The sequence below is a fragment of the Serratia sp. AKBS12 genome, from assembly GCF_024793895.1.
GTDB lineage: Bacteria > Pseudomonadota > Gammaproteobacteria > Enterobacterales > Enterobacteriaceae > Serratia_F.
This window is the reverse complement of sequence record NZ_JANUSB010000007.1, coordinates 115,343-173,013: the sequence shown is the minus strand read 5'-3', so window position 1 is coordinate 173,013 and position 57,671 is coordinate 115,343. Positions and strand designations below refer to the sequence as shown.

At 57.0% G+C, this 57,671-nt stretch carries 52 protein-coding genes, 1 tRNA gene and 2 pseudogenes (2 of these 55 running past the window's edge); 16 read left to right on the top strand and 39 right to left on the bottom strand.

The genetic code is table 11. The features are described from left to right. Both NYE85_RS05395 and NYE85_RS05390 read right to left on the bottom strand, forming a co-directional pair. Nucleotides 1-8, bottom strand: the 5' portion of a protein-coding gene (locus NYE85_RS05395; protein WP_259003567.1) for an organic hydroperoxide resistance protein. The gene continues 418 nt to the left of window position 1, outside the view; 8 of the gene's 426 nt are visible here — the first part of the coding sequence; its start codon is at nt 6-8; its stop codon lies beyond the left edge, outside the window. A 159-nt stretch (nt 9-167) separates the two neighbouring features. Beyond that, complete coding sequence (locus NYE85_RS05390) at nt 168-632, bottom strand: MarR family winged helix-turn-helix transcriptional regulator (protein WP_259003566.1); 465 nt, start codon at nt 630-632, stop codon at nt 168-170. Nucleotides 633-738: 106 nt separating this feature from the next. Between NYE85_RS05390 and NYE85_RS05385 the strand changes: the two genes are divergently transcribed. Together NYE85_RS05385 and NYE85_RS05380 are read left to right on the top strand one after the other, a co-directional pair. Next, entirely contained in the window at nt 739-1,347 is a 609-nt protein-coding gene (locus NYE85_RS05385; protein ID WP_259003565.1) for an HD domain-containing protein, read from the top strand. A 672-nt stretch (nt 1,348-2,019) separates the two neighbouring features. Next, complete coding sequence (locus tag NYE85_RS05380) at nt 2,020-2,769, top strand: NAD(P)-dependent oxidoreductase (RefSeq protein WP_259003564.1); 750 nt, start codon at nt 2,020-2,022, stop codon at nt 2,767-2,769. Here NYE85_RS05380 and NYE85_RS05375 read toward each other — a convergent pair. The 5 genes from NYE85_RS05375 to NYE85_RS05355 form a co-directional block, all read right to left on the bottom strand. Further along, nucleotides 2,766-4,214 (bottom strand): carboxylesterase, encoded by a 1,449-nt coding sequence (locus NYE85_RS05375; protein ID WP_259003563.1) that lies wholly within the window; start codon nt 4,212-4,214, stop codon nt 2,766-2,768. The genes NYE85_RS05380 and NYE85_RS05375 overlap by 4 nt on opposite strands. A gap of 100 nt (nt 4,215-4,314) precedes the next feature. Beyond that, nucleotides 4,315-4,938 carry a histidine phosphatase family protein gene (locus NYE85_RS05370; RefSeq protein ID WP_259003562.1) on the bottom strand — a complete coding sequence of 208 codons (624 nt, stop codon included), beginning with the start codon at nt 4,936-4,938 and terminating at the stop codon, nt 4,315-4,317. A 109-nt stretch (nt 4,939-5,047) separates the two neighbouring features. Continuing rightward, nucleotides 5,048-5,503, bottom strand: a complete 456-nt coding sequence (locus tag NYE85_RS05365; protein ID WP_259003561.1) for a cyclophilin-like fold protein — start codon at nt 5,501-5,503, stop codon at nt 5,048-5,050. A gap of 52 nt (nt 5,504-5,555) precedes the next feature. Further along, complete coding sequence (locus tag NYE85_RS05360; protein ID WP_259003560.1) at nt 5,556-6,584, bottom strand: alpha/beta hydrolase; 1,029 nt, start codon at nt 6,582-6,584, stop codon at nt 5,556-5,558. Nucleotides 6,585-6,594: 10 nt separating this feature from the next. Then, on the bottom strand, nt 6,595-7,791 hold the full coding sequence (locus tag NYE85_RS05355; RefSeq protein WP_259003559.1) for an MFS transporter: 1,197 nt from the start codon (nt 7,789-7,791) through the stop codon (nt 6,595-6,597). Between the two features lie 231 nt (nt 7,792-8,022). Between NYE85_RS05355 and NYE85_RS05350 the strand changes: the two genes are divergently transcribed. From NYE85_RS05350 to NYE85_RS05340, 3 genes are all read left to right on the top strand, one after another. After that, entirely contained in the window at nt 8,023-8,940 is a 918-nt protein-coding gene (locus NYE85_RS05350) for a LysR family transcriptional regulator (RefSeq protein WP_259003558.1), read from the top strand. A gap of 148 nt (nt 8,941-9,088) precedes the next feature. Beyond that, a complete protein-coding gene (locus NYE85_RS05345) occupies nt 9,089-9,865 on the top strand; it encodes an MBL fold metallo-hydrolase (RefSeq protein ID WP_259003557.1) in 777 nt (258 codons plus the stop codon). 128 nt (nt 9,866-9,993) lie between these two features. Further along, on the top strand, nt 9,994-10,956 hold the full coding sequence (locus NYE85_RS05340; protein ID WP_259003556.1) for a GlxA family transcriptional regulator: 963 nt from the start codon (nt 9,994-9,996) through the stop codon (nt 10,954-10,956). A 262-nt stretch (nt 10,957-11,218) separates the two neighbouring features. Here NYE85_RS05340 and NYE85_RS05335 read toward each other — a convergent pair whose 3' ends face one another. Both NYE85_RS05335 and rhuM read right to left on the bottom strand, forming a co-directional pair. Further along, nucleotides 11,219-11,587: a nitrogen fixation protein NifS gene (locus tag NYE85_RS05335; protein ID WP_259003555.1), complete on the bottom strand. Its 369-nt coding sequence runs from the start codon at nt 11,585-11,587 to the stop codon at nt 11,219-11,221. Nucleotides 11,588-11,850: 263 nt separating this feature from the next. After that, nucleotides 11,851-11,982, bottom strand: a pseudogene (gene rhuM / locus NYE85_RS05330) (RhuM family protein); the annotation flags it as partial. Nucleotides 11,983-12,059: 77 nt separating this feature from the next. On the opposite strand from rhuM, the gene NYE85_RS05325 reads away from it, so the two are divergent. The 4 genes from NYE85_RS05325 (at nt 12,060) to NYE85_RS05310 (ending at nt 15,729) form a co-directional block, all read left to right on the top strand. Then, the gene (locus tag NYE85_RS05325) at nt 12,060-12,494 is read left to right on the top strand and encodes a hypothetical protein (protein WP_259003554.1); all 435 of its coding nucleotides are present in this window, start codon (nt 12,060-12,062) and stop codon (nt 12,492-12,494) included. Next, nucleotides 12,491-12,745, top strand: coding sequence for an ogr/Delta-like zinc finger family protein (locus NYE85_RS05320; protein ID WP_259003553.1), 255 nt, complete (start codon nt 12,491-12,493; stop codon nt 12,743-12,745). The genes NYE85_RS05325 and NYE85_RS05320 overlap by 4 nt, the downstream gene beginning before the upstream one ends. Nucleotides 12,746-13,482: 737 nt before the next feature. After that, a complete protein-coding gene (locus tag NYE85_RS05315) occupies nt 13,483-14,892 on the top strand; it encodes a reverse transcriptase domain-containing protein (protein WP_259003552.1) in 1,410 nt (469 codons plus the stop codon). A 192-nt stretch (nt 14,893-15,084) separates the two neighbouring features. Then, a complete protein-coding gene (locus NYE85_RS05310; protein ID WP_259003551.1) occupies nt 15,085-15,729 on the top strand; it encodes an SLATT domain-containing protein in 645 nt (214 codons plus the stop codon). A gap of 13 nt (nt 15,730-15,742) precedes the next feature. Here NYE85_RS05310 and NYE85_RS05305 read toward each other — a convergent pair. The 12 genes and pseudogenes from NYE85_RS05305 to NYE85_RS05250 all read right to left on the bottom strand — a co-directional run bounded on the left by NYE85_RS05305 (nt 15,743) and on the right by NYE85_RS05250 (nt 27,165). Further along, a pseudogene (locus NYE85_RS05305) lies at nt 15,743-16,921 on the bottom strand (tyrosine-type recombinase/integrase). A gap of 162 nt (nt 16,922-17,083) precedes the next feature. Next, a tRNA-Sec gene (locus tag NYE85_RS05300) sits at nt 17,084-17,178 on the bottom strand. 181 nt (nt 17,179-17,359) lie between these two features. Next, complete coding sequence (locus tag NYE85_RS05295) at nt 17,360-17,965, bottom strand: LuxR family transcriptional regulator (protein WP_259003548.1); 606 nt, start codon at nt 17,963-17,965, stop codon at nt 17,360-17,362. Nucleotides 17,966-17,989: 24 nt separating this feature from the next. After that, a complete protein-coding gene (locus tag NYE85_RS05290; protein WP_259003547.1) occupies nt 17,990-19,201 on the bottom strand; it encodes an FKBP-type peptidyl-prolyl cis-trans isomerase N-terminal domain-containing protein in 1,212 nt (403 codons plus the stop codon). Beyond that, nucleotides 19,198-19,620, bottom strand: coding sequence for a hypothetical protein (locus NYE85_RS05285; RefSeq protein ID WP_259003545.1), 423 nt, complete (start codon nt 19,618-19,620; stop codon nt 19,198-19,200). The genes NYE85_RS05290 and NYE85_RS05285 overlap by 4 nt, the downstream gene beginning before the upstream one ends. Further along, on the bottom strand, nt 19,617-21,368 hold the full coding sequence (locus NYE85_RS05280) for a Wzy polymerase domain-containing protein (protein ID WP_309600851.1): 1,752 nt from the start codon (nt 21,366-21,368) through the stop codon (nt 19,617-19,619). Before NYE85_RS05280 ends, NYE85_RS05285 begins: the two co-directional genes overlap by 4 nt. Next, entirely contained in the window at nt 21,334-21,885 is a 552-nt protein-coding gene (locus NYE85_RS05275) for a fimbrial protein (RefSeq protein WP_259003543.1), read from the bottom strand. The genes NYE85_RS05280 and NYE85_RS05275 overlap by 35 nt, the downstream gene beginning before the upstream one ends. 56 nt (nt 21,886-21,941) lie before the next feature. Continuing rightward, nucleotides 21,942-22,586, bottom strand: coding sequence for a fimbrial protein (locus NYE85_RS05270; RefSeq protein WP_259003542.1), 645 nt, complete (start codon nt 22,584-22,586; stop codon nt 21,942-21,944). A 38-nt stretch (nt 22,587-22,624) separates the two neighbouring features. After that, nucleotides 22,625-23,383, bottom strand: a complete 759-nt coding sequence (locus tag NYE85_RS05265; protein ID WP_259003540.1) for a fimbria/pilus periplasmic chaperone — start codon at nt 23,381-23,383, stop codon at nt 22,625-22,627. 31 nt (nt 23,384-23,414) lie between these two features. Then, complete coding sequence (locus NYE85_RS05260) at nt 23,415-25,976, bottom strand: outer membrane usher protein (RefSeq protein ID WP_405050656.1); 2,562 nt, start codon at nt 25,974-25,976, stop codon at nt 23,415-23,417. 45 nt (nt 25,977-26,021) lie between these two features. Then, nucleotides 26,022-26,564, bottom strand: coding sequence for a fimbrial protein (locus tag NYE85_RS05255; RefSeq protein ID WP_259003538.1), 543 nt, complete (start codon nt 26,562-26,564; stop codon nt 26,022-26,024). A gap of 79 nt (nt 26,565-26,643) precedes the next feature. Next, nucleotides 26,644-27,165: a fimbrial protein gene (locus tag NYE85_RS05250; protein WP_259003537.1), complete on the bottom strand. Its 522-nt coding sequence runs from the start codon at nt 27,163-27,165 to the stop codon at nt 26,644-26,646. 660 nt (nt 27,166-27,825) lie between these two features. On the opposite strand from NYE85_RS05250, the gene NYE85_RS05245 reads away from it, so the two are divergent. The 3 genes from NYE85_RS05245 to NYE85_RS05235 all read left to right on the top strand — a co-directional run bounded on the left by NYE85_RS05245 (nt 27,826) and on the right by NYE85_RS05235 (nt 29,707). Further along, on the top strand, nt 27,826-28,152 hold the full coding sequence (locus tag NYE85_RS05245; protein WP_259003536.1) for a hypothetical protein: 327 nt from the start codon (nt 27,826-27,828) through the stop codon (nt 28,150-28,152). A 105-nt stretch (nt 28,153-28,257) separates the two neighbouring features. Next, a complete protein-coding gene (locus tag NYE85_RS05240; RefSeq protein WP_259003761.1) occupies nt 28,258-29,190 on the top strand; it encodes a fimbrial protein in 933 nt (310 codons plus the stop codon). A gap of 16 nt (nt 29,191-29,206) precedes the next feature. Beyond that, nucleotides 29,207-29,707, top strand: a complete 501-nt coding sequence (locus NYE85_RS05235) for a fimbrial protein (protein ID WP_259003535.1) — start codon at nt 29,207-29,209, stop codon at nt 29,705-29,707. Between the two features lie 277 nt (nt 29,708-29,984). On the opposite strand, the gene NYE85_RS05230 is transcribed toward NYE85_RS05235, so the two are convergent. Together NYE85_RS05230 and NYE85_RS05225 are read right to left on the bottom strand one after the other, a co-directional pair. Further along, a complete protein-coding gene (locus NYE85_RS05230; protein ID WP_259003534.1) occupies nt 29,985-31,328 on the bottom strand; it encodes an esterase-like activity of phytase family protein in 1,344 nt (447 codons plus the stop codon). A 75-nt stretch (nt 31,329-31,403) separates the two neighbouring features. Then, a complete protein-coding gene (locus NYE85_RS05225; RefSeq protein ID WP_259003533.1) occupies nt 31,404-32,582 on the bottom strand; it encodes a cyanate transporter in 1,179 nt (392 codons plus the stop codon). Nucleotides 32,583-32,752: 170 nt separating this feature from the next. On the opposite strand from NYE85_RS05225, the gene NYE85_RS05220 reads away from it, so the two are divergent. Further along, entirely contained in the window at nt 32,753-33,607 is an 855-nt protein-coding gene (locus NYE85_RS05220; protein WP_259003532.1) for a LysR substrate-binding domain-containing protein, read from the top strand. Between the two features lie 143 nt (nt 33,608-33,750). Here the strand turns inward: NYE85_RS05220 and xylR are convergent, their stop codons facing one another. From xylR to xylF, 4 genes are all read right to left on the bottom strand, one after another. After that, nucleotides 33,751-34,929, bottom strand: coding sequence for a D-xylose utilization transcriptional activator XylR (gene xylR / locus NYE85_RS05215; RefSeq protein WP_259003531.1), 1,179 nt, complete (start codon nt 34,927-34,929; stop codon nt 33,751-33,753). Nucleotides 34,930-35,018: 89 nt separating this feature from the next. Next, nucleotides 35,019-36,203, bottom strand: a complete 1,185-nt coding sequence (gene xylH, locus NYE85_RS05210; RefSeq protein WP_259003530.1) for a xylose ABC transporter permease XylH — start codon at nt 36,201-36,203, stop codon at nt 35,019-35,021. Continuing rightward, entirely contained in the window at nt 36,181-37,722 is a 1,542-nt protein-coding gene (locus NYE85_RS05205; RefSeq protein ID WP_259003528.1) for a xylose ABC transporter ATP-binding protein, read from the bottom strand. The genes xylH and NYE85_RS05205 overlap by 23 nt, the downstream gene beginning before the upstream one ends. Before the next feature lie 30 nt (nt 37,723-37,752). Beyond that, the gene (gene xylF / locus NYE85_RS05200; protein ID WP_259003526.1) at nt 37,753-38,751 is read right to left on the bottom strand and encodes a D-xylose ABC transporter substrate-binding protein; all 999 of its coding nucleotides are present in this window, start codon (nt 38,749-38,751) and stop codon (nt 37,753-37,755) included. A 366-nt stretch (nt 38,752-39,117) separates the two neighbouring features. Between xylF and xylA the strand changes: the two genes are divergently transcribed. From xylA to NYE85_RS05185, 3 genes are all read left to right on the top strand, one after another. Beyond that, nucleotides 39,118-40,437 (top strand): xylose isomerase, encoded by a 1,320-nt coding sequence (gene xylA / locus NYE85_RS05195; protein WP_259003525.1) that lies wholly within the window; start codon nt 39,118-39,120, stop codon nt 40,435-40,437. A gap of 50 nt (nt 40,438-40,487) precedes the next feature. Then, nucleotides 40,488-41,939, top strand: a complete 1,452-nt coding sequence (gene xylB, locus NYE85_RS05190) for a xylulokinase (protein WP_259003524.1) — start codon at nt 40,488-40,490, stop codon at nt 41,937-41,939. A 206-nt stretch (nt 41,940-42,145) separates the two neighbouring features. After that, complete coding sequence (locus tag NYE85_RS05185) at nt 42,146-43,537, top strand: amidohydrolase family protein (protein ID WP_259003523.1); 1,392 nt, start codon at nt 42,146-42,148, stop codon at nt 43,535-43,537. A gap of 59 nt (nt 43,538-43,596) precedes the next feature. On the opposite strand, the gene NYE85_RS05180 is transcribed toward NYE85_RS05185, so the two are convergent. The 12 genes from NYE85_RS05180 to NYE85_RS22725 form a co-directional block, all read right to left on the bottom strand. Beyond that, nucleotides 43,597-44,589, bottom strand: a complete 993-nt coding sequence (locus NYE85_RS05180) for an acyltransferase (RefSeq protein WP_259003522.1) — start codon at nt 44,587-44,589, stop codon at nt 43,597-43,599. Between the two features lie 98 nt (nt 44,590-44,687). Continuing rightward, nucleotides 44,688-45,017 (bottom strand): hypothetical protein, encoded by a 330-nt coding sequence (locus NYE85_RS05175; RefSeq protein ID WP_259003521.1) that lies wholly within the window; start codon nt 45,015-45,017, stop codon nt 44,688-44,690. 11 nt (nt 45,018-45,028) lie between these two features. Next, on the bottom strand, nt 45,029-47,338 hold the full coding sequence (locus tag NYE85_RS05170; RefSeq protein ID WP_259003520.1) for a type VI secretion system Vgr family protein: 2,310 nt from the start codon (nt 47,336-47,338) through the stop codon (nt 45,029-45,031). Between the two features lie 44 nt (nt 47,339-47,382). Continuing rightward, complete coding sequence (locus NYE85_RS05165) at nt 47,383-47,775, bottom strand: DUF4150 domain-containing protein (protein ID WP_004957110.1); 393 nt, start codon at nt 47,773-47,775, stop codon at nt 47,383-47,385. 10 nt (nt 47,776-47,785) lie between these two features. Beyond that, nucleotides 47,786-48,391 carry a DUF3540 domain-containing protein gene (locus NYE85_RS05160; protein ID WP_259003519.1) on the bottom strand — a complete coding sequence of 202 codons (606 nt, stop codon included), beginning with the start codon at nt 48,389-48,391 and terminating at the stop codon, nt 47,786-47,788. 11 nt (nt 48,392-48,402) lie between these two features. Continuing rightward, a complete protein-coding gene (locus tag NYE85_RS05155) occupies nt 48,403-49,473 on the bottom strand; it encodes a pentapeptide repeat-containing protein (RefSeq protein WP_259003518.1) in 1,071 nt (356 codons plus the stop codon). After that, entirely contained in the window at nt 49,470-52,010 is a 2,541-nt protein-coding gene (locus tag NYE85_RS05150) for a DUF2169 domain-containing protein (protein WP_259003517.1), read from the bottom strand. The genes NYE85_RS05155 and NYE85_RS05150 overlap by 4 nt, the downstream gene beginning before the upstream one ends. 335 nt (nt 52,011-52,345) lie before the next feature. Beyond that, complete coding sequence (gene selB, locus NYE85_RS05145) at nt 52,346-54,187, bottom strand: selenocysteine-specific translation elongation factor (RefSeq protein ID WP_259003516.1); 1,842 nt, start codon at nt 54,185-54,187, stop codon at nt 52,346-52,348. Beyond that, the gene (gene selA, locus NYE85_RS05140; protein ID WP_259003515.1) at nt 54,184-55,575 is read right to left on the bottom strand and encodes an L-seryl-tRNA(Sec) selenium transferase; all 1,392 of its coding nucleotides are present in this window, start codon (nt 55,573-55,575) and stop codon (nt 54,184-54,186) included. The genes selB and selA overlap by 4 nt, the downstream gene beginning before the upstream one ends. Nucleotides 55,576-55,642: 67 nt before the next feature. Next, a complete protein-coding gene (locus tag NYE85_RS05135; RefSeq protein WP_259003514.1) occupies nt 55,643-56,248 on the bottom strand; it encodes a glutathione S-transferase in 606 nt (201 codons plus the stop codon). A 35-nt stretch (nt 56,249-56,283) separates the two neighbouring features. Beyond that, a complete protein-coding gene (locus tag NYE85_RS05130; protein WP_259003513.1) occupies nt 56,284-56,934 on the bottom strand; it encodes a DcrB-related protein in 651 nt (216 codons plus the stop codon). Between the two features lie 147 nt (nt 56,935-57,081). After that, nucleotides 57,082-57,671, bottom strand: partial view of a CfaE/CblD family pilus tip adhesin gene (locus NYE85_RS22725; RefSeq protein WP_309600850.1) — the 3' portion only. 577 nt of this gene lie beyond the right edge of the window; only the last 590 of its 1,167 coding nucleotides appear in the window; its start codon lies beyond the right edge, outside the window; it ends in the stop codon at nt 57,082-57,084.

Sequence of the window (57,671 nt, the reverse complement as noted above, 5' to 3'; positions counted from 1 at the left end):
ATAGACATGCTTGATTCCTTCTTTCGAGTGGGTGGTTACGGTCGACGGGAAAAAACTCCACGCCGGCCATTAGATTTATCGCGATTAAATCGCGTGCTATATATATCCAGAACCTATTTTAGTGTAGACGACGATTAACCATCGTGCGTTCTACACCGGCGGTTAGCTCAAAGCTGGTTGATTAACCTGTTGCGCAGTTTTTCCAACTGTTGCTTGATGCTGCTCACTTCGTCCAGACTGCAGTCGGTGGCGCACATCACCGCTTCCGGTATCGAACGGGCCTTTTCGCGTAACGCGTGCCCGGCGTCAGTCAGCGCAATGATCACCTGCCGTTCGTCGTTAACCGCGCGATAGCGCAGCAACAGGCCGGCGGCCTCCAACCGCTTCAACAACGGCGTCAGCGTGGCGGAATCGAGAAACAGGCGTTCGCCAATATCCGACACCGTGATTTCATCCCGTTCCCACAGCACCAGCATCACCAGATATTGTGGATAGGTGAGATCGAGCTGGTTCAACAGCTTGCGATAAACCTTGTGCAGCGCCAAATTGGCGGAGTACAGGGCAAAACACATCTGCTGATCCAGCAGCAGCATGTTTTTCGCATTGATTGGGTCGTAGTGATTGTCTTTCATGGTTCGACTATAGATAGTGCGCTATGTAATCGCAAACTATTTTTTTGCCACTGTGCTATTTTTTAAGCATGGAACCGCAGCGCATGGCGCTAGAGGAGGAAAGGATATGTCGAGCACATTGGTAGAACGCGCACGCCGCTACGCCACCAAGGCGCATGCGGCCATCGATCAGCGCCGTAAATACACCAACACCCCATATATCGTCCACCCGCAGGCGGTGGTGGAAATCGTTCGCAGCGTGCCGCACACCGACGAAATGCTGGCGGCAGCCTGGCTGCACGACACGGTAGAAGACACCCCCACCACGCTGGCGGATATCGAAAGCCATTTTGGCCAACCGGTGGCGGAACTGGTTGGTATGCTGACCAACGTCAGCGAAGCCGGCAGTGGTAACCGCTTTGAGCGCAAGAATCGCGATCGCCGCCACAGCGCCAACGCTTCACCACCGGCAAAAACCATCAAACTGGCGGATTTGATCGACAATACCCGTTCGCTGCTGACCTATGACAGCCATTTCGCCCGCACCTACCTGATCGAGAAACAGCGACTGCTCGACGTACTCACCGAAGGCGATCCCACACTGTGGCGCCAGGCCAGCCATATCGTCGAACACGGGCTGGCGATGCTGCGACTGCCACCGCACAACGTGCCCGACAGTTGGTTTGAACACGTGCGCCAGCGTTACCTGGACAGTGAACACGCCGAACGGGGCTAAGCGTTTAGCCGCCGGATTGCAGACTGGTACCGCTGCTGCGAATGGCATCCCGATACCAGTAAAAACGCGTTTTGCGGCGACGCGCCAGGCAGCCTGCGCGGCCAGCACCCGTAGCATGCCGGTACCGATGCCAGCGATCGACACGCTGCCCCCGGCAAACGCATAATCATAAGGTAATCTAATTAAAAAATCATTTTAGTAACTGGCTAATGGCATTGAACCACACTCCTTTCTGCGTGAATATCCCGCCAAACCGCAACGGCGCGGTGCAGGAATTCACTGATGGTTGATTGGCAGGGTTTAAAACATTTTGTGGTTCTGGCCCGTACCGGTTGATTGAGCACCGCGGCACGAGAACCGGGTTGCGTTCATGCCACCGTCGGGCAAGCTGGGTGCTACCGTTTTACCGACGTTCGTTACCGATGACGACCCACTGTTAATAAAACGGCCCACCGCCCTACCCGCACCAACGCACGAATTGTAGCTGGTGCCCTACCCCGATCTGGCGCAAGCGCCAGCCATTCGTTCGGTGATGGCGCTGTGGTCCAACAGCGTGGCGCAGAGTTACCCAATTTCACGCTAAAACATCAGTTAAATTAATATTATCTGGACAAAAATAATTCAGCGGGCTAATACTGGGCCTCTGCGTAATTTGTTTAGGATGGAAACACCATGGCATTGCGTTCTGAGATGGGCAGGATTTTGATCACCGGCGCTGCTGGCCGCGTTGCGACAGCATACCGGACGGCAATGGCAGGCCGTTATCCACTGAGGCTGGCAGAACGGGACACCAACCTATTGCGCGATATCGGAGCCAACGACCAGGTGCTGGCCTTTGACATCACCGACCTGCAAGCCTGCCGCGCTGCCTGTGCCGGTATTGATACCGTGCTGCACCTGGCGGCAGATCCGTCACCGGACGCTGATTTCTGCGACTCGTTGAAAGACAACAATATTCTTGGCACCTTTAATATCTTCCGCGCCGCCAAGGATGCCGGCTGCCGGCGCGTGGTATTCGCCAGCAGCGCCCAGGCGGTAGAAGGCTATCCGCTGGATTATCAGGTACGGCCGGACGATGCACCACGACCGAAGAATCTGTATGGCGTCAGCAAAGCGTTTGGCGAAGGCATCGCCGCCTACTTTGCCCATCAGGAAGGCCTGTCCGCCCTGTCGGTACGCATCGCCAACTTCACCACGCTGTGCGCCGATCGGCAGCTCAGCGCCCGCGACATGAGCGCCTTTCTCAGCCACCGCGACGCCGCCGATCTGCTCGATCGCTGCATTCGCGTCACCGACGTCTCCTACGCAGTGGTACACGGCGTTTCCAACAACCGCTACCAGCGCCTGTCACTGGAAGAAACTCGCCAACTGCTCGATTATCAACCGCAGGATGATGCCTTTGCCCTGCTCGGCTTTGCCTAAAGCTTGCTGTCGATACGCTGCAACAGGTACGGGAAGAACGGGTTGGAGGCAAGGCGCATCAGCGAATCCATATCGACCACCAATACCGAACGCTCGCCACGCGCGGCAATGGTGCCGAGGCTGATGCCAAATTCGGCACGCTGCGCCGGATAACGGCCGTATAGCGAATCGTCGATCGGAAACGGCAACGCCACATGCGACAGCGAATAGATGTCCGCCGGGTAGGCAAGGCCGAGCGGCTGTTGGCGTTCCACCACCGCACCGGCCTCGGTAATACGCGCTACCGCGTCGCTGCTTTCCGGCGATCGATTGGCGATCACCGTGGAGCGGTAGCGACGCGGCGGTGGTGGCAACAGCTGGTTTACCGCATCGGCGGCATTGGGTCGCAGCAGCGGGCCAAAGTTCACCGTGCGGTTAACGTCAAACAGCACCAGCTCACTGCCGTTGGCCGGCAAGACGTTATACAGCGCGCGGATCACCGCCCGGGTACTGACGGTGGAGTCCATCACCGATTGAAAGGTCAACACCGGCGGCAATGCCGCCAGCTTGCCATCGCGGCCAAGCCGGGCGACCTGCTGTTGCAGCGCATTACTGAGCAAATAGGACTGACGCGCGCCGTTGACCGGGAATGAATTGTATTTAAACGGATTGAATTCCGGCAATATGCCGAGCCACGCCGCTTTGGCGAACGCCGGGAACACCGCTGGCCAACCGGCGATGCCAGCAAAGCGGGCGAAGTGGGTGACGCCTATCATCGGCGAAATTAAAATCAGCCGCTGTGGCGGTGCCAGCTCGGGATCTTCCAGCGCATCCAGCGCATATTTCATCGCCAATGCACCGCCGTTGGAAAAACCGACGATATGCAACGGCTTGTCGGCGCCGATACGCTTACGCGCTTCGCGCACCGCCAGCCGGGTTGCCGCCAGCCAGTCCTGCCAGTCAATGGCGGTCAACGCGCCCGGTACCGTGCCGTGCGCCGGCAGGCGAATGCCGACGGCAACAAAGCCGTGCTGCCGGTAATTGTCGGCAATATGCCGCAGGCTATACGGTGAATCGGTCAGCCCATGCAGCAACACCACCGCGCCGCGCGGTTCCCCCGCTGGTAACAGTTGATAAGAACGATTCCAGTCACGGGCAAAACTCCCGGGGTAAATCGGGCTACCGCTAAAATAGCGGTTCAAAGGAATGCGTTCGCCAGCCTCCAGCCGATCGCTGACGTTGGTTTTCACCTCGGCAAACACCCGCTGTTCGGCTGCCAGATAGGCCGGCCAGTCGGCGCCGTCCAGTTCGGCACCGCTCATTTCGTGTGGTACAAAAGTATGCCACGGCTCCAGCGCCGGACCGCGCTGGGTGTCGTAAACCCGTACGGCAAGCAGCGTGATCAGGATCGTCACCAAGACCAGCGTCAGTCGTTTGATCCATTTAGCGATCGCCTTGGAAGGCATCTGTGCTCCTGATACGGGGTTTACGGTTATTGGCGGTGATTATATACAAGATTACCGCCAGGGGGTGACGGGCGGCAATGGCGGGAATACGCGCCGACGGTCAGATCGGCGATTGGCGCAATGCGCGCAGATGGGTGGCGATGCCCCAATGTTGCAGCGCCAGTTCGCCGTCGGTGGCGTCAATAATCGAATACCCACAGTTGAGGTGGCCATATTTGCCGGTTTCTTCTCGCGGGTTGGCCCCCTGCAAATGCCAGATCAGCGACTGTAGCGCATGGCTGTGGGTTACCACGCCGACGGTGGCACTCTCGCCAAGCGCATACTCGCCAAAAAATGACAATAAACGCTGCACCACCTGCATCGCCGACTCGCCCTGTGGTGCAGCCACTGTCGGCACGCCGGTAAAAATACGCTTAACCCCATCGGGATCGCAGGAAAAAACCTGATGATAGGGCTGCCCCTGGTAACAGCCGAAATGCTGTTCGCACAAACGATCGTCGCTGCTGACGGTACAGTGGCAATGGGCAGCCAGCGCCTGCGCGGTAGTCATCGCACGACCGGCCGGTGAACTGACGATGTGAGAAAAGGCGCAATCTTTCAAGGTGGCCATTAACGCGGCGATCTGGCGATGGCCGTCGGCAGTGACCGGGCTATCCAGTTGTCCCTGGATGATCCCGTCCCTGTTTCCTTGCGATTCAGCATGCCTGACGACGATAAAGCGCATAGCCCCTCCTCCGTGATGAAGGTAACTATAGACCATGCGGCTAAAATGAGGGGCGCGGTGACAAACCGCGTTTGGCAACCGGCGCCGACGCAAGAGCGCAAGCGCTGCATCAGCGGAGACCTTGGCGTGCGGAAAACGCAACCGCCACGCTGTGCCTGCCAACGGCGGTTGCCAACGCGTGCGGATCGATCACCTTGCCAATCGGGGTGTAGCGGTACGGTGAGGAAAAAGAGTGATAGAACAGTACCAGCGTATTCGAGCCATACAGCATCAAATCGCCGGCATGAATGTTGCCGGGTCGCTGCGGGTTGTTGGGCAATGCCTGCGGCAGATCGACAAACTTTTCGTTGCCATTCAATTCGGTCATTTCTACCTGCAGTGGCAAGCCGTTGAGCAGCGCTTTCGCCGTCGGGTTGTCGAACAACTGCACCTCGAAACTCTGCTGATTAATCTGCATGTTGACCGTCATCACCGGCTCCGCACGGGGTTGAACTGAAATGCCATAGGCAGCGGCGTGGGCGCTGCTCCATGCCAGCACAAGCAATAACACACGACGGTATTTCATCACTCCTCCTGTGTGAGAGCGGCCACGCCACACCTGGCGCAGCCGGGGCAGATTACTGCAAATTGCGGTTAAAGAACGCGCTCAGCTTGGCAAACGGGATCAGATCGGTGCGGTCGTACAGGTCGACGTGACCGGCTCCCGGCACGATGTACAGCTCTTTCGGCTGGCCGGCGCGCCGGTAGGCGTCTTCGCTGAATTCCTTCGAATGTGCCCGATCGCCGGTAATAAACAGCATTGGTCGCGGTGAAATGGTCTCGATATCGTTAAACGGATAGAAGTTGATAAACTTCACGTTGCTGGTCAGCGTCGGGTGCGTCGTCAGCTGTGCCGAGCTGCCCTGCGGGGTAAACTCACCGCGCGCGGTACGATAGAAATCGTAGAACTCTTTCTCGATGGCAGAAGAATTGTCGTCGATTTTATGCACCGTGCCGCTGGTATATCGGGTTTCGCCACCGGTGAACTCCACGTAACGCTGCTGTGCCGCATCGGCGATGATTTTCTTGCGCTGTTCCAGCGTGAGCGAATGGTTCAGCGCATTGCGGTTGGCGGAGCCCATATCGTACATGCTGACGGTGGCAATCGCCTTCATACGCGGATCGATTTTCGCCGCGCTGATGACAAAGCTGCCGCTACCGCAGATACCCAGCACGCCGATACGGTCGCGATCGACATACGGGCGCGTACCGAGATAATCCACTGCGGCGCTGAAGTCTTCCGCATAGATGTCCGGTGAAACCGCGTTACGCGGCTGGCCTGCGCTCTCGCCCCAGAAGGACAGATCGATCGCCAGCGTGACAAAGCCCTGTTCCGCCAGCTTTTGCGCATACAGATTCGAACTTTGCTCCTTTACCGCCCCCATCGGATGCCCGACGATAATCGCCGGGTGGCGGGCTTGCTGATTCAGATCGTTTGGCATGAACAGGTTGCCGGTAACCGTCATCTGGTACTGGTTCTTAAAGGTCACCTTTTGCTGGCTGACCTTGGTACTTTTATAAAAATTGTCTGCGCCGTTCGACATATCGGCGCCTATTGCCGCAAACGAGCTGATGAACAGCCCTAACAGCAGGGAAAGTCTTTTCATCGGTAGATCCTCAGTGGGTTTGTTGGGTATCTTTACGTGACGTCAATAACGTCAACATCGCTGCCAGCAGCAATAACATGCCGCTGACTGCAAAAGTGCTTTGGTAACCAAAATGGTCAAATGCCAGTCCACCAACGGTGGAACCCACGGCAATCGACAGCTGCACCATGGCCACCATCAGACCGCCGCCCGCTTCGGCGTCGTTCGGCAAGGTTCTGGCGATCCAGCTCCACCACCCGGTAGGGGCGGCGGTGGCGATCAGCCCCCACAGGCCAAGCAGCGGCGCCACTATCCACAGGCTATGACCAAAGGCGATCAGCGTGGCGGCAATCACCGCCATCAACAGCGGGATGGCAATCAGCGTCGGGTAGAAACCGGCATGCAGAAAACGCCCGATCAGCAGCGTGCCAATAACGCCCATCACACCGATGACCAGCAGCATCAACGACAGCGTGGCGATATCTACCCGGGTGACCGTTTCCAGAAACGGCCGCAGGTAGGTGAATAACGCAAACTGGCCCATAAAAAACAGACCGCAGGCCGCCAGGCCCACCGTCACCAGCGGGTTGGCAAACAGACGAAAAACGCTGCCGTCGCGCTTGGCGTTATGGTCCGCGGTCATCGCCGGCAGGCTGAACCACTGCCAGATAAAGGCCAGCGCCGCCACCGGCACCAGACAGAAGAATGCGCCACGCCAGCCGATAACCGAGCCCAGATAACTGCCGAGCGGTGCCGCAATGACCGTTGCCAAGGCATTGCCGCCGTTGAAAATCGCCAGCGCACGCGGCACCTGATGCTTCGGCACCAGGCGAATCGCCGTGGCGGCCGACAGCGACCAAAAGCCACCGATGGCAATGCCTATCAATGCACGACCCATCATGTAGATCGCATAGTTGGCCGCCAGTGCAATCACCGCGCCGGACACTGCCATCAATGCGGTCATGCCCAACAGCAGCAGTTTGCGGTTAAGATTGCCGGCCAGCGTTGAAATCGACAGGCTGGTCAGCACGGCAAACGCGCCGGAAATGGCAATACCCTGTCCCGCCAAACCTTCGCTGACGGATAAATCTCCGGCGATCGGCGTCAGCAGACTGACGGGCATAAATTCCGATGCCACTAACGCAAATACGCACAGCGTCATGGCAAACACCCCACTCCAGTAGGCATGCAGGTTATGGCGCGGTGCGTCATTCGATAATGTGGACATAAAACGCTACCTCCGAATCAGCCTGCGGCCGTTTTCAGGCAAGCCGGGGCCGGACGCTATTCACGGGAATAACGTCAAACAATGAATGTAAAAAGAAGACGTGAGTCAGAGCGTTTATTTGCCGTCACGTCATGCTTATTGGAATTTTTACACGCGGGGAGTAGGCTGACTAGCTAATGAATGCTTAATGAGCTTATAAGCTATAGTTATTAATAATCCAGGAGATGGCCGATGAAACGCAACCTCAACGATCTGCTGTATTTTATTACTGTCGCCCGTGAAGGCAGTTTCACCCGCGCCGCCGCGCAATTGGGCGTGACCCAGCCCGCCCTCAGCCAGGCGATCTCGGGGCTTGAAGAACGCATGCAGATCCGCCTGTTGACGCGCACCACCCGCAGCGTGTCGCCCACCGCCGCCGGAGAACGGCTGTTACAGGCCATTGGCCATCGCATCGATGAAATTGAAAGCGAACTGGACATGTTGACCGAACTGCGCGACAAGCCGGCGGGAACGGTACGGATCACCTGCGGGCCGAATGTGCTGCGCACCACGCTATTGCCGAAATTGACGCCGTTGTTGCATGAGTACCCGGACATCCATGTCGAATTCGACGCCAACCACGGGTTTCGGGATATTGTCGCCGACCGTTTTGATGCCGGCGTGCGTCTTGGCAATACCATCGACAAGGATATGATAGCCATCCCGATCGGCCCCAAGCTGCGCATGGCCGCCGTGGCGTCGCCGGACTATTTTTCCCGCCATCCGCTGCCGCAGACCCCGCAGGAACTGACGCGGCATCAGTGCATCAACCAGCGCATGGTCCGATCCGGTGGGCTGTACGTCTGGGATTTTGATCAGGACGGCGGCGATCTCAACGTGCGCGTCAGCGGGCAGCTGACGTTCAATACCTCGGAGCATATCGTTGACGCCGCACTGGCCGGGCTCGGGATCGCCTTTCTGCCGGAGGAGGAGTTTGGCACCCATATCGCCGACGGGCGTCTGATCCGCGTGCTAGAACCCTGGTGCCGGCCGTTTCCGGGATATTACCTGTACTATCCCAGCCGCAAGCAACCTTCGCCGGCGTTTTCACTGGTGGTCGAGGCGCTGCGTGTCAGGCAAAAACGGCAACCTGCCGCCGGCGCCAGATAATGCCGGTAATTGACCCAAATCCATCGTTATTTGACCTCCGGGCCACTGACGCCGCTCGGCCACCGTTCTTATACTGACTCCATGGTAATGCGCCGCCTGCCGTCTGGCACCGCGGCGGCATAGTAAACCCCTTTACTGGAGCAATAAGATGAAACTGACCCAAATTCGTAACGCCACGCTGCTGCTGGAATATGGCGGCAAAAAATTCCTCATCGATCCGATGCTGGCTGACCAGGCAGCCTGGCCCGGCTTCCCGAATACCGCACGTTCGCACTTGCGTAACCCGCTGGTAGCACTGCCGGTGGCGCTTGATGCGCTGCTGGATGTCGATGCCGTGATTGTCACCCATACCCACCAGGATCACTGGGATGAAGCCGCACAGCAGGCCATCGCCAAAGATACGCTGATTTTTACCCAGCATGCCGACGACGCCGCGCTGATCCGCGCCCAGGGCTTTAAACAGGTTCGCGTGCTGGACGACAGCAGCGAATTTGCCGCTATCACCATCATAAAAACCGGCGGCCAGCACGGCAGTGACGACGCCTATGCCAACCCTCAACTTGCCGCCCTGCTGGGCGACGCCTGCGGCCTGGTGTTCCAACATCCGGATGAAAAAACGCTGTATATTGCCGGTGATACCATCTGGGTGCCGCCTTACGTCGACAGCCTGACGCGCTGGCAACCGGAGATCGTGGTGCTGAACGCCGGCTTTGCGCAGATTGACGGCTTCGGCGCGATTATCATGGGCAAGGAAGACGTTCTGCGAACTCACCAACTGCTGCCGCAGGCGACGATTGTGGCCTCACATATGGAAGCAGTGAATCACTGCATCCTGAGCCGTCAGGAACTGCGCGAATACGTTGATCAACACGGGATACAGAACAGCGTACTGATCCCGGCCAACGGCGAAAGCTGTATATTCTAAGACAGGCCTGCGGCGCGCATCGCCGGGTGCATATCTAGGAGCGTGGCGTAACCTGCGTTGCGCGTCCGGCGGCCAACGCGCCTTGCCGACAAATCAGGGTCTGCCGACTGCAAACAGGACATTAAAACATGCCTACTCTATCCGTTGCCGTTATCGCTACGCCGGGCTTCAGTCCGTTTCATTTCTCGGTACCCTGCATCATCTTCGGCCAGGCAATGCCAGCCCCCAACCTGGTTGAGTTGCAGATTTGCGCCGAGCACCCCGGCGTGGTGCATTCAGATATTGGTATGTCAATCACGGTGGAAAAAGGGCTGGAAGCGCTCGAGACGGCAGATGTGATTATCGTGCCATTCTGGAATCACCCGGAGGTCAGGCCCTCGCAGGCGCTGCTGGATGCGCTGAACGCCGCCTATCGGCGCGGCGCCGAAGTGGTGGGACTCTGTTTGGGCACCTATGTACTGGCCTATGCCGGCCTGCTCGATAACCGCCGTGCGGCAACGCATTGGGAGTTCGAGCGCGATTTTATCCTGCGTTTCCCTGCGGTGCAGCTGGATACCAATGCCCTGTATATTAACGACAACCGGCTGATCACCTCGGCCGGCACCGCCGCCGGCATCGATTGCTGTCTGTATATCTTGCGCAAACATTACGGCAGCGCGCTGGCCAATCGCGTCGCCAGACGGATGGTGATGCCGCCTTATCGCGAAGGCGGCCAGGCGCAGTATATTGAACGCCCGGTACCGGCAACCACCCGCGACGGCCGAATTAACCACCTGCTGGACTATCTGCGGCGCAATCTCGACAAAAACCACTCGCTGGACGCACTGGCCAGCTTCGTCAGCATGAGCCGCCGTACCTTCACCCGGCATTTCATCAAAGCAACCGGCGTCTCGGTGGGTGAATGGCTGAACGCAGAGCGGCTGCAACGCAGCCAGGAACTGCTGGAAACCACCGATCACAGCATAGAGGCGGTGGCGGAACTGGCCGGTTTTCACTCCCCGGTATCGTTTCGCCAGAGCTTCAAAGCCAGGTTTGATATCAGCCCCAGCGAATGGCGACGGGCGTTTCGCGGCACGCAGGGCGTGGATTGAAGGGGGTTGCCATCGTCAAAGCTGGTTAAACGCCGATATGCCCCACCCTGGCCTGGCAGTTGATTAGCCACCACAGTTATTCATCACTGACGGCATTACCAAAACAATATGGCTATTAGGCGGAGCCTTAAATAGCAGTGCTTTGCTGGGTATTTACGAGAGAAGCCATGCGCTGCTTTTCTGTGGAAATCATACGTACAGCCTTGACCATCTCCCCCCAACCGAGCAGTATTAATCAGCTCATATTGACGCTATTAAAACGTCATTGAACATGCTCATTACTAATTTCCTTTACTCGCTTAATCACCGAGGTTGCATTATTAGTTACATAATCGAACATGCTCAAATAAACTATGTTTTTCTTATCAAATCCATTGATATAAAACTGATACCGTAAACCAGGCGCACATATCAATAACGTGGCGTTTTTATGTATAAGTTTCTCTATATCTGCCGCTGTATCATCAAGTTCGACCCGCCAATCCACTCCGGTGCACTGCAACTTCCTTTGCAACACAGCAACATATTGATTTGGCTTATATAGCCCAAAAAGCCCGCTTCCCGCACTTGCAATCGGTGAACGACCAATAGTCGGAGATGGATTATAGATAAAGTATATTTTCCCAGTCATACTTATCAGCCTCATGCTTAACCAATTGTCCTTTAGCTAAAAATAACAGATCCAACTTTGGTGTAAAGTCATTATTACCAACATAGCAAAGCAACTTGTATTAGATCGGCGAAGTTTTATTTAAAAGTATAAGTATCATGAGCGTATCGATAAATAAATTATTCCACCGTAATTTTCTTGCCACCGCAGGGGACGTGTTTGATACTTACGTCTGTTTAATCAGTTTATTCTGGCCGCAGTGCAATCCCTAGTACGCTTGTAATCTGCGCTTTTTCATCTGCCGTTTTCTTACTGACAGTACCAGCCCCTTGCAAAACCTCACGGTCGTTAAATTGCAGAAACTGATCCAGCTTATCCTGCCAGTCACGCAGGAACACCTGTTGACGACGCCGCGCCGGAACTGCAAGCGCAGCACCACAGCCGGATTTCCAAGCGGGAGCTGTCGAAAGAATTCGACGGCCTAATTGAAGAAATGGAGCTGGATAAAATGTACCTCCATCTCAGTTGCGGCGGCATTGCCCCGAAGGTGGTGGCCGCACATGAAGCAGCCCTTACGACCTTTGCCGAACATGCGATGGGTAAGGCGGTAGACGCGCTCAGTGCCGCACTTATCAGCCCTGACGTCATCAAGGCTTGCGCGCTGGCGAAGCAGGCTTACAGCGTCTATGGGGATGACCCGATGAAAGTGATTGAACAACGTCTGTTAGGGGCGCTGAGCGGCCATATTCATGCGGCCACGGCACTACAGGGCATTGAGCACCCTGTATTGAACGACATCGGGCTGACGAAGCCGGAAGAAACCGGGGTATTGCCAGAACTGCAAAGCAGCCCAATGCGTCGAATGCAGGTTGCAACTGAGCTGAAAACAAAACGTCAGCGCTTGCAGCAGCAAGGGGCCACATCATGATGCGTTGCCCGCTTTGTACTCATTCTTCTTATACCCGTACCAGCCGTTATGTGACCGAACAAACGAAAGAAGCCTATTATCAGTGCCAAAACATTGTGTGCTCCTGCACCTTTAAAACGGTAGAGAGCGTCGATAAGATTTTATGCCAGCCCATTCAATCGCAAACGGTGACCGTTGATGATTTACCGCTGCCGGAAAAAATGACATTAAATCGCTACCGCCGTTATAGCAGAAATCAAACACTTCACTGATTGAACTGGCCCCGCTGCAATGCTGATTTTGCTGCGGGGCTTTTACCGTTCCCCAAGTCCAAAAACAGCCTTTTTTCTGGCTAGCCTGCCTTAAATCGTGCGTGCATGCATAGGGTGCATGATTTTGCATGAATCCCCCGCCCTCAAAACAGCCGAAACCCCGCGCAGCAAGGGCTTACAGGGCCTCTGTGTCATGCATGAAATGTGCATGATAAAGTCAGAGCGCGTAGGCGAGGGAGTATTGCGCACCTGCGGCAATATGCGCATTTATTTTCGCGACCTATGCACGTCGCTGCGCTGCGCGGATTCGCGGGGTATCGGAGGGTTGTTCGGGGTTGTTCGGGGTTGTTCGGGGTTGTTCGGGGACGTGACGAGCTTCTGAAGCGATTGGGTGAGATGTAAGAAAAAGCCAGTCAGACACGGTGCAAATCAGTCATTTTGGTTATCGAGAGGAAGCTTTTGAAACTGCGTACCTCCTGTGCTGCCCACGCGCTCACTTGGCGTATTTGCCCCTGTAGCGGCCTAGACCCGTTCATACACCTAAACGAAAATCGTCCCACGAATCGGGCAGGCATAGCGGGGAGAGCATTGCACGCTTCAGGCTAAGGGATATATCTCCGTACCAATTATGGACGTTAGTTTGAAGATCAATTGCTTGGCAATGTAACTAAATCTATCCTAATGTATAAAGTGTGAAAAAAGACGTTTATGCATAACCAAATTTTATGAGATAAAAAATGAGCGCCATTGAGCAAAATGAGTTATTTGATGAGCTTTTTTCATCAGAAAATTTACTTAAAACATTTAATGAAAAATTTAGCAATTCGGGTGCTAAGGGTATTGATCGCTTAAATGGGATGCAATACTCACTTAGGTCTCAGAATGATTTGATAAAGACGTCTGAGAAATGTTTAAATGGAAGTTTTCGCTTCAGCCCATATCTTGAAATGTTAAAAAGTAAAGGCAAAGGGAAAAATCCAAGAGTTATTTCAATTCCAACTGTCCGTGACCGTGTCGTTTTAAGACAGTTAAATATATTCCTCTGCAATATATTTCCTGAATATGTACCGAAAAGCGTAGCGTCAACTTATATTAGAGCGTTATCTGCTGATTTTCTATCTTCTAATCCAGATGAGATTTATATTTGCAGTTGCGACATTGAAGGGTTTTACGATAACATAATTAAAGATCGACTGGTTAAAAAACTTTCATCGCGGATAAAATCTAAAAAAGCACTAAACCTAATCGTTCGTTCTTTATTGACACCGACATCCCACATCTCAGCCAAGAGAAATCAGAGGAAAGAGTCTTTTAATAAAGAGAAAGGTGTTCCACAAGGACTTTCAATTTCAAATGTGCTTGCTTCAATTTACATGTCTGATATTGATATTTCAATGAGTTCATATAATGTAAGTTATTATCGATACGTTGATGACGTTCTTATATACGGTGATAAGGAATGCGTATCAAAAGCTTATTTATCAATAAGAAGAAAACTAAAACTAAGAGGGTTAAATACACACCCACCATCGTCTCCAAAGACTCACTTAGGATATCTTAATCAACCTTTCGGGTTTCTTGGATATGTCTTCAATGGGAATGATATAACTGTTAGAGACTCAACTTTAGAGGCATTCTTACAATCTATTGCTGCTAGGTTTAGTGATTTCACCCATAATAAAAACAAAAGACTTAAAAAGCATTCTCATTTGACCATTGATGATTTAAAAGAAATATTTGTAGAGGAGCTAAATGAAAAAATCACAGGTGCAATTAGTGGTAACAAACGATATGGTTGGGTTGCTTACTATTCTAATATAAATGACCTTTCTCTCCTCCACAAGATAGACTTTATTACAAAAGAAATGTTTTCGAGATTGAATGATTTTGATCGTCAATCGCCAAAAGAACTTAAGAAAATATCCAGAGCCTATTACGAAATAAAATTTAACCCACAAGGCGGGTATATTAGAAACTATGACAAAATAGAGACTCTCAAACAAAAAACAGATTTTTTAGTTAGCAGGGGCAGAATTGGTCTTGATGAACGGCTTACCAGAGATCAAATCGAAGAGCGATTTGAACGTTATAAAGCAACAATTTTATCAAGAATGCAAGCAGATGAAGGTGAAATATATCCTAAGTAATGCTATGTTGAACAAGACCGACGCCGACGGTACTTAGACTAGTGATAAGTGCCGTACCCCACACAGGTAAGCTAGTGTGGGCTGAAGTGCTCACGACATAGATTATGGTTGTAAACCTTCTTTGGGGGAAACTGCTAGAGAAGAGGATTGGACTGATATCTCCGGCGTTGTGTCTTTTTTATTCAGAGGGTAATGATGAAAGAATTTTTAGATAGCTTAAGTAAATCAGCTTGGGAAACATCCTGCGCAAGATACAATTCATCTCGAAGATTAAAAATAAGAGAGATATTTTCCACTATAAGTATTGCTTTGATAGGTCTATCAGGAATAGCTCTTTCTCTAATGCAATCCTCTTTCGGTGAAACCTTCGGGAAAAATCTAAATAATCTTGTAGCTGCCTTTTCAATTGTATTAAGCATGTTACTTATAATAATAAGTTTGATTGAGTGGGGTTTTGCTGCAGGTGCTAAATCCGAGGCATTGTTCCGCAATGCGGAGTTACTTAATGAACATGAAAGAAAAATAATCCTCTTTGGGAAAAAATTAACAGGAGACTTATCACAAGAGGATTATAATAAAATTGATGCTCTCCGTGAAGAGTATGAGAAAATAAAATCCACTTGTGGATTTAATCACAGCCCAATAGATTACGAGTTCCATAAAATAATAAAGAAAAGATTTTATATATCTAAAAACACCGAGCACTTCAGTTTTCTAAGAGATCTGAAGGGGAGATTGTCATATTACCTTTGTAGCATTTGGGGTTATTTATTAATATGGGGACTGGTAGTATGCTTTTTCTATGCAGTGATTAAAAAAGTCATTGCATTGCCTTAATTAAACTGGGGCGCTAACGCTCCAGTATATACATGATCTTATCTGAATACCATTGCAACATATCCCTACGTTTTTCCAAATATTGAGCATGATTATAAGTACCTCGAATACCATTCTTGTCAACATGCGCAAGTTGCATCTCAATCCATGCGGAATCAAACCCTTGTTCATGCAGGATAGTAGACATTGTATGCCTGAAACCGTGACCGGTGGCTCGCCCCTTATATCCCAGCAGCTCTATTACCTGATTCACACTTTCCTTACTTATAGGCTTTCTACGGTTGTTTCGTCCAATGAAAATGTAAGGATAGTGACCGGTGATCGGTTGTAGCTGTTTAAACAGTTCAACCACCTGAGTAGAAAGCGGCACAATGTGCGGGCGCCGCATTTTCATGCGTGCTGCGGGGATCTCCCAGATGGCACGCTCAAAATCGATTTCCTCCCACGTAGCAAAGCGCATTTCTTGCGTGCGCACGCCGGTCAGCATAACGATGCTTCGGTGCATTCTTAGTGATGATGCTACCGGTATATCCTTCCAAATCCTTAACAAAGTAAGGTAGCTCCTCGGCCGACAGGAACGGATGGTGCTTTTGTTTGGGAACGGCTAGCGCGCTGGCGAGATCTGGGGCTGGGTTATATTCCGCCCTGCCAGTAATAATGGCGTAGCGGAAGACCTCTCCGCAGCGCTGGCGTATCTTACGGGTTTTCTCCAATGCCCCACGCCTCTCAATGCGCCGCCGCACTTCCAGTAGCTCTAAGGGCTTAATTTCGGCAATGGGGCGTTGACCAATAAACGGAAACACATCCTGCTCAAAGGTGCGCATGATTTCTTCTCTGTAAGCCAGAGTCCACCGGTCAGCCTTGTTCGTGTGCCATTCACGGCTAAGAGCTTCAAAGGAGTTCTCAACGGAAAGCTTCTGCGCGAGCTCTTGCGCCTTTTTCTCGGCTACTGGGTAATGCCATCCGCAACCAGCTTACGGGCTTCCACGCGCTTTTCTCGCGCTTCGGCCAGCGATATCAAAGGATAGATGCCGAAAGACATCAGTTTGGCTTTCCCGGCATAACGATAACGGAAACGCCAGCCCTTACTACCGTCAGTGTTAATAAGGAGGGACAGCCCCTGGCCGTCGTCGAGGGTATAGGGGTTTTCCTGCGGTTTGGTGCGCCGACTGTGTATGCCCGTTGGGAGTATATGTATCAGCGGGTTCTGTGTATAAAAAATCTATACGTATCGCTAGACGCATTTTTCACGGATGCAGGCAGTAGCCCACGGACTTATATGGACAAGAAAGCCAATCAATGCTTTGATTTATTGTGTTTTTATGGATTTACCGGGAGCTACCAGGACAAGATTTGGCGGAAGATCACAGGAGTCGAACCTGCCCAGGACCGCTGGCGGCCCCAACCGGATTTGAAGTCCGGCCGCCCCACCGGGGACGAGGATCTTCCTTTGGCGCGAGGAAGCAAGGTGCTGATTATAGCGCGGATTAGGCTGCACGCTAAGCAAGAAATGGCTTGCCATTTGCCTGCCCGATCGCGGCGGCATGACCACCCGCCCAACGGCGCACCACGTCAACCCTGGGCGCGTAGCGCGGTACCGTTCACGCCATACCAGGCGCTCGGGGGTCGGCTATGCCATCGTGCCTTGTCGCAACCAGTAATAAAGTTCGCTATTACGTTGAAATCCCATTTTGCGCATCACGTTCATTTTATGGTTGCTGGCGGTTTTTACGCTGATGGCCAACCGGCGGGCGATGTCGCTGATCCGCATTTCCTGCCGGAGGCACACCATGATTTCCCGTTCGCGCTGGGTGAGCAAATACTGCGGGCAAACGCACTCCTCGTCGCTGCCGCAGAGCTGCGCCGGCTGACTGCGACGTTGCTCCAACGCCAGCGACACCTTGCGCAACACCGCGGCTACCGACATGTCATGATAGATAATGCCGCTTTCCAGCAGACAGCTGCTGTGCAGCTCACGCTTGCGGCGATTTTCCGGTCGGCGTAGCGCAAAGTACAACGGGTAACGCGCCTCGGCGAGCGCCGCGCAATGGCAAAAACAGCTACGGCTGCCAGAGGGAACATACTGAAAAACCAGATCGGCCTGATGCAGGTGCTGCTCGTCCACCCGACGCGTCTCGATGCCACGCGCATAAAAATGCGCGCTCAACGCCTTGGTCAGCCCTTTGGCAAAATAGATATTCTGGTCAAGCACGGCTAATGTCATCACTGAATTCATCTTGGCTCTCCCTCTGCTGCCGCATTACGGTTCCTGACTGTTATCGATACGCAACTGATAAACCATGGTGGCATTCGGCGGCACTTTTGGCGGGTAACCGGTTTCGCCATAGGCCAGCTCCGGCGGCACCACCATGGTCAGCGAACCGTGATTATTCAGTTGGCTTATTGCTTCTCTAAATAGTGGCGGATAAGCCGATAACGGCTGTGCAAGCACTTTGCCGCTCAGTTCCATATCCTGCACGACGCTGCCATCCGTCAGCTGCTCCTTCACCACCACCTCAATCACCGCATCCTTGGCCAACGGCCGATCGCCGGCGTAGTCCACTCGATACCAAAAACCCATCGGCGAACGTTTTACGCCTTTCTGCTGGCTGAATTGCGCCACATACTGCTGGTCCTGCTGCGTTCGTTTTTTAACCACCTGTTGCCGTGCGGCATTAGCCATGCTATCCGCCTTGGCCATCAGTGCCGACAATTCCCCCGGCGGCAACAGCGGCCGGCCTGATACGGTATCCAGTACTCCCGCCAGCAAACTGTTGCGATCGATCTGTACCCCCCAGCTCTGGCGTTCGCTCATCAGTTGCTGAATATCACGCCCCAGCGCGCTGCCGGCCGCGTAGGACAGCCGGTTGGTCTGGGCCTTCAACTGCTCCGGCGTCAGCGTCCATTGTTGCAGCGCGGTGATTTGCCGCTGCCAATCCTGACGATCGCGGGCGTAGTGCGCCTCTTGCTCGGCATGCCGCCGTTGCAGCCGAGCCAGTTGGTCAGTGGCCTGCTGCAACAGAGCCGCGCTGCGTTGCGCGTCCGGCGATCCTTGCCAGGCACGGCGCAACCCGCCCAACCACTGTTGCAACAGCGTCAGATCCGGCAATGCCGGCTGTTTTGGCGCAGGTGCTGGCGTTTGTGCACGCAGCGCTGCCAGTTCCTGCTGTAGGGCATTGAGCGCCGCTCGCTGCCGCGCCAACTGGTCATCGCGCTCCTGCAGCGTACGGCGCAGCACAAATGCCGTTGACGTTGCCGAAGGCGGTGATTTGCCAGCCGTAGGGCGGCTTTCGGCGGTTTTTTTCTCTGTGGCGGCACGGCCCTGTTGCGCCTTGGCCGCCGGAGCGCGCTGCTGCTGGTATTGCTCGGCAAATTGCAACAACGCCGGCACGCCGTCATCTGCCCGCAAATCACCGTCAACCGCCAGCAAGGCCACCAGCACCGCTAGCGCCAAACGCAACGGCCGTTTCATTTAACCTGCTCCGCGCGATCGGCCAACCCTGCCAATACCGCTTGATCCACTTGCGCGCACAGGCGGTTGACCTTGTAGCGATACAGCGCGTCGACCATTTCCTGGGTATCGCCGTTCACCTTGGTACGCACCCCGGCATACAGCGAGGCGCCGCTCATCAAATGATCGAAGCCCTGTTTCAATTGCTGATGCTGCTGCTGGTCAATGGCGCGCAGCGCCCCCAGCTCCTGTTGACACAGCTGTAACCGCTCCGCTTCGCGCTGTTTTCGCAACGCGTCTTCCGACGGTTGCTGCTGCCGATTTTCCGCGCTGGGTGGTACGGGTTTGCTGGTCTTGGCGTTTTGGCATGCCACACTTGCCAGCAGTACCAGACATACCACGCTCGCCCGAACGGACAACGGCATAGGCTTTTTGATCATCTTCGAGTTCCCTTTTCTTTAGAGTTTTTATGCTGGAAAAAACGCCGATCCGCAGGAAACAGCAATGCGGCGCTGTTGCGATAACGCTCCGCCTCGGCCCATTGCTGCCGGTGGCGCAATATGGCGATCAGGTTGGCGTAAACGTTGGCATCAATGCGTAACGTCAGGTAATCACGAGCCCACCCGGCATAGCCATCGAGCAGGGTTTCGTCGTGCGTTCGGTTGTAGACCAGCAACTGAAAGGTCTGTAAATCAAAGGCTCGGCGCTGCTCGAATCCCCAGGCGGCCAGCGGCGACATGGCCAGCAACGGGCGGATATCCCGCAGCCCGCCGCGTTCAACATGGGTTAACGTCAAGCCGCTGCGGAACATCACCAACATCATCGCCATACCGCACAGGCACAGCAGGCCGCCACCGACGCGCAGCGCCATCACCCCAGGGCCGACACGACCCACGACGCAGGCGTGGCGGCAGGAAAGGCGATCCAGCGTGGCCAGCATCAAGGCAAATACCAGCCAATGCAGCGCCGAAACATAAAACGGATATTCCAGCTGGCAATGCAGTACCATTGGCAGCATGGCCAGGCACAGTGCGCTCGCTTCACCGGCGCTGCGCCGACCGGCGGCAAAGGCCCGGCGATCGTGACGCCATGCCTGCCACAGCACCCGGCCTGCCCCGCAGGCGATAGCCAGCATGCCAAGCAGCGCGGTTACTCCGCCTTCCAGCCACCACAGCAACACTTCGTTATGGGGATGACGGGCGATTTCCAGCACCGGCGTCGGGGGCCGTTGGCCGATACGAAAATGCTGGAACGCAACTTCAAAACTGCCATAACCCCAGCCGGTCAGCGGATGAGCGGCGATCATCTTCAGCGTGTCTTGCAGCATGCTCAGCCGTGCCTGATTTGACAGCGCATGCGACAACGGTGCCCCGTCGCCGCTGGCGCCCAGCAATACGGCGATGCCAAGCCCACAGCCAAGTAACATCAGGCCGCTGGCCACCATCAATCGGCGTGCCAGGCGTCGCCCGAATAACGCCCAATAGCCGATCGGCAACAACCCGCCGGCCAGCCAGCCAGTGCGCGACTGCACCCAGACCAGCAGCGCAACGAGCAGCACCAGCAGCGCCGCCAACGCCGTTTGCCGCCCTCTCTCGCCGCGAACCGACGCCAGGGCGTAACCCGGCAGCAGCATCAGCATTAATACCAGCGCCAGGCCGGTGGCTAACAGGCTGCCGAGGACGTTGGGCTGCTGGAAGATGCCGTACACCCGAGAGCCGCGCAGCGGCACCCAGCTCCACGCCGGCCAGAACAGCTGCAGCAGCGCCAGCACCGCCTGACCGCCGATCAGTAACAGCAGCCACACCACCCACGCATGGCGCCAGCGAAAGTTCAACCGCAGTTGCAACCAGCAGCAATAGATCCCCCACCCGGCCAGCAGACCGGCAACGCGCCAGGCCGCGACATGGCTGTCAGTCTCGCTGGCGAACGCCAGCGGCAGCGCAAGCAGTGCCACACCCAGTGTGAAACACACCGCACCTGGCGTGACCAGCCAGCCGCGATGGCCAAACGGGCGCCAGAGAATCAGCAGCATCAGAGCGCCCAACAGGGTATACACCAGCGTGTTGAACGGTAGCCCCAGGCCGACGCCGCCCATATTGGGGAAATAAAGCAGCGACGCCATCGTCAGTGCGACGAAGCAGACAACCAGCGCGTTACTCGTATTCCAGGCTGAACGTGGCTGTCGCACTGAACTCTCCGCGGCCGATGGTTTTATTACGAATGGCTTCCGGTTCACCTTGCACATAGGCCTGTAGGGCAATCTGGTTACTGCCCGCCGCCAGGCGATATTTGTCGCTGGCGCTGTTCAATGGCAAGGCGGTGCCATCACGGTTTTCCAGACCGATGGCAATGCCCGATGCGCTGCTGCCGCCGTCCAGCGCCAGCAATCCGGGCAGGTTGGCGTTTTCGTTGCCGCTGAAGGTAACCGACACCGTATTGCCCAGACTCAGATCGCATTCCGCCAGATGCAGCGTAAAAATCTGACTATGGGTGCGGGTATTCAGGTACAGGTATTTGTCGACAATGGTGCCGAAATCGAGCTGGATCCGATCCTCTCCCGGCAGGATCACGCAGGGCTCCGCGACCAATACCCCGTGAAAACGCATATTTTCATCTGCCGCCGCCGGCTGAGCCATCAGCCCCGCCAGCACGATACCGACGCCCAACAGCGCGCTGCCGCGTCGGCTGGTTTGTTTTGCGCGCATGATGACACTCTCCTTTATTGACATTGCGCTCACCGCTGCTTGCCGCCGTGCGGCGATCAGTCGTAAAACAGCCGAAAATCAATCACCGCGCGGTAGGCACCAACGCCCAGCGTTGCCGGCGTACGCACCGGCGTCACCGTATAGCTCAAGGTATTTTGCCCCGGTGACAGCAGCCTTGGTTTATTGCGTACGCCAAGGCGTACCGGCTGCCCACTGCTGTCCGCCAGCTGCAATCCCAGTCCGCTGACGCCCGTTACCTTGACCAGCATCGGCGCGTCGTCATCGGCTGGCGCCATAAAAGCCACCGAAACCGCCGGCTGACTACCGCTCCATGCCAGCGCACCGCTCCAGGCGTCTCGGCTGCTGGCCGGTGCACGCAGGCAATCCTTCAACTTCAGTTCGAACGCCACTGGCGTACCACGATCGCCCGGCTGCTGAAAATGCGCGCTGCCGGTGTTGCCCAGCCAAATCTCTTGCCGCGCCGAGGCCATTTCCAGGCTACAGGCGCTTTCGGTCAGCTCGCCGTGGACATGCAACATGCCGGTGGCGCCTTCTACGTCCCAGTTGTCTACCGCTCGCGCCTGCGGCATCAGCATCAAAATCATGCCGGCCGTCAGTGGCACCATCAGCGCTGCCGCCGCCGTCAGGCCAATCCGCCGTCGCTGATAGCGATCAAGGGGGGTTCCGGGGCTGTTGTACATGGTTGTTCTCTCCGCTGTCTGTTGACTGCCGTTACCGGCTACTTCCTGTCCGGCACCACCTGGCAGCTACCGCCGTTGCAGCTGAACACCAGCTGTGGGCGGCCGCCGTAATCATTGATATAAGTCAGTACCGGGCTGGCACCCAATGCAGCCGCCGAAACGCTCAACGGCGCGCTGCCCTTCGGCGCAATCATCAGCGGCTCAAAACCGGCCACTCCCTTGCCCTCTTTGCGCGTACTGGCGTCTACCAGCGTCACGTAATACGGCGTCGGGTTGTTCACCTGATAGCTGTCGCCCCGCCGGGTCAGCGTCAGCGCCTCCTGGCTTGGCGCCGCATTTTTCTGCGGCGCAATCGCCGCCGGCCGATAGAACATTTTTATTCGCGTTTGCAGCGCAATTTGCAGCGTATTGGGCTTATCGCTGCGTGGCGGGATTTCGCGCAGGTTGAAGTAATAAAGCGTCTCGCGATCCTGCGGCAACTGCCTGGCCACCGGCAGCGCCTGGATCTTCACCTGGCTCGGTTTGCCCGGCTCGATACGCTGCACCGGTGGCAGGACGGTAAACGGACTTTGGATCTTGTTACCCTGGGCATCTTCAATCCATCCCTGTGCCAGATATGGCAACTGCTGGTTCTGGTTGCTGACGTTAAGACTCATGGTCTTTTGGTCACCGCTGAAGATCACACGCGTGCGATCCAGCGCGATGGCCGCCTGGGACGACGTGGCGACCATGCCCGCCGCCAGCGCCGCCATGGCGGCAAAAGTGCTCAACAGGGAAAATCTTGCTGTGTTCATCATCGGGTTTATCTTCTTCACGGTTAACAATCATTCATGAACGAGTGGCCGCCGCGCGCTGGGCGGCCGGTGCGGGCGTATTCGCCGTCACGGGGTGACATGGCAATAACAGGGTATTCATCAGCATGTCGGCCGGCAGCGGCGTCGGCAGACGAATTTCACACTGCGGCCCGCCGTTCCAGTGCACGCTCATCACCTCACCGGCATTGATGCCAGACAGATAGACGCTGCCGCCGTCGTTGACGATACCGGTCTGCTGCTTGCGTGAGTTGATTACCGTTGCGCCGAACGGCGGTTCGCTGCCATCGGCCAGTTTGACGATCGCCATCGCCTTCTCGCCGGCGATCACGTCGAACTTGCGATAGCCGATCGCCCCTTCGGTCAGGGTGGCCTGTACCACCGAACGCGTGGCTTCCACGTTGTCATCCAGGCGGTTGAGATCGATGCTGGCCTTGTTGCGGTAATAGCTGTTGACGTCGGTGACTACCGCCTTGCCAAAGCGGTTGGTCATTACCGTGCTGCCATAGCCACGCACCGGCACGTCCGCCACGCCATCGGTATCGAGCAGCAATCGCGTGCCGCCCGGGGTGTTGGTGCGGTGCAGCACCGCACCTTCTGCCGTCAGCGTCATGCCGCCCTGTGCCGCCAGGCCGACCGCGCTGTAACGGCCGGCCTGATAGCTGGCGTTGGCGTTGATCTGCGCCAGATCGCCCTCGTGGCTGTAATAGCCGCTCATGGTTGCCCCGCTACGGGCGACACCGGCGTTCAACTGATAGTTATTGTGTTCATCGATCCGATCGTAATAGCCCACGCGATGCGAGCTGTCGTCGCGGTCAACCGTCATGTTGTAGCTGAGCGTGGCGGCGTTGCCCCAGGGCACCGACAGCGACAGATACATACCGTCGTCGTTGCGCTCGTTGTAACGATTGCGGTAGGCCGACAGCGACACGCTGGCGTTTTTGACGTCGCCGATGTCGAAGTAACGCGACAGCATCAGGTTATAGCGATCGTTGGCAGCCCGATCCCAGTACGTTTGGTGGCTATAGTTGAGATAGGCGCTCAACCCCAGATCGCGGAACTGCTTGTTGAAGGTGATGGTGTACATCTCCTTGCTCTTGCCGCTGCGGTTGCCTTCGTAACGTTCGTCCAGGTATTCCCCCATGCTCATGAAATCCTCCTGGGAGAAGCGGTAACCGGCAAACGTCACCTGGCTGTCGTACTCATCGAAGTTCTTTGAATAGCTCAGGCGATAGGAACTGCCGCTCTTGACGCCGTCCTGCGGCAAGCTGGCGCGCGATTGCGTGGCGTCAAACGACAGCGCTCCCAGAGCCATCAAGTCGCGACCAATACCCAGCGACAGGGCGTTGTAATCGCCACCGGCGATCGCACCGCCGTACAGTGACCAGCCGTTGCTGACCCCCCAGGAAAATTCCCCGGTTCCGAACAACGGCCCGCGCAGATGATGGCCCCATTCCGACGGCTTGCCCGCCGCCAGCTTGTAGCGCACGCTGCCCGGACGCGTCAGGTACGGGATACTGGCGGTGTTCATCTTGAACTCCTGCACGCTGCCGTCCTGCTCCTCTACCCGCACCTCCAGCTCGCCGGACACGGCATCGTTAATGTCCTGAATACGGAATGGCCCGGCAGCGACCTGCGTTTCATACAGCACGCGTCCTTGCTGGCTGATAACCACCTTGGCGTTGGTCTTGGCCACCCCGCTCACTTCCGGCGCATAGCCACGCAGATTCGGCGGCAGCATATTGTCGTCCGAACGCAGGCTGGCGCCGGTGAAGCGCAGGCTGTCGAACAGGTCGGAATTCAAATAATCCTCGCCCATGGTCAGGCGGGAACGCAGCGCCGGGATCGCCCGATAGGCGTAATAACGGCTCCAGTCGAACTGGGTGTTGGTCTGCTGGCCCGAGCCGGTCTGGTGATTAAGGTTCGCCTGCCAGTCGGCGCGTAGCCGCCAGGCGCCGAGGTTACCGCCGGTGGTGCCGTTGCCGCTCAGGCTATAACCGCTGCCACCTCCCTTCAGGTTCTTCTGGCTTTGGCCGTTGACGTTGTAGTCAAACAGCAGGCCCGGAATACCGTTATCCCAGCGAGAAGGCGGATCCCAATTCTCGGAGCTGTACTCCAGATACGCCTGGGGAATATTGAGATACAGCGATGAGGTACTCAGATCGCCGTGTGCTTCCATGCCTTTCAGGCTGGTCAGATCCAGACACTGGCCGTCGTGCGACCAGCGCAGCGTAGTCGCCAGCTTTTCTTTGAGGCCCAATTGGCCGACCAGCGTTGGCGATAAACACACTTCGCTGCCTTTGGCATCGTTCTCCGGCGCGACAAAACCGATCGGCTGTTCCGGCAGGTCCATTTTATTAACGTGTACGACCAGGGTATAAGCGCCCGGCATAATATAGCCACTGCGCGTAAATTGGCTCAGATCGATATTCTTTCGATCGTTGATATCTAAAACATCGGTGTTGAACTGGACTTCGTCCGCGGCGTAAGCCCGCATAACCGAATGGCTTAACGACAAGGTAATGCACAGTCCCAGGACCTGAAGACGAAATAATTTCCCTGCCGGTGAAAGCATAATAAAAATCCCTTTTAAAAACCCATTAACTGCCAAAACGAGAGAAAATTAAAAATAATCCAGTTTAAAACGCAGCGTGGAAAAATAGGCCCCGGCCCTGAGCGGTTGGTGATTAGGCATCAGCGTCATGGAATAATTAAGCGTGCTGTTTCCCGGTATTATTTTTTCCAGCGACAATGGTTTGCCTGGTATCACCTGATTGCCGTCAGCGTCGTTTATTCTCAGCGCCACACCACGGGCTTCTCCCTGTACGCCAAAAAGACCGTCTTCGGCAGAGCCGTCAAACGTCACCTGAAAAAATCGCCAGTCCGGTTTATTGCCTGGTCGTTCTAATTGACAGTTCACCAATTCAATACTGAAGCTTTTGGTCAGTCCCCGACCGTCACGAATGATTTGCCCAAGTGGAATGGTATCCATGTCGATTGTCTGGTCGCGGCTGCCGGCGGCAATCGCACAGGCGGTATCAATAATCGCACCCTGCATATTGACTCGCCCCCACCCCTGAATGACAGGCGCGGCGTCACACGCCGCAGAAGCCAGCGCCAATATCCATACCCACGATTTCACGCCATGATTCCCTTGTAAAAACATCGCGGCATTCCTTTTGACAGGAGATTAACCAGACATGCAACTCGCAGCATGCCTGGTGTATTTATACCTGCGGGGTTACTTACTGATAGGCCAGCGTGAAGTCGGCTACGGCGGTGAAATCACCTGGAACCACGGCAGCCGAGGCACCTTCGCCTTGCAAATAAGCGGCAAAGTGCAGGGTGTTGTTGTTGTTGTTCAGGTTCTGAGACGGGGTAGCGGTACCCAGAGTGATAGGTTTGCCGTTATAGGAAATGGCGATGCCAGCGCCTTTGGCAGTACCTGCAATCCCCAACAGATCCTTGTTACCGGTAGATTCGGTGCCGCTGAAGGTTACGCTGACGCTTTTCAGCGTAGTGGTATCACACTGCTCCAGTTTGATGTCAAACGGACGTGGGTTGGAGGTGCCGCCATTTTTCAGCGCCACGTTGGACACCTGGCCCAGATCTACGATCTGATAGATCGATTCTGGTGCAATAGAGCAAGGTGCATCAATAATAGAACCGATGAATTTTACTTTACCGTGACCCTGATCGGCAGCGTGAGCGAAAGAGGTAGCGCCAAATGCAATCACTGCTGCCATCATGACTTTATTAAGTTTCATAAAACCTATATTCCTTATAAGAAAATAATGCGTATTCCCGTAAAGATCGGGCAGCCCAACGCGTAACCGCGCATAAATAAGCAGCTCTTAATCTTTAGCATTTTGAGAGTAGTAAACTTGCCAGAGCCAGAGAGATGTCTACGATAAAGCCTCCCTTTAATAGCGGGAAAAAGGATTTAATTCATTAATAAACTCAACGGCATAAATAATCGTTTAATTAGCGAATAAAATCTCATTTACCCAAGCTAGCCCTCATGGCCGGCGATGAATATTCTGGCAAAAGCCCTGCTTTAAACAAAGAGTTTTTTAACGCCCGTTAAATATTCGCAATTTATTTCCTTTATCCGGCTAATTTCCCACTATTTTTAGCCTCATAGATCGTAAAATATTCAAAACTAGAACAAAATCCTGTTTTTTGTTATTTGCCAAACAATGAGATCGCAAACTGGGGTTTTGTGAATATAATAAACCAAAAATAGGCCTAATCTTATGACTTCGGCCCTTGGTAAACGCCTATAAAGTAAGGCGAAAAAAAACTAAAAATTTCAGGCAGTCAACAGAGTTAGTCATTTGCTTTCTCTTGGTTTTATCCTATACGCAGCATATAGAGAAAATGAATTTCTTCCAGGGAAAGCAGCAACGGAATACAGAGGATGTATTATGGAAGCACTATCTCCTAAAAAGCAGGAAATACAACAACTTCAGCGAGACCTGCGGCAGGCGCTACTCACGCTTTCACCACCTTCAGAATGCGGTAAACCACCGTTAAATCAGCAGAAATGGCTATCAACGCGACAATTGGCGGAATATATCGATGTCGGCGTGTATCGCGCCCGGAATTTATTATTGGATATGGTGGAAAAAGGCGAGGTTATTGTTTCCGCCGGCTCGGTGAAAAACTCGCTACGCTGGTACCCGGTATTGCCTACCTCAGCGACCGATCATACCAATATTAAGCCCCCCACAACCTCTCCACCGGCAAAATAAGGATAGCTCGCGCCGAGTTGCCAACTGCGACAGGCGCTGCCGTTAGTCACTCATTATTGGGATATTACAGTGAGAAAATTAGTTTTCCTGGTCAACAGTGGCCTGATGTTAGCCGCCCTTTTACTGGCGGGGAATGCGTCTGCCTTTACCTGCAGAACCTCGGACGGTGGCCTGATCCGGCCTGGCGGCTCCACCACCCCGGTCGACGTGCGGGTACGCATCGGGCCACAACTCTCCTATGGCAAGAATGAAATCGTCAACGTCAGCCAGGTCACCTGTAAAAATGACGTTGCCAGCTGGACGGATTATTTGAAAACCGACAGTCCGGCGCTGGGCATGAATAATGGCATTTTTGGCGGCATCGGCAGCGGCATGACAATTAATGGCCGCGATTATCCTTCTCCGGTCTCCTCCGGCATTAATGTCGTAACGCTGACCAACCTGAATACGCAGTCGATCGCCATTCGGGTATACATCGTGCTGAACCGTTTCCCGACCCCTGATATTAAAATCAATAAAGGTGACGTTATTGGTCAAATCAATTTCTCCCAAACCAACGACCGACCGAATTGCCCACAGTGCGGCCCTTACCGCTGGCGGCTGATTGCCGATAATGATGCGTATTTTGTCACCACCACCTGCACCATCAATAACGGCCGGCAGATTGACGTCAACTTTAACCAGATCAGGCAGGATTATCTGACGACAACGGTCAATAATGCGCAGATAAAACAGGACAAGGCGTTGACATATCAATGTGACGATCTGAGCGCCACGCAGGATATCCTGATTCGTCTGGTCAGCGATTCCAGCGGGTTTTCAGCGGATTACATCAAGACCACCAATGCCAATGTCGGCGTGGCCATGATGTATAAAGACGCGGTGGTTAAACCCAACGACGCCTTTCGAACACGCATCGTCAACGGCGTCGGTAGCGATACCATCACCTTTGTGCCGGTAAAAAATAACGTACCTTATACCAGCATTGCCACCGGGCCATTATCCGGATCGGCAACGCTTATTTTCAGTGCTCCGTGAGGCAGGGTTAACGATTATGTTCAGCATAAGCAAAGGGCTGAGGGGTGGCATGCTGGTCGCCCTGTCGGCAGCCTGCGGTGGCGTTTTGGCCGCTGACCAGGGCACGCAGGTAAATATTTCCGCCACCATAGTGGCACCGCCGCCGTGCGTTATTAATAAAGGAAAAGTGATTGATGTCAATTTTGGTGACGTCGGGGTGAACAGAATTGACGGCAATCGTTATATGCAGCGGCTGGACTACACCGTCGAATGCGAATTTCTCGACGGTTCACGCCAGTTGAAAATGAAAATCGTCGGCAGCGGCGCCGCGTTTAACGCCAATGTGCTGCAGACCAGCGTCAATGGTTTGGGCATTAAGCTGTTGGCGGACGGCAAGGCGTTGAATATCAATAGCGCATTCAGTATTGATTACGCCAATCTGCCCAAGCTGGATGCCGTGCCGGTGAAAAATGCCGCCAGCACGCTAACCGAAGGCGAGTTCAGCAGCGGCGCAACCATGCTGGTGGACTATTTCTGAAACCATGGAGGTCGGTTTCGCGCCGGCCAGCCTGCCGCCCCTGCTCAGCGCGCGTTCATGCAACGACACTGCGCATCGTCTCCAGCCATTGTTGATAATAGTTCTGCCAGCTGTTTTTCCTGGCTACGGTAATCAGCAGGAACGCGTCTATTTTCCATTTCGCTATAGATTTGCAGTTGAGAGAGTAAAATTAACCAGCAGACAATGGGGAAACCGCCAACCCGTTGACAATCATCAATCAGTGGGTAACAGGCGCCGAGTGGGCGGCGCCGGGACATTACGGTTTTAATAACTGCGGCACGTTTAACAAAATAAATTCGTTATCATCCGCCACATTCGGCTGACGGCTGGAGGAAAACGGGAAATTATTGTCATTGCCCACCACGATATGGCTGTCATCTACCACATCAACGTTTTCAATGGTGAAGAACGGGAAGGTCAGCACGCCGTTATTTAACGGCTTGCGCGCCAGTTTGTGCGGATCCTGAATATTCAGCAGGTCAATATAAGCCTGTTTTTCTACCGGCTTGCCAACATTGTCAGCCGAAAACGCGATACGGTATACGCGTTTGAACTTCGCCAACTGACTAAAGCAGTTACCGGTCGGCGCCCCGCTGGCGCAGGCTTTATCCGCCGTGCCCTCGCCGTTGTCACGTTCAATCACCAGTCCATGGGTCGCATCAATCATATTAAAATCGCCAATGGCATGAGCGTTGTCTTCCAGCAGGTACTGCCAGCTGCGGCCGGTCCATTGCTGCCGTTTTACGTCAAACTCCAGCACCCGCAGATAACGCTTGCCGTCGATATTCTCAAATTTCTCGCCGTCCCACAGCGCACCTTCCAGCAGCGGGTACAACATCGTACCGTCTTTGGAGGCGGCCATGCCCTCAAAGCCCTTGGAACGCGCCACCTGGAAGTTTTGCTTGCCATCCGGCGCTCCCGGCAGGGTCAGGGTCGGGTTGTCCGGCGATTTCACCGTTTTACCCTCCACCTCGGTAGCAAATACCGCCAGGATCTTGCCATCCAGATCGGCCTTGATCAGGTAGGGGCCGAACTCTTCGCCGATCCACAGGGCATTGTCAGCGAACTGGAAGCTTTCCGGGTCGAAATCGCTACCGGTCAGATAGCGCTTCTCACTGCTCTCGTTAACGATATGAAACGGCACTTTCTTGTCCGGATCGTGCAAAAACACCGTTTTCAGGCGTTTAACGCCGCCGGTGTTAAAATCAATCTGGTAATGATTGAGATACAGCATGGCATCCGGTGAATTGGCCTTGCTGCCGAAGCCGTTGTCGGTCAGTACCCAGTAGCTGCCATCTGCCATGTGTTTGATGCCCGAATGCCCTTGCAGCGGCTGGCCGTTAATCGGCAGCCCGATGCCCGTCAGGCGATCGGCAGATTTACCCGCCACGCTGCCCAGCGTGTCGACCCGCTGGCCGCTGGTGTATTTGCCGCTCTGCTGTAGATCCGACGGCGCATCATCCGGCGTGGCAACGGTGGAGTTCACCGGCAACAACGCATGCCCGGCCAGCTCGGCGGTAACGGCCTGCTGTGCCAGCAACGGCGCGCTGAACGCCAGACAGCCGGCCAACAGCGCCAGACGGGATTTTTTAAAATACATGTTCTACGCTCCCTGATGATGGTTATGCCCAAAGGTAAAAAGGCAACGTCACTATAGGGAGCCGCAGTGACAAAATTATGACTCGGCGAAGGCGCGCCGGTAGCTGTGCGGATGGAAACGCCAGGTCATGGCTATCAGCGCCACCACCGCCAGCGCGTGGATCTGCCAGTCGAGCACGAAGCCACCGCTGTAGTCGCGCAGCAGGCCGGAAACATAGGGCGTCACCCCCGCCAACAGAAAACCGATGCCCTGCATAAAGGCCACCAGACGCCCCGCCAGCGCCGATTGCGCGATATGATCGAGCGCCAGTACCAGACACAGCGGAAACGCACCGCCCAGGCCGATACCGGCCAGCAGCGCCCACAACCACGGCAGCGTCAGCGGTTGATAAATCAGGCCGATAAACCCGACCAGCTGCATCGCCAACGCCAGCAACAACAGCGGGCGGCGATCTGACGATCGCGCCAACGCCGGCAGCAGCAAGGCCCCCGCCACCTGTCCGGCGGTCATCAACGCCAGCAGTGCACCGCTGGCCTGCGCTTGCCATCCCTGCTGCATATAATACGGTGGTAGCCAGGCTATCAGGCTGGTATAGCCGCCGTTAATCAAGCCGAAATACAGCCCCAGCAGCCAGGCGCGAGGATTGCGCCACATGCTGGCTGCCTGCGCCAGCCTTGGCTGCGGCAAACGGCCAAGCCCACGGCTGACCGCCAGCCAGACCATCGCTGCCAACAGCGCCGGCAGCGCCCACCAGGCCAGCGCACGGTGCCAATCCGCGCCGCTGGACAGCAGCCATGGGGTGATCGCCGCCCCCAGCCCGCCGCCGCCCATCAGTGCCGCCGACCATAGCCCGGCCACCAGCGCCATCTGCTTGAGGAAATGCTGCTTGATAATGCCCGGCATCATCGCCTGTATCACGCCAATGCCCAGCCCACCCAGCACCGCGCTCAATAACAGCTGCGTGCTGTCCGGCGCCAGCTCGCGCCACAGCGCCCCCAGACCAATCGCCAACAGGCTCAGCAGGATGCCGGCTTGCTCACTGCAACAACGGCTGATGGCGCCGCCGGCCAACGCCATCAGGCCCATCATCAGCACCGGCAAGGTGGTCAGCAGCGCCGCACCACCAAAGCTCAGCCCGGTGGCCTGGCGCAGCGTCGGCAACAGTGGGCCAATAGAGGTCAGCAGGGGGCGCATATTCAGGCCAATCAGCACTAATGCGCACAACAGAGGATTAAACCAGCGCCGCACGGTCATGGCATAGTCCCTTGGTTACCAAAATGATTTAACACGATACATCCTGAGATTTGCTAATAGGGCGAGCCGCGTCACAGCAACCATCCGCACGCAGCCGCAGAGGTTGCGCTACTGTAGAAAAGACAATTAGTATTGGGAAATTAAATAATAAAATGGTCAGTAGTGGAAAAATGAATCGCTATCCGATGTTCAACCCGCAGTTGCTGCTCAGCTTTGTGGCGGTGTGCGACAGCTGCAGCTTCACGCGTGCTGCGCAGCGGGTGTTTCTTTCGCAATCCACCGTTAGCCAGCAGGTACGTCGGCTGGAGGAGATGCTCGGTAAACCGCTGTTTGAGCGTTCATCCCATCAAGTATTGCTGACCGAAGAAGGCGAGAAGTTGCTCAGTTATGCCCGGCGCATCATTGCGCTGAACGAAGAAGCGCACGACGCACTGACCGGTATCTGGCGCGACGGCGTACTGCGGCTCGGCATGCCTGAGGATTTTGCCGTGCCGACCACCCAACTGCTGGCGCAGTTCAGCCGCCAGCATCCACACCTGCGGCTAGACGTCACCAGCGGTTTGAGCGCCGATCTGCACCATGCGTATGCGCGCGAGGAACTGGATCTGATTCTGGTCAAACAGCGCCGCAGCCAACCCCCCCGTGCCGCACGCCCGGAGCCGCTACTGTGGCTGGACAGCCAGGCGTTTCCCGCCATTGAGCAAACGCCGGTACCGCTGGCGGTGTTTCCGCTTAACGGCCTGTACCGTGAGCAACTGTGTCAGGCATTGGACAATCTCGGTAAACGCTGGCGGATAAGCTACAGCAGCGCCAGCCTGGCGGCGCTCACCGCCGCCAGCGCCGCAGGGCTTGGCGTCACGCTGCTGCCTGCCGGTTGCCGGTTGCCGAGCCACCGCATCCTTGGTGTCGCCGAAGGCCTGCCGCCGATCAATGACTTCGAACTGGCGCTGTATTACCGTGACGGCGCGCCACCCGCCACCGAAGCGCTGGCGCAGCAACTGACAGCGTTTTGCCAACTGGTTTGAGCGTCGGCTACTGGTAATATTTTGCTGGCGGTTCAGCCAGTTTGAAGACGGACTCCCCGCCCAGGGCGCTGGCATATGTCAACATCATCATGCGCCATCGGCGAGCCTCTTCGTTAACACCTGCATTCTCTCGTGGGCCGGTTTCAGTACCCCACCTCGCCATATTTCTCGCGGTATTCCCGCGGCGTCATGTCGTAGCCTTTCTTGAATACCGAGTAAAAATACTGCAACGACGGATAGCCGCACATTTGCGATATCTCATTGATCGACAACGACGTGGCGGTCAACAGATTGCGCGCGCGATCGAGTTTTTCCTCATGAATCACGTTATGGATGGTCTGGCCGGTTTCATCCTTGAAGCGTTTTTCCAGATTGGAGCGCGACATGCCGACCGCATCCAGCACCTGTTCAACCTTGATCCCCTTGCAGGCGTGGTGGCGGATGTAATGCATCGCCTGGATCACCGCCGGGTCGCGCAGTGAGCGGAAGTCGGTAGAGCGGCGCTCAATCACCTTGATCGGCGGCACCAGGATACGCTGCAACGGCATTTGGCGCTGATTAAGCAACTGGTGCAGCAGTTTGGCGGCGCGATAGCCCATCTGGCGCGTTCCCTGCGCCACCGACGACAGCGCCACGCGCGACAGGTAGCGCGTCAGCTCTTCGTTATCGATACCGATCACGCACAGCTTTTCCGGCACCGCGATATCCAGATGTTCGCAGACCTGCAGTAAATGCCGCGCCCGCGCGTCGGTCACGGCAATGATGCCGGTTTGCTGCGGCAGGGTCTGTACCCAATCCGCCAGCCGGTTCTGGGCGTATTGCCAGTTTTCCGGCGCGGTGGCCATCCCCTGGTAGATCACCCCCTGATACTGCTCTTGCGCCACCAATTGGCGGAAGGCGTGTTCGCGCTCCTGCGCCCAGCGTTTGCCGCCTTCTGCCGGCAAGCCATAAAACGCGAAACGGTTCAGACCCTTTTCCTTCAGGTGCATAAACGCCGCTTCCACCAGCGCATGGTTGTCGGTGGCGATGTAATGCACCGGTGGATAGTCTTCCTCGCGGTGATAGGACCCGCCTACCCCCACGATCGGCACCTCGACGTTATGCAATAGCTGTTCGATTTCCCGATCGTCGAAATCGGCGATCACCCCGTCGCCCAACCAGTCTTTGATGTTATCGATACGGCAGCGAAAATCCTCTTCGATGAAAATGTCCCAATCACACTGCGATGCCTGTAAATACTCCCCAACCCCCTCCACCACCTGCCGGTCGTAGACTTTGTTGGCGTTGAACAGCAACGTAATACGGTAACGCTTTTCGAACATGTGTTTTCCCCGAAAAACAAGCTGCTCCCTGAATAGCACAGCCGTTCAGAGAGCAGTAAAAATGCGGCAAGATTTGTGAGGTAGCGCGCTTATGCCCGGCGCTTGGTCGCTGAGTCCATCCACACCGCCAGCAGCAGGATGGTGCCCTTTACGATGTATTGCCAAAACGTTGGCACATCCAGCATGCTCATGCCGTTATCCAGCGACGCCATGATAAACGCCCCCATCACCGCCCCGGCCACGCTGCCGATACCGCCCGCCAGACTGGTGCCGCCGATCACGCAGGCGGCGATGGCATCCAGTTCGGCAATGTTGCCTGCCGAAGGTGAACCGGCGCCCAAGCGCGAACTGAGGATAAGGCCGGCTATCGCCACCATCAGACCGTTGATGGCAAACACCGCCAGTTTGGTGCGCTCCACGTTCACACCCGACAGTCGCGCCGCGTCGATATTGCCACCGATGGCGTAAATGCGCCGGCCAAACGCGGTGCGAGTGGCCATAAACATCCCCGCCAGCATCAACGCCGTCAGGATCAGTACCGGCGTCGGCACGCCGCGATAATCATTAAGCAAATACACCGCACCAAGCACAATCACTGCGGTAATACTTTGCCGAGCCACATCGCCCCCTGCCGCCGCGACCGGCAGGCCCAACTGCGCACGTTTACTGCGCCGCCGCCACTGCCAGGCGACAAACAGCATCAGACCCAGCGCGCCAAAGCCAAAACCCAGGCCATCCGGCAAATAACTCTGGCCGATTTGCGACATCGCGCCACTGGTCGGAGCCACGGTGGTGCCGTTGGTGATGCCGATAAGAATGCCGCGAAACGCCAGCATGCCGGCCAGCGTGACGATGAACGACGGCACCTTGCGATAGGCCACCCACCAGCCGTTCCACGCGCCAAGCAGCAGACCGGCGAGCAGGGTGACCACGATGGTCAACGGCAGCGGCCAGCCGAGCCAGACGTCAAAGATCGCCGCGGCCCCGCCCAGCAAGCCCATCATTGAGCCAACCGACAGATCGATTTCCGCCGACACGATAACGAACACCATGCCGACCGCCAGAATGCCGGTGATCGCCGTCTGGCGCAGCAGGTTGGAGATGTTGCGTGCGCTGAGATAGGCGCCCTCGGTGGTGAAGGTAAAGAACAGCATAATCACCAGGATCGCCGCCAGCATCACAAAGACTTGCAGGTTAAGCGACTTGAGTGGCAGTAACGATTTTTTCTCGACCATTGGTGGCAGGCTCGCTTCAGACTGGGTATTTTTCGACATGCTTTTCACTCCTCAACGCGGCTTCCATGACCTGTTCCTGGGTCAGATTACGGTTTTCCAGCGAGGCCTTGATCTTGCCCTCGTGCATCACCAGCACCCGATCGCTCAACCCCAGCACTTCCGGCAGTTCGGAAGACACCACGATCACCGCAATACCCTGCTGAACCAACTGATTGATCAATTTGTAGATTTCGTATTTCGCTCCAATATCGATGCCGCGCGTCGGCTCATCGAGGATCAGGATTTTCGGCTTTAACAGCAGGCATTTGGCGAGGATCGCCTTTTGCTGATTGCCGCCGCTCAGGCGGCCGATCGCCAGTTCCGCCGAGGCGGTTTTTACCTTCAGCCGCGCCAGCGACTGCTGGATGGTGGCCTGTTCCTGCGCGTCGTCCAGCATCGACAGCGGGCCGCTAAACTGCCCCAGCGCCGCCAGCGTGATATTGGCGCCGACGCCCATCACCGGCACGATGCCGTCCCGCTTGCGATCCTCCGGCACCATGGCGATACCCTGGCGCATCGCCTGACGGCAATTACCGATAGTCACCGCCTGGCCGTCAATGCGAATGCTGCCCTGCCAGCGGCCGGGATAGGCGCCGAACAGGCATTGCATGGTTTCGGTACGGCCAGAGCCGACCAGCCCGGCGACCCCGAGGATCTCGCCACGCCGCAGGGTGAAAGACACCTCATTCACCCGGCGGATATGCCGGTTTACCGGGTGCCAGGCGGTCAGTTGATCAACCTGCAATACCACCTCGCCAATGTCGTGCGGCACCTGTGGATACAGTTCGGTCAGCTCGCGCCCCACCATCATGGCGATAATGTCGTCCTCGCTCATGGTCGCCGCCGAACGGGTACCGATAGGTTTACCGTCGCGGATCACGCAGATCAGATCCGAAATCGCCTTGACCTCGTTCAACTTGTGCGAAATATAAATGCAGGCAATACCGTGATCCCGCAGATCCTGAATGATCGCCAGCAGCGTCGCGGTTTCGCTTTCGGTCAGTGAGGCGGTCGGTTCATCCAGCACCAGCAATCGCACCTGTTTGTTCAGCGCCTTGGCGATCTCCACCAGTTGCTGCTGGCCCAGCCCCAATTCACCGACGCGGGTATCGGGATCCACCGCCAGCTTGACCTGCGCCAGCATCCGTTGGCAGCGCAGGTACATGGCATCGTAGTCCATCAGGCCAAAACGCCCCCATTCACTGCCCAGAAACATGTTTTCCAGCACCGTCATCTGTTTGACCAGCGCCAGTTCCTGGTGAATGATGGCTATGCCCTTTTGTTCGGTATCGCGAATATTTTTCGCCGTAATCAGATCGCCGGAAAAATAAATTTCGCCCTGATAACTGCCGTGCGGATATATTCCGCACAGCACTTTCATCAAAGTCGATTTCCCCGAGCCATTCTCACCACATAATGATAATACCTGGCCAGCATCCAGTTGCAGGCTGACATTGTCGACCGCTTTCACTACGCCGAATTGCTTGGTGATATTTTTCATTTCCAATAGGCAGGGCATTATTACCTCCGCGCAATGACACGATACGGTTTATTTATCGAGATCGCTCTTTTTATGGAAACCATCGGCAACAATGGTGCTGTCGATATTGGTTTTATCGACGGAAATTGGCGTTAATAACCAGGCTGGAACCTCTTTGCTGCCATTATTTAATTTGGCGTTGGATTTGGGTTGTTCACCATTGCCCAATTGCACCGCGATGCCGGCCGCTTCGTCCGCCAGTTTGCTGATAGGTTTGTACACCGTCATGGTCTGGGTACCGGCGATAATGCGTTTCACCGCTGCCAGATCGGCATCCTGACCGGATATCGCCACCTTGCCCGCCAGCCCCTGCGCAGACAGCGCCTGAATCGCGCCACCGGCGGTAGCATCATTGGAGGCCACCACGGCATCAATATGGTTGTTGTTGGCGGTCAGGGCGTTTTCCATGATTTTCAATGCATTTTCCGGCAGCCAGGCGTCAACCCACTGATCGCCGACCACCTTGATCTTGCCGCTGTCGATCAGCGGTTTCAGCACATTCATCTGCCCCTGACGGAACAGTTTGGCGTTATTGTCCACCGGTGAACCACCCATCAGGAAATAGTTACCCTGCGGCACCCGCTGAACCAGGCTCCGAGCCTGCAACTCGCCCACTTTTTCGTTATCGAACGAGATATAAAAATCGATGTCGGCGTTGTTGATCATGCGATCGTAGGCCAGCACTTTAATCCCTTCGCGCCTGGCTTCGCTGATGACGTTGCTCAGCACCTGGCCGTTATAGGGAATGATCACCAGCACGTCGACGCCGCGGTTGATCATGTTTTCAATCTGCGCCATTTGGGTTTCTTCGTTGCCATTGGCGGACTGGACAAACACGTCTGCACCCAGCGATTCGGCCTTTTTCACAAAGATGTCGCGATCTTTCTGCCAGCGCTCCAGACGCAGGTCGTCGATAGCCATGCCGATTTTAATCTCTTTCGCGAATCCTGGTTGGCTGGCCAGCACCAGCATGGCGCAGGCAGAGAGGAATAAGTGCTTAAATTTCATCTTATATACCTTCTTTATTGAATTGTAGGGCAATAATTGAAAGGCGTTTTTATCGATTAACGTCCAGCGGATTGTTGACGCTTATCTGTACTTCGGCAATTACTGATTTTTACCTGCTAATTACGATTTTTGGTTTAATGTTGGTTTTATGATAGCGATCATGTTTTAACCCTGTAACATTCAACCACCGCAAATGGAAATGTCTGACGCATTCCAGCCAGGTCAAAATAATCTTCAATATGAGATCCGCCGCACATTTAATAATTCTCTGAATTTGAGTGTGAAATAACGTAATTGTGACCTACGCCATGAACTCCGAAGATTAACGCATCCCGTACGCCGGGCCCCGTTACCAAGGAGTCGAAAATGCAACCCTATTTTGATCAGCTTGAACAAGTTCGTTACGAAGGCACCGGCAGCAGCAATCCGCTGGCGTTTCGCCATTACAACCCCGATGAAATCATCCTCGGCAAACGTATGGCCGACCACTTGCGCTTCGCCGCCTGTTACTGGCACACCTTCTGCTGGAACGGCGCCGACATGTTTGGCGTCGGCGCATTCGATCGCCCATGGCAACAGCCGGGTGACGCACTGGCGCTGGCGAAGCGCAAGGCCGATGTTGCCTTCGAATTCTTTCACAAGCTGAACGTGCCGTTCTATTGCTTCCATGACGTGGACGTGTCGCCGGAAGGCGCGTCGCTGAAGGAGTACGTCAACAACTTTGCGCTAATGACCGATGTACTGGCGGAAAAACAGCACAGCAGCGGCGTGAAACTGTTGTGGGGCACCGCCAACTGCTTCACCCACCCGCGCTACGGCGCCGGCGCCGCCACCAATCCGGATCCGGAAGTGTTCAGTTGGGCCGCCACCCAGGTATTCACCGCAATGAACGCCACACAGCGTCTCGGCGGTGAAAACTACGTGCTGTGGGGCGGGCGCGAAGGCTACGAAACCCTGCTAAATACCGATCTGCGTCAGGAGCGTGAACAGATTGGCCGCTTCATGCAGATGGTAGTCGAGCACAAACACAAAACCGGTTTCCAGGGCACGCTGCTGATCGAACCCAAACCGCAGGAGCCGACCAAGCATCAGTATGACTACGACGTGGCAACGGTGTACGGCTTCCTCAAGCAGTTCGGGCTGGAAAAAGAAATCAAGGTCAATATCGAAGCCAACCACGCCACGCTGGCCGGCCACTCGTTCCATCATGAGATCGCCAGCGCCATCGCGCTCGGCATCTTCGGTTCGGTCGACGCCAACCGCGGCGATCCGCAGCTGGGCTGGGATACCGATCAGTTCCCGAACAGCGTGGAAGAAAACGCCCTGGTGATGTTCGAAATTCTCAAAGCTGGCGGCTTCACTACCGGCGGGCTGAACTTCGACGCCAAGGTTCGCCGTCAGAGCACCGATAAATATGATCTGTTCTACGGCCATATCGGCGCCATGGACACCATGGCACTGGCGTTGAAGGTGGCGGCAAAAATGGTCGAAGACGGCCAACTGCATCAACAGGTCGGCAAACGCTATGCCGGCTGGAACGGCGAACTGGGTCAGCAGATCCTGCAGGGCAAACTGTCGCTGGAAGCCTTGGCGAAGTACGCCGAACAGCATAATCTGGCACCGGAACACCGCAGCGGGCATCAGGAGCTGTATGAAAATCTGGTAAACCGTTACCTGTTCGGTTAATTGGCGACACGCGGCGGCCAGGCGGCCGCCGTTAATCAAAAGGATCTCCTATGTACATTGGCATCGATCTCGGCACCTCCGGCGTGAAGGCCATTCTGCTCGATGAGCAGGGACAACTGCTGGCCAGCCACAGCGAGGCGCTGACGGTTTCCCGCCCGCAGCCGCTGTGGTCAGAGCAGGATCCGCAGGACTGGTGGCACGCCACCGATCGCGCCATGCTGGCGCTCGGCAGCCAGCACACGCTGCAACAGGTGCGGGCCATCGGTCTGACCGGTCAGATGCACGGTGCCACCCTGCTGGACAGGCAGCAGCAGGTGCTGCGCCCGGCCATGTTATGGAATGACGGCCGCAGTGCCGAGCAGTGCCAGGCGCTGGAGCGTGCGGTGCCGCACTCGCGCGCCATCACCGGCAATCTGATGATGCCCGGATTTACCGCACCAAAATTGCTGTGGGTGCAGCAGCACGAGCCGCAGATCTTCGTGCAGATTGATAAGGTGCTATTGCCAAAGGATTATCTGCGCTGGCGCATGACCGGTGAGTTCGCCAGCGACATGTCCGATGCGGCAGGCACCCTGTGGCTGGACGTCGCCCGTCGCGACTGGAGCGACGAGTTGCTGGCCGCCTGTGGCCTGAGCCGCCAGCAGATGCCGACCTTGGTCGAGGGCAACCAGCAAACCGGGCAACTGCACGGCGAGCTGGCACAACGCTGGCAGTTACCGCCGGTGCCGGTAGTGGCCGGTGGCGGCGACAATGCGGCCGGTGCCATCGGCGTGGGGCTGTATCAACCCGGGCAGGCGATGCTGTCGCTCGGTACCTCTGGCGTCTATTTCGCCGTTAGTGACGGCTTTCTCAGCAACCCGACCAGCGCGGTGCACAGCTTCTGCCACGCGTTACCCGAGCGCTGGCATCTGATGTCGGTGATGCTCAGCGCCGCTTCGTGTCTCGACTGGGTATGCCAGTTGACCAGAGTTGACGATGTTGCCACGCTGCTGCGCAACGTCGAACAGGCGCCACCGCCGGCAACGCCAGTCTGGTTCCTGCCGTACCTGTCTGGCGAGCGTACCCCGCACAACAATCCGAACGCCAAGGGCGTTTTCTGGGGGCTGACTCACCAGCATGGGCCGAACGATTTGGCACGCGCGGTACTGGAGGGCGTCGGTTTCGCATTGGCTGACGGCATGGATGTACTGCATGCCAGCGGCCTGCGGCCCGACAGCGTTACGCTGATTGGTGGTGGCGCGCGCAGCCCGTTCTGGCGGCAAATGCTGGCAGACATCAGCGGCCAGCGTCTGGAATACCGTACCGGCGGCGACGTCGGCCCGGCGCTTGGCGCAGCACGGCTGGCGCAGATCGCGCTCAATCCGCAGCGTCCGCTGGCCGAGCTGTTACCCGTACTGCCGCTGGAGCAGATCCACACGCCGGATGCCGAACGCCATCAGCACTATACCGCACGGCGCGACACCTTTCGCCAACTGTACCGCTGCCTGTTGCCGTTGATGTAACCGCACGGGGCAGAGGTAGGGTCGTATCGCCGCCCTGCCTCTGCCAGCGCCCGCCTCGCGCGAGGCGGTTGCCGAGCGGCGGGCGTAACCTATCATTGCCAAATCGAATAATCACCAGTGGTAAATGTCACTGCCAACCGGCGCGTTCCTTTCTTAGATTAGTGGCTGTATTTGCAGCACTTCACCTCTGGATTAAGGAACTGAACGTGGAAAATACCCAACAAAGCCGTAGAGCTTTCCTTGCGCAAACCGGGAAGATCACCACCGCCTGTGCGGTGATTGGCCTGACCGGCGGCGTCGCTCACGCTGCCGAGCCAACCGCCGCCCACGGTGCAGCGCCGGCCACGCCGACGCCGCTGAGCGCGCGCCATTACCTGCTGAGCAATGTCCGGCTGGAAGACGGCTTCGAATACGACGGCGATACGGTGATCGGTACCCGTACCGCGCTGTACACGCTGGAAATCAACGACGGCAAGATTACCGCGATTCACCCGGCCAATGCGCAACTCGACGGCGCACTGCCACGCTATCAGGCCAACGGTCTGCTACTGCTGCCGGCCATGCGCGACATGCATATCCATCTTGACAAAACCTTCTACGGGGGTCCGTGGCAGGCACCGCGCCCGCGTCAGGGCAAAACCATCATGGATATGATTGCGTTGGAACAAAAACTGATCCCAACGTTATTGCCAACTTCGCAGCAACGGGCCGAAGGGCTGATCGCGCTGCTGCAATCAAAAGGCAGCAGCGTCGCACGCAGCCACTGCAACATCGACCCGGTCAGTGGGCTGAAAAGCCTGGAACACCTGCAACGCGCGCTGGAAAAGCACCGCGACGACTTCAGCTGTGAAATCGTCGCCTTCCCGCAGCACGGCCTGCTGCACTCCAAGGTTGACGGCCTGATGCGTGAAGCCATGCAGATGGGCGTGCAGTACGTTGGCGGTCTGGATCCGACCAACGTCGACGGCGCAATGGAAAAGTCGCTGGATGCCATGTTCCAGATCGCCCTCGACAGCGGCAAGGGCGTGGATATTCACCTGCACGAAACCAGCCCGGCCGGCGTGGCGGCGATCGATTACATGATCGCCAGCGTAGAAAAAAACCCGGCGCTGCGCGGCAAGGTTACCATCAGCCACGCCTTCGCACTGACCACTCTCAATCCGGGGCAATTGGCGGAAACCGCCGCTCGCCTGGCGGCCCAGCAGATTACCATCGCCTCCACGGTGCCAATCGGCAGCCTGATGATGCCGCTGCCCCAGCTGTCGGAGAAAGGGGTATTTGTGATGACCGGAACCGACAGCGTGATCGATCACTGGTCTCCGTTCGGCAGCGGCGATATGTTGGAAAAGGCCAATCTGTATGCCCAGCTGTATCGCGGCTCGGATGAGTATCACCTGTCACGCGCCATGGCGATCGCCACCGGCAATGTATTGCCGCTGAACGACGCAGGTCAACGCGTCTGGCCGCAGGTAGGAGATGAAGCCGGTTTCGTGCTGGTCAACGCCAGCTGCTCCGCCGAAGCGGTCGCGCGCTTGCCGCCACGCAGCGCCACCTTCCATCAAGGGCGTCTGGTGTACGGCAGTCTCGACAAGGCGTAATCCGGCTGCGCCGGCGTGCCTGGGCGGCTATCGGCGCAGCTGCCGCTGTCCACCCGCCCTCATGACACCAACCGGCGCTTGTCCAGCGTTTGCAGGCCGATGGACAGCAGCAGGCTCAGACCGAGCGCAACGCCAAACACCCACAGAATATCCAGTAGCGGGTAGTCACTGATGACCCAGCCCTGGTTACGCATAACGTTGACGATAATGGCATGAAAACCGTATATCGCCAGCGAATGCCGGGAAAAGACGCTTAACCAGCCAACCGGCTGCGACAGGCAGTTTTTGCACCACACCAGCATTGATAGCGCGGCGATAAATACCAGCGGGCCGCTGTAGATGTAATAGGTAGCGGCAAAGTTACCGTTAATCTGCGTCTGGTGCCCGGTGCCAAATACGATCAACGTCACGCTGGCGACGAACGCCGCCAGCGCCAGGGCGCTAATCCCACGGTATTGCGTGGTCATCATGCCAATCGCCCGGCCCGCCAGCGCGTACAGCAGGTAGTAAAAGGTGTCGCCGTGGATATAGAGATTCACCGGCAGCAGGCGTACATTATCGACGTTCAGCGTCGGGGTGTTCGGGTTGGCGACTACCGCCAGGATCACCATGGCGGTCGCCAGATAACCGCCAGAAACCGCTTTGACGCTAATCAGCGGCGAAAGCAGGTAAATCACCACGATGGCATAAAAAAACCACAGGTGATAAAACACCGGCTTCAGCAGTAGGCTGCGCAGCGATGGCCAAAAGCCGATTTTGGTAAAAAAGGCGATATAAATCAACGCAATGATGCTATAGAACAGGATGCAGCAACCGATGCGTACAAAATGCTTGCGGTTGGCGCTGCGCTCGCCAAAAAACAGAAAGCCGGAGATCATGAAGAACAGCGGTACGGCAACGCGCGAGAGGGAATTCAACAGGTTGGCACTGTCCCACACCGACGGCGCCACCGTCAGCGGGTTGGTCACGTAATAGGTGGTGGCATGGATCATCACCACCATCATGCATGCTATCGCACGCAGGTTATCGATCCAGCCTATTTTATTGCTCATCCCCGCCCTTGTATGGTGTTTAACGTCAACAAATTAACCACGCAGGGTATAGGGTGCCAAAGCGGGCGACAAGTCAAAAACGCAATATCGGATTCGGCTTAACGGCGTTTATCAAACACAAACGTAATATGCTCGTCATCCAGGTATTTAATCGTCACCTCACTGCCTTGCTGCACTTTTGAGGAGTAAAAAGCCGGTATGGTGTCCTTGCCTTCCACTTCCCGGCTAATCCCCTCCTCCTGCCATGACAGCCGATAGCGGATATTGACGGTGCCGTTATCGTTGGAACTGCGGTAATGCACCTCGTCTACCCGCGCCTGCAGAGTGCGCCCCTGCGTCTCTATCTTGTGATCGCGGTAAAAAAGATGGGCCAGATAGCCAAAAAAACCCGCAAAAATAATCACCGAAATCAAAATCGCAAACTTCATCAATGCGTTCCTCAACTGAACATGGTCAGACCGTTAAACGACGACATTATCTGCCCGACGTGTGCCATTGCGTTAACGAATTCCACCCGCCCTTCGCTGGTCGACAGGTCAAAGGCCGTCTTGTCGAACTTGATGTTGGTCAGCCCGAGCTTGCCACTGGCGGTTACGCTCATCGAATAGCCTTCGGTCACCACTTTTGCCGCCGTGAAATCAAACGAGAACATTGACGCGGTTTCCTTATGATCCTTGTATTCAAACGCCGCCGGCGTCTTGATGCTGACTTTTTCCGCACTGTCGATGGTGATTTTCTTTGGTGAGGTAATGGTCACGCCACCGTCGACGGTTTGCGTCCAGGTGCCGACAATGTGCGTGTCGGTATTTTTGCTGATGGTCTGCGTCAGGTTGCCCTTGAGTTCCTCGGTGACGTCCTGGGTGACGACGTTATGGCGCTTGCCGGTAATTTCGTCATAGCGATCGCCGGTCAGGTATGAATCCATGCCGGCGCCGTATTTGCGCGTCACTTTTTGCGAAACGTGATGTTCCTCTTCGCCCACCGTTTCGGCAAAACGCTTGCCGGTCACCTTGACGTTCTCCCCGCCGCTGGTCACTTCGGCGTTGCGCCCGTTGGTAATGGTGACCTTTTCGCCCTGTTTGAAGGTTTTGCTTTCCAGCCGATCGACGGTGGTGGTGCGCGTGCCGTGATAGTCGAAGATGGCGTTGCCAAACACCTCATCCTTCTGCTGTTTCTGGATGGTGGTGGTGCGATTGCCGTCCACGGTGACCGTTTGATCGTTTTCCACCGAAATGTTCATGTCTTTTTCGGCGTGCAACTGCACCAGCTCCGACCCTGCCTTGTCTTCGAAGAACAGGTGGCTGGAGTTGTCGATGTGACCGTCTTTCGAACGCGTCATAAAGCCCATCATGGTGGCGCCAGCGGGCAACGCCCACGGCGGCATGCTCGCTTCGTTATATACCCGACCGGTGACGATCGGCCGATCCGGATCGCCGTTGATAAAGTCGATCACCACCTCGTCGCCGACGCGCGGGATCTGCACGCCGCCGAAGCCCTGACCGGCCCAGGCGCTGGATACCCGTACCCAGCACGAACTGGTGTCATCCCCTTTTGCCAGACGGTCCCAGTGGAACTTTACCTTGATCCGGCCGTATCTGTCGGTCCAGATGGATTCGCCCTGCGGCCCCACTACCCTGGCCGTCTGCGGGCCGTGGGTGCGCGGCCATGGCGTGCGCTGCGCGCAACGGAACGGCGTGGCCGCCGGGATCACCGCCAAGTCAATTCGGTGCAGCGCATCCTCACCACCGCTGGCATAGCTGTTTTCCTCCAGCTCATAGCGTGCACTCAGCACCAGATACTCGCCGCCGTCGCTGACAAAGGGCGGGTTGGTCAGGGTAAAGGTGCAGCCCGGCACGATGCCGAGCGCGGTGGCAGTGGCGTCAATGCGCTGGTGCTCCGCCTGCCACTCCTCCTGGCGCACCCGGGCATAGAATTCGCCATGGCTGTGCTCAACGAAGTGACCCGGCCAGTCGTAGTAGTCAATCTGGCCCGGCGCCGGCGAGGCGGGGTTCTGCCGCGCCTGAAACAGCCATGCGTGGGGTTTGCGAAAATCGTAATCGTCGATGCTGTAGATCCCAGGCGTCACCCGCTCGGAGATAGCCCACTGGCCGATGCCTTCCTCGCCGGTACTGCCGCCGGACGGCGTGGCATGGTAGGGAATGGTTTCATAACCGCTAAACGGCCGGTGCTGCTGGGGGGCGTCATACAGCACCAGCGTGTGTTTATCCGCCTGATGGCGGAAGAAGAAATAAATGCCTTCCAACTCCATCAGTCGCGAAATGAAGTCATAGCTGCTTTCCTGATACTGCACGCAGTATTCCCAGTTACGGTAGCTGCCGGACAGCTGGCTTTCCAATTGCACGCCGTATTCGTCGAGCAGCGTTTTGACAATCTCCGGCACGCTCTGATTCTGAAATATGCGCTGGTTGCGGTCCCGCTTCAACGGCCACAGATCCGATTCCATCGTCAGCGTATAGACGGCGTAACGCTCGCCGTTGATATCCGCGCTGTGCACATTCACCGAGGTGATCTTGCCGTTGAGGTAACGCGGTGCTGCCAGCAGCCGCTGGGTAGGAATGGTCAGCGTCATCGGCTGACCGAGCATCGCCCGGCGATCGAGTCGGGCATCGCTGCTGAGCAGCGTCACGTTCAGTTCAAACGAGCGCGAAACGCCTTCCGTTCCGCTCAGCTTCCAGAATTTCAGTGCGCCGCCGCCTGCCGGCGTGGTCACGGTGATACGGTCAAACATGGGCTTCATCCCTATGACTGGATTGCAATGTTTTACTGTGGCACTCAGGGCGCCAGCATCAGCACCTTGAACTGGCTGGGGACGGTGCGCATCCCGACGGCATTGGTCGAATTTTGCAGGCTGACGCTGGTCAGACGCGTGGCCGGCGTGCCTTTTAGCAGCACGGTAAAGGAGCCGGTGAGATGGCGCGATGGCCCCATTACCGTGCCGGATGCCACGCCGGTGGCAACGCCTGGGTTATCACCGTTGGTCAGCGGCGTCACGGTGGCCATGTTATGCGCCGGCATGCCCATAAACAGAATGTTCAGCGCGTTGGGGATGGCGGTCGGCCCAAGCGCGATATCCGGGTAGGGGATCGGCGTAGGGGTGGGGGTCGGCGTCAGGCAGACATCGGGAAACGCCAAATCCATACCCATCAGTTGGCAGTTGGCAAACATCGTATACTCCTTATCCCATATGGATCTGTTCGGCATCCACTTTGGTGATGGCCGTCGACGTGATCACGGTATTTTGCGCGTGCAGGCGTGCATAGCCGTCGGCCTGCATATCCAGTTGACCGGCGCGCACCTGCTCGGTCTGCCGCGTGGTACGCAGCAGGTTATGGCTGACCTGGGTGATGGTCTGCCAGACCGATTCGGCATGTTTGCCCACCGTGCGCGACAGACTGACCCAGGCGGAAAGCTTGTCGCCACTGTACTGCATGTCGTTGATATGGCAGTCACCCTGGCTGGCGCTGACGCGCAACGTTTCGCTGCTGAGGCTGATCTCGCCGGCGCTGCGAATATGCAGATCGCCCGGCACGCTCAGTTCCGCCGCCGTCGAATTGGCGCGCTCCAGCACTGCCAGCAACCACACCTGATTGTCTACGCCGGCGATCAGCACCCGGTCGCCGGCCTGCGGCGCAATCACGCAGCTGGCCGCGCGCTGACAGTGCCAGCCGCGCCCTTCGCTTTCCACGCTCAGGCTGCCGTTGGAAAAACAGTGGGTCACTACCCCCGCGCTCTGTAGCGGCGGCGTCACCGCCTGCACCAGCTTATGGTTGATATTGTTCATCGACTCTCTCCTTAACGGCGGCTCTGATGCTGAATGCTCCAGGCCTCTGCGGCCAATAACTCTTCATCATAGTCGAGGATGCCCCGACGGTCGGAAAAACGCGCCCCTTCCTGCTGCGCCCGGTGGAAACGGGTGCGGGAAAAACGGGCACTGCGGAAATCGGCGCGCGACAGCAGCGCACCGGAAAAGTCGCTGTAGGTCAAATCGCAGCCGACAAAGCGGGCCTCCTCGGCGTTCGCCTGCTGCAGTACGCTCTGGAACAGGCGGCTATGGGCAAAGTCGGCCTGCCGCAGCACCGCGCCGACCAACAGCGCCTGATCGAACAGGCTGTCCTGACAGTGCGTACCGGTAAGATCTGCGCCCATAAACAGCGCCTGGCTGGCATTCACCTTGCACAACCGCGCCTTGCGCAGCGACGCGCCCTTAAAATTGCATTGCGTCAGCTGAGCGCCGCTGAAATCCACCTCATCCAGCCGGTTATCGGTAAACTGACAGCCGCTAAAGCGCTGCTGCGCATAGCTTTTACCGCGATGATCGCAGTTAAAGAATACCGTCTGCTCAAATTGGCCGTGGTGCAGACAGGCGGTACGCAGATCGATGGCATAGAAGGTGGTCAGCAGGCAATGGCATTGCTCCAACTGCGCCTCATCCAGCACGCATTCGAAGAAGGTAGTACGCTCCAGCCGCGCCTGGCTGAAACGGCTGTGTTGCAGTGGGCACTGCATGAACTGGGTGATGTCGCACCGGCTGCGGGAAAAATCACTGCCATCAAGCGCACACTGGTTAAAGATGCACTGCGCCAGCAGGCTATCGCCAACCTGCAGCCGCGACAGATCGCAGTCGTGAAACACCGTTTGCCGCAGGTTGGCGCCGCTCAGCGTCGCGCCCTGCAACACGCATTCGTTGAACACCGTCTCATGCAGGTTCGCCGCCCGCAGGTTTACCCCGTTCAGCGACACCTGCTGAAAAACACCGCCAGACAGATCGCACCCTTGCAGATCCAGGCCATCCAGGCAGCAGGCGTCAATCATCTCGCCGTTTTTTATTTTCTGCTGTAGCTCGGCCGCACTCAGCATCGTCATATCCGTTCCCCGTCATGCTTCGGCAGCGTTTTCACCCGCTGGGTATAGGCGTTATCCAACCGCGTGGTCATGGTAGTGAAAGATTGTGACAAATCGGCGCGGAACAGGTTGGCGCCGGTGAAGTCGGCACCGCCCAGTTGGGTTTTCTGCAGCAGCGCGCCCATCAGATTGGCGTTGGTGAAATTTGCCTGGCGGAAGTCGGTGCGAATAAACAGGCTACCGGCCAGATTGGCACGGATGAACGACGCCCGCTGGCAGTTGGCTTCGCTGAGATCGCTGTTTTCCAACTTCGCCAGGCTAAAATCTGCCCCCGCCAGCGACGCCTGACGCAGGTTGCTTTCGATAAGCGTCGCGTTACCGAAATCCGCACCACTCAGGTCGCTGTCCATCACCACCGCGCAGGTCAGCAGCGTCGCGCCGTTAAACTGTGCCTGCGGCAGTGCGCTGGCGACCCAGTTACAGCTCTCCAGCCGCGCGTCATTGAACAGCGCAGCCTGCAATTCGCACTGCTGGAACACCGTTTTATGCAGTTTTGCCGCGCTGAAGTCGGGCTGTGGCAGCGTCAGGCCGATAAACACGCAGCCCTCCAACGTGGCACGCTGGAAACGGCAGTGGCTGATGCCGACCTGACGCAGTATCAGCGTCTTCAAGGTCGCATCGCTAAAATCGCACCGTTCAAACAGGGCATTATCCAGTTGGGCTTCGCTCAGGTCAGCGCCGCTAAAATCGGTCTGTTGGCACTGGGCCAGCGCCAGGCTGGCTTTTTGCAGATTGCAGCCACGCAGCGAACTGTGGCGCAGGTCGGCCCGTGCCAGCATGGCGTCGCTGAAGTCGGCACCGTCCAGTTGACAACCGCTGAGATTGGCGTTTTCCAGTAACGCCTGACGGAAATTGGCACCGCGAAAATCCATGCCGGAAAAATCGGCACCGGTGAAATCCAGCCCGCTAAAGTCGCCACCCTGTGCCAGGGTAGTTTGCGCGCGCTGACGCATAATCAGAGCCATGTCGCCAGCCATACGCAACGCCGGCGGCTGGTGCTGTACCGCCATCAGGTACATGCGGTGCAGCGACTCGCGGCTTTGCGCCAGTTTTTTTGCCGTCATGCTGTCCGCATGCTGATGCAACAGTTCCTGCATACGGTACATCGACTCCGGGCCGCGCGGCCCGTCGTCCGGCCTCACTCCACGCCGGCTTTCCATCTCGGCTTTGCGCGCCGCGGCCTGCGCCTGCAGTTCGTCAGCCTGGCGCTCCAGCGCCTCGACAAACGCCGGCAGTTCATCCAGCGTGGGCATTGGCGGCGCCGGGCACTGCGCCAGCAACGCATCAATATCGCTATCGCTGCCGCTAGCTTCAAGTCTGGCGCGATGCAGATCGCGCAGCCGGCTGACCCGCCGCTGCATGTTGTCCTGCATCGGGCTGTCGTGCTGCTGCACCTCGCTGTCAATCCACGGGCCTATCGCCTCAGCGGGCAGCAGATCCTTTTCCCGGAAGGCGAACAGCGCTCCCTTTCCCTTGTCCAGACGCTGGGTCAGCACTTTGCGATAATGGTTGAGCGAACGGCTGGCGCCGGTTTTTTCCAGTGCCGGCATCAGTTGCAGCACGTCTGCGGCGTCGTCCTGGTTAATTCGTTGACTGCCCTGCCAGATCAATATCATCTGTTCAAGGTGCGGGAAGAACCACACGGTGGTGGCACGCAGCGTCATTTCCTCAAACAGCGTCTCATCACCGCGCTGGCGATTGATAAAGCAACGCGCCTGCCACGGCGGTAAGGTTCCGCTCTGCTGCGGCCTGGTCGGATGCATGTTCCAGATGCGCCATGCGGCCTCAGGCGGCAGCGCGTCCTGGTCCGGCCACCACTGGTCCGGGCTGGCAGCGTTGAACACGCGCCAGTCGGCGTCGCGTGCCAAACCGGGGAAATCCTGTTTCAGCCAGTTGGCATCATAAGCCTTGCCCAGGCGTTTGCTACGGCGCGGCCAACTGATGTCCAGCGGTCCAAAGCTCATCGGCTCCGGCTGTTGGCGCGGTGACGTCATGCGGGCATGTTGTGACTCGATATTCGGCAGGCGTCGATAGGCAGTACCGTTGTGCCGCTCTTCGCTAGCGCCAATGCCATGCGGGTTTTCCTCATGGCCCGCGCCGCCAAAAGCACGGCTCCAGTCGAGGCGCATCGCGTCAAACCTGCGCGGCGGCGTTGGTTGCGATCCAGACCAGAAGCGATCGCCATACACCGTCAGGCTCTTGCTCAGCCTTTCGACGTCGATACGTACCGCGCAGGCGGTCTTTTCTGTCTGATGGTGGGTATAGGCGTGGCCGGTGGCGAGGAATTCAGCGCGTGCCTTGGGCATCGCCAGATCGATGACGCCGCCGCTGGCCTGCAATTCCGCCGCCGCCAGTTGCCACAGCTCCACTTCCGGGCGCAGCTGCGGCGTCGGCCCCATATCCAGCAGTGCGATTACCGAAACGCCAAGATGGTTTTTACCCTGAAAACGGAAAGGCCGATGTAATACGCTCAGACGCAACGGCTTAATAATCTTCATGTCATGCGCCCTTGGACCGCGGGTTAATGAATGTGCTTAATAAGTGTGGTAATGCATCTATCGAATGAAATCAGCACGTAACGGGCAGAACTCCCCGCGCGCGCGCAGCGTCACTTTAGCCGCAAGCGTTGGCCAAGAACAACCATGATTGTCACGATGTGGTTATGACATTGTTAAAATAATGCTTATAAAACAACGCTACCGGGCGATATCGGCGGCGAAAAAATCAGCATAATCCTAGAATAAACGCCTTTCGGCAGGGGGTGGCAAACCGGTGCCCGGCTTGATAAGCAGGGCTGGGAGGGAGGTGGCCGCCAGGGAATGACGGCAGGCGGTTAGCCGCCAAACAGCCCGCTATCGCGCAGCAGATGCTGATTGCCTTTGCGGCGGGTGAAACCGCTACGGTCGAAAAACTCCAATATCTGGATCGCCAGTTTACGGCCCACGCCGAGCCGATCGCGGAAATCTGCCGCACAGGTACTGCCCTGACTGGCGTGCAATTCGCGGATCAAGGCGGCGAATTGTTCAATGCGCTGGCTGTGGTAATAGCGATCGACCACCACCGCCGTCAAATAGCCCAACTGTGCCGCTTTGCGCAGCGTGGCGCGCACCTGTTGTTGATCCTCGCCCAGCTCGTCAGCCAGATCCCGCACCCACCAGGGCCGATCGGCGAACAGGGGTTCAATACGCTGCCACAGCGCCTGCTGCGATGCGCTGAACGCCAGACCGTGCTCCGGCAGATGCAACCAGCCGCGAGTATTGCGCAGCAAGCCGCTCGCCAACAGCCGTTCGATCATCAAAAACACCAGCGGTTCCGGCAGCGTTGGCAACGCCATGCGCCGCAAGCGGGCACGCCCCAGACCCAACTGGTCGCCATGCTGCTGATGATAATCGGCCAGCACCTGCAACAGTTGCTGTTGCGCACGTTGGGCGTTTTCCGCCGCCAGCGCCATACCGTCGGCGTTCAGCAGCGATTGTTGTGCCAGCAGTTGCGCCAGCCCGGCGTCCGTCAGTTGTCGCGCCCAGGCAAAAGCCGCCAGATCCAGCGGCCCCTGCGGCAATTGCAGCGCCAGGCGCTGGGCGTCGTCCTGCGTCTGTGCCAGCTGCGCCAGCCACGCCAGATACTCCGGCCGCCGCTTGCCGCGCGTCGGTGCCGCCAGCGTCAACGCGCGCGCCGCGCCAAGGGTTTCACGAGCGCCGATATCTCGTAGCACCAGCCGGTCCTCCTCAACCAGCCACAGCGGCCGATCCAGGATCAGTTCGGCCAGAGGAGCCTGTAACAGCGATACGCGACCGGTGGTGTGACTGGCGGCATGATGCACATGCACCGGTTGCCAGTGCTGCACCGGCCGATCCTGCTCCAGTACCACCAGTAGCCGTTGCGCCGCCTGCGGCGGGCGCTGCGCCACCAGCCAGTCGCCGCGTGCCACCGCGTCCCTGCTGACGTCGCCGCTAATGTTCAGCGCAATGCGCTGCCCGGCCTGAGCCCGATCTGCCGCCTGGTTCTGCGCATGCAAACCGCGCACCCGCACCGCAACCGCAGCGCCGGTCAGCCACAGCGTATCGCCAACCGCCACCGTGCCGCCCAGCGCGGTGCCGGTCACCACCAGGCCCGCGCCCTTGACGCTGAACGCGCGGTCTACCGCCAGCCGGAAACGGCGCGTTAACGCATGCTGCGCCGGTGCCAGCGTCAGTAAATGCTGGCGCAGCGCCTCAATGCCGCGGTCCTGCGTGGCAGCGGTGACAAACAGCGGCGTCTGCGTCCAGCCTTGCTGCGCCAGTTCGGCGCTGACCCGTTGTGCCACCTCCTCCACTCGCGCCGGGTCGACCCGGTCAGCCTTGGTCAATGCCACGGTCAACCGGGGCCGGCCGCTGAGACGCAGGATCGCCAAATGCTCGCGCGTTTGCGCCATGATGCCATCGTCGCAGGCCACCACCAGCAGCGCATGATCGATACCGCCAATACCCGCCAGCATATTGCCGAGGAATTTTTCGTGCCCCGGCACGTCGATAAATCCCAGTACCCGCCCATCGGGCTGTGGCCAGTAGGCATAACCCAGATCGATGGTCATACCGCGTCGTTTTTCTTCCGGCAGCCGGTCGGCGTTGATGCCGGTAATCGCCTGTAATAACGTGGTTTTGCCATGATCGACATGGCCGGCGGTGGCGATAATCATGAGTTTAGCGCCTCGACCAGCGCCTGTTCGTGCGTCAGACAACGTAAATCGAGCCACAGCTTGCCGTCATTGATACGGCCAATAATCGGCTGCGGCAACGCGCGCCAGCGTTCGGCCAGCTGTTCCAGCGTGGCGCCGCGACCGTCCTGCGGGGCGAAGGTCAGGGCATAGCTTGGCAGGCGATCGACCGGCAACGAACCACTGCCGATTTGTGACCAGCACGGCTCGGCACGCAGCAGAAACTGCTCGCTGAAACGCGGCGTCAGCACCGCCATCAGGCGTTCCGCGGCCTGTTGCATCTCCTGTTGCGGTCGGGTCAGCAAACGCAGCGTCGGCAGCTGTTGCGCCAGCAGTTCGGGTTGCAGATAGAGGCGCAGCGTGGCTTCCAGCGCCGCCAGCGTCATTTTGCCGACGCGCAGCGCGCGCTTGAGCGGGTGTTGTTGCAGTTGGGCAATCAAGGTTTTTTTGCCGACGATGATCCCGGCCTGCGGGCCGCCGAGCAGCTTGTCGCCGGAAAAGGTCACCAGATCGATGCCCGCCGCCAACAGGCGCTGCGGCATCGGCTCCGCCGGCAGGCCGTACTGCGTCATGTCTATCAGCGAACCGCTGCCCAGATCGGTGGCGGTGGCAATGCCGTGCTGCTGCCCCAGCGCTGCCAGTTCGGCCTCATCCACCGCAGCGGTAAAGCCCTGAATGCAGTAGTTGCTGGTGTGTACTTTCATCAGCAGGCCGGTGCGTTCATTGATGGCATTGCGGTAATCCTTCAGGTGGGTACGGTTAGTGGTACCGACCTCCACCAGGTCGCAACCGGCCTGGCGCATTACGTCCGGAATGCGGAACGCCCCGCCGATTTCCACCAGCTCGCCGCGCGATACCACCACCTGCCTGCCAGGCGTGACCGCGGCCAGCATCAGCAGCACCGCCGCCGCGTTATTGTTGACGATGCAGGCATCTTCCGCGCCGGTCAGCCGGCACAGCAGATCCGCCACCGCTCGATCGCGATGACCGCGCCCGGCCCCGTCCAGATCGTATTCCAGCGTCACCGCCGCCCCCATCACCCGTTCAATGGCCTCGATGGCCGGCTGCGCCAGCTGCGCGCGCCCCAGGTTGGTGTGCAATACGGTGCCGCTGAGATTGAATACCGTTTTCATCGCCGATTGCCGCTGCTGATGCAGACGCGCCTGCAAGGCCTGTGGCCAGTCGTTACACCACGCCGGCAATCGCGAGCGCTGTTTTATTTCTGCGCGCGCCTGCGCCTGCAACTGGCGTAGCAGTTCGCTGACCAGCGTCTGGCCATGGGCGGCGACCAACGGTTCAATAGTCGGTTCGCGCAACAGGCGATCGATGGCGGGTAATTGGCTGTAAAGTGAATGGGCTGCTGTGCTCATGGGGGCTCTATTTTTTATCGGTATCAGCAAAGCGGGCGCGACGTGGCGCCCGGGAAAAATAAGGAAATCACGGTGGCAGAGTACGTGCGAAGCTCTCACGGGCAAACAGCCGTTCGGCGAGCTTGATCAGCGTCGGGCGCCCAACGCACCAGTTCGGCAGGATACGACGAAAGTTCAGGTAGCCCAGCGCACAACCGGTAGCAATATCGGCCAGCGTCAGCCGTTCACCGTTCAGCAGCGTTTGCTCCTGCGCCAGCGCTTCGAGCGCGTCCAGCCCCTGCTGGAGTTTTTCGCGCTGTCGTAGCATCCAGCCTTCATCCTGTTTTTCCGGCGCGCGCCGGCTTTCACGAAACAGCGTTGCCGCCGCCTCCGTCACGCCGTCCGCCAAGGCTTCAATCTGGCGAATGCGCAGCGCGCCAGCGCGATCGGCCGGCAAAAAAGCCGGGGTGTCGGGCAACAGTTCCAGATATTCGGCAATCACCCGCGAGTCGTAGTACGCCTCGCCGTCATCGGTCACCAATACCGGCACCTTGCCGAGCGGATTAAACTCCGCCACCCGGGTACCGGCTTCGTACGGCGGGTCATTGACGAATTCGAACACCATGCCCTTTTCCAACAGCATTACGGAGATTTTGCGTACAAAAGGGCTGGTGTAACTGCCAATAAGCCTCATCAGTATTCCCCCTCGGTTGGCAAACCACTGCGTTGTTATTTCACCGTCAGCGTATCGATAATCCGCTGCACCAGCGCCTGATGCACCTCCGGCGTTTTGGCCGGGGAAAGCATTTGCAAGGTGACTACGCGTTTATTGAACACCGTCAGCATGATGGTGGAAACCACTTTTTGCCCGTTGACGCTCTGTTCGGTATCCAGACGGTGAAACTTCTGTTTGCCGATCACCAGGTTTTCTTCTTTGGTTCGCTTGATGTTCTGATAGCGATCGGACAGCTCGGTCATCATGCTTTGCATCAGCTCATTAAGCATTTTATCACTGTTATTCAGCTTCATACCGTCCGGCGGGATCACTTCGGACGACACCGTACGCTGGCGCGACTTGCTGTCCAGGAACAGCTGAATATTGGATTTGCTGTCGTTGATAATACCGCTGTATTTGGTTTGATCGCTAAAACCCGGCGGCAGTTCAAAGGTGATCCGGCCCTTTTGCATCGAGACGCTCAGGCCCTGCGGCAGCGCAGGTTTGGGTTCTTCAGGCTTTGGCGCCGGCGGCGCGGTTTGTGCAGCGGTGGGTTTGGGGTCGGGTTTTGGCACCGTCGGCTGCTTGGTATCGGGGTTGTCACAGGCGGCCAAACCGGTGACCAGTGCGGCCACCGTGGCAAATTTTGCTATCGTCTTTAGCATCGTCCCTTTCCTTATCGCGTTGCGCGTCATTGCGTAAACGTAGCAAGTCACCTGGATGAATGCCAGATAAGGAATCTGAAATTGGCTCTGCCGCCTGCCGGATATGTTGCCAGCCACGCCGCCGGCCGCATTGCCGGCGGCGTGGCTTCAGGGTGCCAGCGCGGTGGCGCTCAGCTTCAGACGCAGCGTACCGGTATAGCGCCCGGCCGCCCGGCTGGCCTTGGCAAACGGCAGCACGGCAAGCGTCAGCGGTGTGGGCGTGCACACCACCGGGAAGGGGATACCCGGCAGCGTGACGGGGCGGATAAGCGCGCCGTCGACCCCGGTCAGGGTAATTTCCTGCCCGTTATTCACCGCCTGAGGCCGGCCGTTGTAATTGAGTGAGACGCGGTAGTCAATGCGGCTGGTGCCGTTGGCGCTATTGATCAGCGAGAAGATATCGGCTCCCCGCCCGCCGGCGGGCAATAGATCGGATATGCTGAGCTTCAGCCACGGGCTGTTGGCGTTGTAGCCGTCGTACAGGCAGGTGTCGATGGTGGCGCTACCGGCCACCTGACCGCCGGGCGCGGTGGAAAGGGGCTGGGTGCGCAGGTTAAGATCAACCCGCGGCGTGGCGCTGCCAAAGGCCGGCAGGTAGATGGCGCCGTTATTTTTGTCGGTGATATTGAGGGTAATATTGGCCGCCCAGGTGGCCACTCTTGTATTGGTGAAACTACGACGCTGATACAGCACCAGGC

Coding starts and splice junctions, on each gene's coding strand:
- NYE85_RS05385 (WP_259003565.1), top strand. CDS start 739: ATGTCGAGCACATTGGTAGAACGCGCACGCCGCTACGCCACCAAGGCG.
- NYE85_RS05205 (WP_259003528.1), bottom strand. CDS start 37,722: ATGCCCTGCCTATTGGAAATGAAAAATATCACCAAGCAATTCGGCGTA.
- NYE85_RS05155 (WP_259003518.1), bottom strand. CDS start 49,473: ATGACGATGCTGAGTGCGGCCGAGCTACAGCAGAAAATAAAAAACGGC.
- NYE85_RS05220 (WP_259003532.1), top strand. CDS start 32,753: ATGAATCGCTATCCGATGTTCAACCCGCAGTTGCTGCTCAGCTTTGTG.
- NYE85_RS05315 (WP_259003552.1), top strand. CDS start 13,483: ATGAGCGCCATTGAGCAAAATGAGTTATTTGATGAGCTTTTTTCATCA.
- NYE85_RS05340 (WP_259003556.1), top strand. CDS start 9,994: ATGCCTACTCTATCCGTTGCCGTTATCGCTACGCCGGGCTTCAGTCCG.
- NYE85_RS05285 (WP_259003545.1), bottom strand. CDS start 19,620: ATGATCAAAAAGCCTATGCCGTTGTCCGTTCGGGCGAGCGTGGTATGT.
- NYE85_RS05335 (WP_259003555.1), bottom strand. CDS start 11,587: ATGACTGGGAAAATATACTTTATCTATAATCCATCTCCGACTATTGGT.
- NYE85_RS05270 (WP_259003542.1), bottom strand. CDS start 22,586: ATGTACAACAGCCCCGGAACCCCCCTTGATCGCTATCAGCGACGGCGG.
- NYE85_RS05255 (WP_259003538.1), bottom strand. CDS start 26,564: ATGTTTTTACAAGGGAATCATGGCGTGAAATCGTGGGTATGGATATTG.
- NYE85_RS05135 (WP_259003514.1), bottom strand. CDS start 56,248: ATGAGGCTTATTGGCAGTTACACCAGCCCTTTTGTACGCAAAATCTCC.
- xylF (WP_259003526.1), bottom strand. CDS start 38,751: ATGAAATTTAAGCACTTATTCCTCTCTGCCTGCGCCATGCTGGTGCTG.
- NYE85_RS05310 (WP_259003551.1), top strand. CDS start 15,085: ATGATGAAAGAATTTTTAGATAGCTTAAGTAAATCAGCTTGGGAAACA.
- xylH (WP_259003530.1), bottom strand. CDS start 36,203: ATGTCGAAAAATACCCAGTCTGAAGCGAGCCTGCCACCAATGGTCGAG.
- NYE85_RS05250 (WP_259003537.1), bottom strand. CDS start 27,165: ATGAAACTTAATAAAGTCATGATGGCAGCAGTGATTGCATTTGGCGCT.
- NYE85_RS05350 (WP_259003558.1), top strand. CDS start 8,023: ATGAAACGCAACCTCAACGATCTGCTGTATTTTATTACTGTCGCCCGT.
- NYE85_RS05275 (WP_259003543.1), bottom strand. CDS start 21,885: ATGCGCGCAAAACAAACCAGCCGACGCGGCAGCGCGCTGTTGGGCGTC.
- NYE85_RS05345 (WP_259003557.1), top strand. CDS start 9,089: ATGAAACTGACCCAAATTCGTAACGCCACGCTGCTGCTGGAATATGGC.
- NYE85_RS05240 (WP_259003761.1), top strand. CDS start 28,258: ATGTTAGCCGCCCTTTTACTGGCGGGGAATGCGTCTGCCTTTACCTGC.
- NYE85_RS05245 (WP_259003536.1), top strand. CDS start 27,826: ATGGAAGCACTATCTCCTAAAAAGCAGGAAATACAACAACTTCAGCGA.
- NYE85_RS05375 (WP_259003563.1), bottom strand. CDS start 4,214: ATGCCTTCCAAGGCGATCGCTAAATGGATCAAACGACTGACGCTGGTC.
- NYE85_RS05130 (WP_259003513.1), bottom strand. CDS start 56,934: ATGCTAAAGACGATAGCAAAATTTGCCACGGTGGCCGCACTGGTCACC.
- NYE85_RS05230 (WP_259003534.1), bottom strand. CDS start 31,328: ATGTATTTTAAAAAATCCCGTCTGGCGCTGTTGGCCGGCTGTCTGGCG.
- NYE85_RS05160 (WP_259003519.1), bottom strand. CDS start 48,391: ATGAACAATATCAACCATAAGCTGGTGCAGGCGGTGACGCCGCCGCTA.
- NYE85_RS05235 (WP_259003535.1), top strand. CDS start 29,207: ATGTTCAGCATAAGCAAAGGGCTGAGGGGTGGCATGCTGGTCGCCCTG.
- NYE85_RS05370 (WP_259003562.1), bottom strand. CDS start 4,938: ATGCGCTTTATCGTCGTCAGGCATGCTGAATCGCAAGGAAACAGGGAC.
- NYE85_RS05165 (WP_004957110.1), bottom strand. CDS start 47,775: ATGTTTGCCAACTGCCAACTGATGGGTATGGATTTGGCGTTTCCCGAT.
- NYE85_RS05380 (WP_259003564.1), top strand. CDS start 2,020: ATGGCATTGCGTTCTGAGATGGGCAGGATTTTGATCACCGGCGCTGCT.
- NYE85_RS05290 (WP_259003547.1), bottom strand. CDS start 19,201: ATGAAACGGCCGTTGCGTTTGGCGCTAGCGGTGCTGGTGGCCTTGCTG.
- NYE85_RS05265 (WP_259003540.1), bottom strand. CDS start 23,383: ATGATGAACACAGCAAGATTTTCCCTGTTGAGCACTTTTGCCGCCATG.
- xylA (WP_259003525.1), top strand. CDS start 39,118: ATGCAACCCTATTTTGATCAGCTTGAACAAGTTCGTTACGAAGGCACC.
- xylR (WP_259003531.1), bottom strand. CDS start 34,929: ATGTTCGAAAAGCGTTACCGTATTACGTTGCTGTTCAACGCCAACAAA.
- selA (WP_259003515.1), bottom strand. CDS start 55,575: ATGAGCACAGCAGCCCATTCACTTTACAGCCAATTACCCGCCATCGAT.
- NYE85_RS05150 (WP_259003517.1), bottom strand. CDS start 52,010: ATGAAGATTATTAAGCCGTTGCGTCTGAGCGTATTACATCGGCCTTTC.
- NYE85_RS05180 (WP_259003522.1), bottom strand. CDS start 44,589: ATGAGCAATAAAATAGGCTGGATCGATAACCTGCGTGCGATAGCATGC.
- NYE85_RS05365 (WP_259003561.1), bottom strand. CDS start 5,503: ATGAAATACCGTCGTGTGTTATTGCTTGTGCTGGCATGGAGCAGCGCC.
- NYE85_RS05295 (WP_259003548.1), bottom strand. CDS start 17,965: ATGAATTCAGTGATGACATTAGCCGTGCTTGACCAGAATATCTATTTT.
- NYE85_RS05175 (WP_259003521.1), bottom strand. CDS start 45,017: ATGAAGTTTGCGATTTTGATTTCGGTGATTATTTTTGCGGGTTTTTTT.
- NYE85_RS05170 (WP_259003520.1), bottom strand. CDS start 47,338: ATGTTTGACCGTATCACCGTGACCACGCCGGCAGGCGGCGGCGCACTG.
- NYE85_RS05355 (WP_259003559.1), bottom strand. CDS start 7,791: ATGTCCACATTATCGAATGACGCACCGCGCCATAACCTGCATGCCTAC.
- NYE85_RS05325 (WP_259003554.1), top strand. CDS start 12,060: ATGGAGCTGGATAAAATGTACCTCCATCTCAGTTGCGGCGGCATTGCC.
- NYE85_RS05320 (WP_259003553.1), top strand. CDS start 12,491: ATGATGCGTTGCCCGCTTTGTACTCATTCTTCTTATACCCGTACCAGC.
- NYE85_RS05360 (WP_259003560.1), bottom strand. CDS start 6,584: ATGAAAAGACTTTCCCTGCTGTTAGGGCTGTTCATCAGCTCGTTTGCG.
- NYE85_RS05390 (WP_259003566.1), bottom strand. CDS start 632: ATGAAAGACAATCACTACGACCCAATCAATGCGAAAAACATGCTGCTG.
- xylB (WP_259003524.1), top strand. CDS start 40,488: ATGTACATTGGCATCGATCTCGGCACCTCCGGCGTGAAGGCCATTCTG.
- NYE85_RS05225 (WP_259003533.1), bottom strand. CDS start 32,582: ATGACCGTGCGGCGCTGGTTTAATCCTCTGTTGTGCGCATTAGTGCTG.
- selB (WP_259003516.1), bottom strand. CDS start 54,187: ATGATTATCGCCACCGCCGGCCATGTCGATCATGGCAAAACCACGTTA.